This window comes from Xenorhabdus kozodoii, from assembly GCF_002632875.1.
In the GTDB taxonomy this organism is placed as follows: Bacteria; Pseudomonadota; Gammaproteobacteria; order Enterobacterales; family Enterobacteriaceae; genus Xenorhabdus; species Xenorhabdus kozodoii.
The window spans coordinates 1-57,671 of record NZ_NJCX01000024.1 but is presented as its reverse complement, the minus strand read 5'-3'; the positions used below and the strand labels follow the sequence as shown (position 1 = coordinate 57,671).

Below are 57,671 nucleotides of genomic sequence, written 5' to 3'. Positions count from 1 at the left end.
AAATTGTTTGTTAAAGGTAATGGTGTACATCTCTTTCCCGCTATCGGTAAAAATATTGCGATAGCGGCGATCAATATACTGCCCCATGTTCATGAAATTGCGCTCAGAGAAGCGATATCCGGCAAATGTCACCTGACTGTTATATTGATCAAAACGTTTCGAATAACTGAAACGGTAAGAACCCCCGGTCAGGGTTTTGTTTTCTCTCGGTAATTTCGCCCTTGATTCCGTCACGTCAAACGACAACGCGCCAAACATCATCAAGTCACGCCCGATCCCCATTGACAAAGAGTTATAATCCCCTGCCGCCAGAAGACCGCCATACAGTGACCAACCGTTGTTAATTCCCCACGAAAATTCCCCCAAACCGAATGCAGGCCCTTCACGACGGTGCTTATCATTCGTGGATTGGCCGCCAACAAACTGATACTGCACTCGTCCGGGGCGAGTCAGGTAAGGAATGGTCGCGGTATTGACCTGAAACTCTTGCACGCCACCGTCTTGTTCTTCGACTCTGACATCCAGTGTTCCTGCTACCGCATCACTGAGATCCTGAATACGGAATGGGCCAGAAGCAACCTGAGTTTCATACAGCACTCTTCCTTGCTGTTTAATCGTCACCTTGGCATTAGTCCGTGCTACACCGGTCACTTCCGGCGCATATCCACGTAAATTCGGTGGCAACATATTTTCATCAGTCACCACACTGATCCCCGTATAGCGGAAGCTATCGAAAATCTTGGAATCGAGGTAATCCTCGCCCATGGTCAATTTCGCTTCCAGACGCGGGATCGCACGATAGACATAGTAACGGCTCCAATCCCAATCACGTTTCCTGCCAGCGGAATGGTTCAATTCGTTACCCTGATTTTTGAAACGGTTATATCTGGCCTGCCAGTCAGCCCGAAAACGCCATGCCCCCACATTCATGCCCGCGGTTCCAACCGCGCTCATCTGTTGGTCACTGCTGCCATGACTGGGCTTAGACGTTTGTGCGTTCATGTTATAGTCAAACAGCAATCCCGCTATCCCATTATCCCAACGGGAAGGCGGGTCCCAGTCTGGCAAATCATATTCCAGATAAATTTTAGGGATGATTAAATAAAGCGTATAAGTGGCCAGCTCACCTCTGGCTGACATACCGGGTAAGCTATTGAGATCAAGACACGTCCCCTCATTCTGCCAAGCTAATTTTTCTACCCACTGCTGTTTCAATGCGATTTGTTTCACCAATTCAGGCGTGACACAGGCTTCACTGTCGGTTGGATCATCAGGCGGTGCGATAAAATCAATAGAATATGTCTCAGGAAGCTCATTCTGATTCACCCGGACGCCCATCATATAGTTACCCGGCATGATGTAACCTGCACGGGCAAATTTATCCAAATCAATATTGGCTCGTTCACTGACGTCCAGTGCACCAATATTAAATTCAATGGATGATTTGGCATGCGCAGCCTGAATGCCAGATAACGCAAACAGCACGAAGGCAAAAAGAGGGTTAATTCCAAAAAGTAAGTGCCCTGTTTTTATTTTATTAGCGACTTTCTTTTTATTAACCAATCTATTTGTATTGAAGGTTTTTTTCTTATTATTGTTTATTTTTTTATTACTGATCGTTTTTCTATTATCAGATAAAAAACCATGATTCATAGCATCTGAAAACAAAGCCATAACATCCTCTGAACAATGAATCGTTAAGGATCCCGTTTGAAATTAGCCGCTGTCTGACATGACCGAGTCTGTAAGCGCATAGGCTTTCTTACCTCATACATGGCGTCATTAAAGTTCATCGATCTACATTGAGGCCCCTGACCGATACTGGGGTTGCAAAGATAGCCACATGCCCTGCCTATCCGTAATATGTTACGTTCTCTGTTTGTGCTTCACTTGTTTTACCGTACTGCGGGAAGTAGAGGAAACGTCACCATCGGTATACCATTAGCAATTATTTCAGAATAGTGAAAATTTTTATTTTCCGAATACAGCCAATAGAGAACACCATAAATTAAATAAATAAATAAAAAAAGGGTATTTCAATTTACATCTACAAGGATCATTTTGTTAATGACGCAATCTGCTTGCGCGATCACTAATAATATTGACTTACATCAATAAAAAAGATCGTGTGACAGAATATTGTAGTCATACCTTACTTACACGATATATCCCAGAAATACCCTAAATATATTATCAGGAAAGTCATGGTGAACAATTAATGTGAACTTCCTGATATTCAAGCATCAAAAATTAACAGATTGCTTGCAATATTATTGGTAGTTTAAAGTAAAGTTTGCGATAGCAGTGAAGTTACCTGCTGTTACAGAACCTTTCTTATCTTCTCCTGTCAGACCTTTCAGGTGCGCTGCGAAATTCAGATCGTTGTTGCCGTCATGCAGAGACATTGCGTCTGACGCTTCGCCCAAAGGAATGACTTTATTGCCATGGTTGGTGATTGCGATTGCTGCACCCTGTGCTGTACCTTCAATAGCCAGTAAACCTTTCTCAGTAGCTTCTGGGCCATTAAAAGTCGTTTGCACGCTACCTTTAGTTTCAAAAGTACAACCTTCTAATTCAATTTTGAAAGACTTGGACGCTGAACGGCCACCATCTTTCAGGGCAACGCTGGAAATAGCACCCATATCCACTTCAACATTGGTGTTTTTGATTGAGCAAGGTGCATCAATGATAGAACCGGTGAATTTAACGGTGCCGCTACCTTGGTTAGCTACTTTTGCAGTACCAGTATTAGCACCAGTATCACCGGCATCGTCAGCACTTGCAGAACCCGCAGCTAAAGCCAAACCAAAACCCAAAACCATCGCCAATTTGTTAAGTTTCATAATTAACTTATTCCTTTAATCATAAAATCGATATTAATAACCAAAAGGGAGCCGAAGCACAGAAATTAATTTCTGACACTTGGGCTAATGATTATTTAGTTTTTTGACGAAAATCATAATCTGTCAAAATAAACTAAACCGGCAATATGATTCTACACAATAAACCTTAAGTCAAATTTCAGCCGATAAAACTGACCATGTGCCTTAACATCATATTAAATATGAGTTTTTAGCCAAAAGTACAGATAACGAGTAGTATATTTTACTAATAATTTTTTAATTTTGGATTATTCCACTAAGTTATATCGAGCAATGTTTAGTAGTTCAGGATCTTAATTGGTGTCACTTTATTTCTCCACTTTTTACTTTTGCAAACAAGGTGCATTTTATTATCCCGAAATAACCATAACATTCAGTTTTTATTGTCATGATTATCGACAAAGTCAATATAAAACCAGAATATTTATCCAAACCACATGATTATCAAGCTAATTATAAACAAAAAACACCCCTTAAAATAATCGTTCAAAATGTGTTAAGTTTATTGCGTTTACTCGCTTTCTAATCAAATAAAAAAATTAATCACAGTTAAATAAATAACTAAACCCGGCCCATAATAATCGATATAAATTGGTACACGATTGATAAATAAAAAGCCCTTTCCAATAATGGAAAGGGCTTATGATTTTTTAATCAAATGCCAAAATTATTTATACTTGTTTAATTGTCACCCAGCAAAATGGATTCAAGCGCAATTTCGATCATGTCATTAAAGGTATTTTGGCGCTCTTCAGCCGTGGTTTGTTCACCCGTACGGATATGGTCAGAAACCGTGCAAATCGCCAAGGCTTTTGCACCAAATTCAGCGGCAACACCGTAAATACCTGCCGCTTCCATTTCTACACCCAAAACACCGTATTTTTCCATGACGTCGAACATCTGCGGGTCTGGTGTATAAAACAGATCCGCAGAAAAGATATTACCGACGCGCACATTGACATTCTTCGCCTTCGCCGCATCAACCGCATGACGAACCAGGTCAAAGTCAGCAATAGCCGCAAAGTCGTGATCTTTAAAGCGCAGACGGTTTACTTTGGAATCCGTACATGCCCCCATGCCAATGACAACATCACGAATTTTAACGTCTTTGTTGACCGCACCACAGGAGCCGATACGGATGATTTTTTTAACACCAAATTCAGTAATCAGTTCTTTGGCATAGATAGAGCAAGACGGGATACCCATTCCATGGCCCATAACAGAGATACGGCGGCCTTTGTAAGTACCGGTAAAACCCAGCATGCCGCGAACATTGTTAACCTGACGAGCATCTTCCAAGAAAGTTTCCGCGATATATTTTGCACGCAGTGGGTCACCGGGCATCAAAACAACATCAGCAAAATCGCCCATCTCAGCATTAATATGTGGGGTGGCCATAATTTATTTCCTTGTTTTTATTACGTATCAAAATAGATGAAAACGGGAGACCCTCAGGTCTCCACAACAGATTAAAACATCGCTTTACCGTAATCCATTGGGGTCAGATCGAAGTATTTTGCGACGGTCTGCCCCATGTCGGCGAACGTTTCACGATGTCCTAATGAGCCGGGTTTGACTTTAGGTCCATAAACCAGCACCGGTACATGTTCACGGGTGTGATCTGTACCCGGCCAGGTTGGGTCACAACCGTGGTCAGCGGTCAAAATCAGAATGTCGTCTTCTTTAACCCGTTTCAGCATCTCTGGTAAACGGCGGTCAAATAACTCCAGTGCGGCCGCATAACCAGCAACATCACGGCGGTGACCGTAAGACGAGTCAAAATCAACAAAGTTGGTAAATACGATGGTGTTGTCTCCTGCCTGCTCCATTTCAATCAATGAAGCATCAAACAGGGCATCAATTCCTGTCGCCTTGATCTTTTTGGTGATCCCGACATTCGCATAGATATCGGCAATTTTGCCAATGGAAACCACTTCACCCTGTTTTTCATCAACGAGTTTTTTCAAAACAGTGGGTGCCGGTGGCTCAACGGCCAAATCATGGCGGTTGCCAGTACGCTGGAAACTTCCAGCTTTATCCCCTACAAATGGACGGGCAATAACGCGGCCAATGTTATATTCGCCAATATTCAACTCTTCACGGGCGATTTCACACAGTTCATACAGGCGATCTAAGCCAAATGTCTCTTCATGGCAAGCGATCTGGAACACAGAATCCGCAGAGGTATAGAAAATCGGCTTACCCGTTTTCATGTGCTCTTCACCCAATTTGTCCAGAATAACCGTACCGGAAGAGTGACAGTTCCCCAGATAACCCGGCAGATTTGCCCGTTCGACGAGTTTATCCAGCAATGCCTGCGGGAAGCTGTTTTCTTCGTCATGGAAATAACCCCAGTCAAACAGAACCGGAACACCGGCAATTTCCCAGTGACCTGATGGTGTGTCTTTACCAGAAGAAAGTTCACTCGCATAACCGTAAGCGCCAATAATTTCAGCCTCTTTATCCAAACCGATCGGGAAAGTTCCACAAGACTCTTCCGCTGCTTTACCCAATCCCAGCCGACTCAGGTTTGGCAAGTGTAGTGACCCTTTACGGCCGACATCAGCCTCACCACGGGCACATCGTTCTGCTATATGCCCCAAAGTGTTAGATCCCGTATCACCAAACTTTTCAGCATCGGCTGTTGCACCAATACCAAAGGAATCCAATACCATGATGAATGTACGTTTCATAATTTTCTCCTGCGTCAATTCACGCTATCAATGCGGAAACTGCCAGCTAATAAAATCAATTTCAATGCTTGTAGGGTTTACCCATTAATATAACGATAAATCATAGGCGTAGCGGCTTGTTTTTCGTTGTGCTTAGAAGCAGCGGTTTCTTTAAAAACAAAAGCCTTATGTATTGCCTCTGCGGCTTCATGCCAGGCTTGTTCACTACTGGCATGGATCGTTGCCAAAGGCGTATCTGTATGCACTTTGGTGCCCAGCGCAATGATATCACTTAGCCCCACACGGTAATTAATAGGATCAGTCGCCTTACGGCGCCCGCCGCCCAATGTGACAACCGCCAGTCCCAAGGCGCGGGTATCCATTTCTGCAACGATGCAATCCCTTTCAGCTAACCCCTGTCCGGCGAATACGGGTTTGATGAATTCCGCTGTTGGCAGGTAGCGAGAGTAATTTTCGACAAAATCAGTCGGCCCTTTTTGTGCTGCCACCATACGACCAAATGTTTCCGCCGCCCTGCCGCTGTCCAGGGCTGCCTGTAACTGACGATAGGCATCGTCACGATCGATAGCCAAATTCCCCGAAACCAGCATTTCAGCAGACAGCGCCATGGTGACTTCAAATAACCGAGGATTACGGTATTCCCCCGTCAAGAATTGGACGGCTTCACGCACTTCCAGCGCATTACCCGCACTGGATGCTAGTACTTGATTCATATCCGTCAAGAGTGCGGTGGTCTTGCACCCTGCACCATTGGCGACTTCAACAATCGCTTCGGCTAGCCGTTCCGATTGTTCGTAGGTCGGCATAAATGCCCCCGATCCCACTTTCACATCCATAACCAACGCATCCAATCCTTCGGCTAATTTTTTACCCAGGATAGAGGCGGTAATTAAAGGGATGGAATCCACGGTCGCCGTGATATCGCGTGTCGCATAAAAGCGTTTATCCGCAGGTGCCAGTGAATTTGTCTGTCCGATAATGGCAACGCCCACATTGCGAATAATGTCGCGGAAACGGTGCTCATCGGGAAAAATGTCAAAATCAGGAATGGATTCTAATTTATCCAGCGTTCCTCCGGTATGCCCCAGGCCACGTCCCGATATCATTGGCACATAGCCTCCGCAGGCCGCCACCATTGGACCAAGCATCAGGGAAGTGACATCGCCTACACCGCCTGTCGAGTGTTTATCGACAATCGGGCCGGGTAAATTCAATTTCTTCCAATCTAAAACCGTACCAGAATCACGCATCGCCAATGTGAGTGCGACACGCTCTTCCATTGTCATATCATGGAAGTAGATGGTCATTGCCAGTGCAGCAATCTGCCCTTCAGAAACCGTATTATCACGGACGCCATTAATAAAGAAGCGTATCTCTTCTTCACTCAATGAGTGACCATCACGTTTTTTGCGGATAATTTCCTGTGCCAGAAACAAAGCTACCTCCCAATCATGATTACCTGAAAAGAATGGCAGTCATGCACGCTATCTTAGCGTGCATATCATCAGTCATTATTGATCTCAATAACCACTACTCTGTTTTTGGCTCTGGTGTCCAAGCGTGGTCAGCAAATTCCCCAACAAACTGGAAGCACCAAAACGGAAATGACGGGGATCAACCCATTTGTCGCCCAGAATACGCTCTGCCAGCACCAAATATTGTGCCGCTTCTTCGGTAGTGCGCACGCCACCCGCCGGTTTAAAACCAACGCGATCACTGACGCCCATATCACGGATCACATTGAGCATAATTTCGGCACTTTCCAGTGTCGCATTGACAGGAACTTTACCGGTTGAGGTTTTGATGAAATCAGCCCCCGCTTTAATGGAAATTTCAGATGCCTTGCGGATCAGCGTCGCTGCTTTCAACTCACCCGTTTCAATGATGACTTTCAGCCAGACGCCGGATCCCGCGCAAGCTGTTTGACAGGCTTTGACCAGGTCAAAACCAATCTGTTCATTACCAGCCATCAAAGCGCGATAAGGGAAAACCACGTCCACTTCATCAGCACCATAGGCTATCGCTGCACGAGTTTCAGCCACCGCAATGTCGATATCATCATTGCCATGCGGGAAATTAGTCACGGTGGCAATGCGAATATCCGGGGTTCCCTGCTCACGTAATACCTTACGTGCCACAGGAATGAAGCGTGGATAGATACAAATAGCGGCCGTATGTCCGGCGGGGCTGTTTGCTTGACGACAAAGTGCGGTGACTTTCTCATCAGTATCATCATCATTAAGTGTCGTTAAATCCATCAAACTTAGCGCCTGCTTAGCGGCGGCGGTTAAATCGGTCATAAAACTCTCCAACAGTGTGATTATCATGACTGAATCAGACAACAGATTTAAAACAAATGCAGGTGAGAAATCTCTCACCTGCATTCAATGTGATAGCTATTTCCTGCGTTTTACAGCGAGAGGAAGAATCCAGCGATGGTTGCACTCATCAAGTTAGAGAGTGAACCTGCCAATACCGCTTTCAAACCGAAACGGGCAATATCACCGCGACGGCTTGGTGCCATACCCCCTAAGCCACCCAGAAGGATCGCAACCGAAGACAGGTTGGCGAATCCACACAGGGCAAACGAGATGATGGCTTTAGTATGGCCGGAAAGCACTTGCAGACCCGCAGCCTGGACGACATCATCCGCTTTCATATATTCACTAAAGTTCATGAATGCCACGAATTCATTGACAACTAATTTCTGCCCAATGAAAGAACCCGCGATGGTTGCTTCATTCCACGGAATACCGATCAGGTAGGCGATTGGGGCAAAAACCCAACCTAAAACCAGTTCCATAGATAATTGAGGATAATCAAACCAGCCACCGATACCGCCTAAGATACCGTTTAACAGCGCAATCAATGCGGTGAATGCCAACAACATGGCACCCACATTCAGGGCCAACTGCATACCGGATGCCGCACCCGATGCCGCGGCATCAATCACATTGGCAGGACGATCTTCTGCGGCAATCAACGACATCGCATCAGCCGTATCCTGCGTTTTTTCAGTTTCCGGTACGAGCAATTTCGCAAACAGCAAACCACCAGGGGCGGCCATAAATGAAGCCGCAATCAGGTATTCCAATGGAACACCCATAGAGGCATAGCCTGCCAGTACAGAGCCAGCCACTGAAGCCAAGCCACCACACATCACGGCGAACAACTCAGACTGGGTCATCGACGAGATATAAGGGCGCACAACCAGAGGGGCTTCGGTTTGACCGACGAAAATGTTCGCCGTCGCAGACAGAGATTCAGTCCGTGAGGTTCCCAATAGTTTCTGCAATCCGCCACCCAAGATTTTGATGACGAGCTGCATGATCCCCATGTAATACAACACGGCAATCAGCGATGAGAAGAAAACAATTACTGGCAGGACGCGCAAGGCAAAGATAAAACCGCTACCACCGAACAATTCAAACATTTTGTCGGAAACCAAGCCGCCAAAAATAAAATCAGTTCCTTTTTGTCCATACCCTATTACGTTGGAAACACCTCTTGACATTCCTCCCAGAATGTCTTTACCGGCGGGTACATAAAGTACAAATGCTCCAACAGCAACCTGAAGCAGAAAGGCGCCCAGGACAGTACGGATTTTAATGGCTCGATAATTACTGGAGAAAAGTACTGCGATCAAAACCAGCACTACCATCCCGATCAGGCTCATAAGGAGTTGCATTGGAAGAATCCCTGTTCACTAAATAAAATAATAAGAAAATATGTCAGTTATTCCATAAGTTCCTACTGACATTGTGTGTGGGGCGATTATACCTAGGACCAAAAAGGAACAAGCAACTAACATCACAAATTAGTGCTACAAAAAGTAATATAAAAATTAAAAATGAGACATACGTCACATAAAACCATCTAGTTTCAGTGGGATTAGATAATTTAACGGAGAATAAGGTAAAAAACAGAATAAATAGGCAAGGAATATCAGTTAAGCATTATTAATATTTACTCTACTCCTCTCTTTCAAATCGCTGCTTTTTTGTTAGTACGTGCCTGAGAATCCGTTTTTCTGTCATTAGCTTGCAACTCGGTACAGGTCAATCCAATGCAAATAATGCCACACTGTTTTGGTAAATTTGGTTCGCAATTTCATCTGACGGCTCTCGACGCAATTCACACAATACAGAAAAAACTTGGGCAACGTTTTCTGGTCTATTTGGTTGTCCCTGAAACCCCGATAACGGCATATCAGGCGCATCCGTTTCCAATACCAAAGAAGACAGGGGCAATTGTGAAATCGTGTTACGCGTCTTCTGCGCCCTGTCGTAAGTAATTGTCCCCCCGACGCCGATGTAAAAGCCAAGGCGAATAAAGGCTTGGGCCTGAGACAAGCTTCCCGCAAAACCATGAATAACGCCTGTTCGTGGTAACTTATGCTTTCTCAAGATGGCCGCCAATGGATCATGGCTTTTTCTGGAATGGAGGATCGCGGGGAGATCATGCTGTTTAGCGAGTTTTAGCTGCGCCTCCAACAGACTTTTCTGCTTTTCAAACTGCGGTTCTGGCATATAAAGGTCAAGGCCAATTTCGCCTACCGCGACACATTTGGTATTTTTTTCTTGTAGTTTTTGTCCCAATTCATGCAAATGAACCGCTTGATGTTCAGCAACATAGAGTGGATGTAAACCAAATGCGGCATAAATTGGAGAATAAGCCCCAGCCAATACAGAAACCCTCTGGAAGTTCATTTGACCTATTGTGGGGACAATCATTTTTTCCACCCCCATTTGCCTGGCCTGTTGCAGGCTTGCTATTTCGTCACCGGCAAAAGGGGGGAAATCAAAATGGCAATGGGTGTCAATAAACATCTAATTATCCAGCTTATCCAGCATCAACGTTTCGGTCATTTGCGTATGTTCCATCACATCAGGTATTGGGGATTCCACTATTGAACAATTGTTCAGGAAATGATTTCTCCGAAAACAGTCGCGACTGAAGCCATCGGGGCTTAATCCCGTACGGCATGCTCCATAACTCCTACGCTCTGCATAACCAAATTTTCCTTCCACGAAAGTGTGTCCAATCGTTGCCAGAAAATATCGCCCGCAGCGCCGCCCCAAATGATAATCCTGATTTAGTGCACTGAGCCGACTGCCTAATGCCATTGTCGCCAATGGGGCGGGCGGATAGATTTCGAAGACTTGCACATCATCCGGTGGATTTTCGATAAATTCTTGTGTCCGGCGATAACTCCGGGCATGGAGGTTGATCATCTTGACCATTTTTTGCAAGCTACTGGCTTCTAACCAGCGCTCCATACGCTTGAACCACTGAGGTGTATAGTAAAGCTGTGACGGCACGGTTCGAATCACAACGATCGTATTCGCCCCTCGGCGATAGGCTTCCTGCACGGGGATCGCATCACAAATGCCACCATCTTGATAAACCACATCATCAAGGGTAACGCCGTTACGATAAAATCCTGGAATGGCGCTTGAGGCTTTGATGATATCCATCCAGTTTTTGTCATCCGGGTGCAGGTAATTCGGTGCAAAATTATCCGCGCGGCAAGCGCACATGTAGAATTCTCGCCCGGCATCAAACTGACGCATGGCGGCGGAAATATTGAGTGGCAACTGCTTAGATATCGTCGCAATGTACCAATCTAAATCGATCAAATGCCCTCCACGCACAAAGCGTAATGGATTAAAAAAAGCAGGATCAGTTGTATAACGGTGGATGACCTTGCGTGCATATCCCCTTTGGCCACAAATATAGGCAGAAAGATTTTGCGCTCCCGCTGATGTCCCAAGGTACAGTTCAAACGGATTAAAGCCAAGGCGAAGAAATTCATCCAACACACCCGCAGTAAAAATACCTCGCTGACCCCCACCTTCACAAACAAGGGCAATTTTCCCAGGTTTGATTTGTGATTTATAAGCTAAGGGTTCGATATTACCCAATGTTATTGGAACATGTTTCCCCACTCTTCTCTCCCTCTGAAAATGAATGGCAGTACCAAGCCACACGGATCGTATATCTATCAGTATATCGTTGCCCAAACAACTTACTTGTCACATTTTTATAAGAAATGAAAAATAAAGCATTAATGGTTAAGTCGATATGAGAGTAGCAATTTATTGGCATACTGCCAGTGAATAACATTCCTGTAAGATGATCGCTTAATTTAACAAGATATTATTCGAGGAAAAGAAACAGAAAGAGTGGCTATTATCCACCACTCTATTCACGATGCCTGTTATTTTTCAATCTGTGATTGTTTTTTCACATCAAGATCATTTCTTAATCTCTATCGTGCTTTTTACTGATTTGACACCTTTTATTCCATGGACAATCTTAGCTAATTTCGCCGCTTGATGTTTGTTTTTAACAAAACCAGAAAGATAGACAACCCCTTTTTCCGTTTTCACTGAGATGTCACGGCTATTTATACTCTTATGTTCCAGCAATTTCGCTTTTACTTTTGTTGTAATGGCACTATCGTCTAAATAAGCATCTGCTTTTTGCAAGGTGTCATCAATTTTTTTCCCTGCAATATCGACCGATTTATCGATTTTTTGTTCTGTACTCTCCAATGCTTTTCCTGCAGAAAGATCGGCTGCCAGGGCACTACTACTCGCCAATACTGAACCCAGAACAACAGCCAGTAGTGAATGTGCAAACTTGATATTTTTCATCCTACCACCTTTTAATTAGCTTGAACTGTAACCAAGACAGTATGTCAATTAGGCAGTAGTGTTCAAATCAGATTTACAAAAAATAACGTACATTTTCACTAAACCAGAGAATTATTCTTTTATTGCAGGAAAAGTTAGAATATATATGCAGGATAAGTAATAAGGGCCAACAGGATAGCTGGCCCCAAAAGGATATTAATGCTCCCGTGTCTTACGGAAAGACACATCAGGATAGCGTTCACTGGTCAAATTTAAATTAACCATTGTTGGTGCGATGTAAGTTAAGTTATCGCCACCATCGAAAGCCAAGTTTTGTTCATTTTTGCGCTTGAACTCTTCCAATTTCTTCGCATCGCTGCACTCGACCCAGCGAGCCGTGGAAACGTTAACCGGTTCATACAGCGCTTCAACGTTGTATTCACTCTTCAAGCGAGCGACAACCACGTCAAACTGAAGCACACCGACCGCCCCAACGATCAGATCGTTATTGGACAACGGACGGAATACCTGTACGGCTCCCTCTTCTGACAATTGCACCAGACCTTTCAGCAATTGCTTCTGCTTCAACGGATCACGCAGACGAATACGACGGAATAATTCAGGTGCAAAATTAGGAATGCCGGTAAACTTCAACTCTTCACCCTGGGTGAACGTGTCGCCAATCTGGATAGTGCCATGATTGTGCAAACCGATAATGTCCCCTGGATAAGCGTGCTCAACATGAGAACGATCCCCTGCCATAAAGGTAAGTGCATCCGAAATGACAACATCTTTCTTAATGCGAACCTGGCGCAGTTTCATGCCCTTTTCATATTTACCGGAAACAACGCGCAAAAATGCCACGCGGTCACGATGTTTCGGATCCATATTAGCCTGAATTTTGAAAACAAAACCGGTGAATTTCTCTTCATTGGCAGGCACTGCACGCGCATCAGCCTGACGAGGCATTGGGGTTGGCGCCCATTTAACCAGGCCATCGAGCATATGATCAACACCAAAATTACCCAGTGCAGTACCGAAAAAGACGGGGGTTAATTCCCCCTCTAAAAAGGCTTCCTGATCAAATTCATGGGATGCACCTTTAACAAGTTCCAGCTCTTCACGCAGTTGGTTCGCCAGCTCTTCCCCCACTGCCGCATCAAGTTCAGGGTTGTCCAATCCCTTGATAGCACGAACTTCCTGAATGGTATGCCCTTGACCTGATTGATACAGGTAAGTTTCATCAAGATAGAGGTGATAGACGCCTTTAAAGGATTTACCGCAGCCGATTGGCCATGTAATTGGGCTACAGGCAATGTTCAGTTCATTTTCGACTTCATCCATCAGCTCCATCGGATCACGAATATCACGGTCGAGCTTGTTCATGAATGTCAGGATCGGTGTGTCACGCAGGCGAGTTACTTCCATCAGCTTACGAGTGCGATCCTCAACCCCTTTCGCGGCATCAATGACCATCAAGCAACAGTCAACGGCGGTTAAAGTGCGGTAAGTATCTTCCGAGAAATCTTCGTGCCCTGGGGTATCCAGTAAGTTGACTAGACAGTCAGCATAAGGAAACTGCATGACGGAAGTGGTAATGGAAATACCACGTTGCTTTTCCATCTCCATCCAGTCAGATTTGGCGTGTTGGTTGGAGCCTCGGCCTTTTACCGTCCCGGCTTTCTGGATCGCCTGTCCGAACAATAATACTTTTTCGGTAATCGTTGTTTTACCCGCATCCGGGTGAGAAATGATAGCAAAAGTGCGTCGTTTCGCGACTTCCTGCTGAAATGAGGAACTTGACATCAATTGGGATCTTCTGGTTGTACGGGTTGATATCATCTGGAAAGCGCCTTCTGATGGCGCTCCACTTTCAAATCCGTCGAGTTAATCGTGGTTGGCGCTTATTTTGGCTGAACTTGGCGTTATAAACAACCAATGATATTCAAGATAATGAATAAGCCAAGATATGGGCAATCCGCGCTAATTTGTGCATCGCAAGAGTTTCCATAAAAACTTTTCCCCCTACTTTTTATCCACCAAACAATTTTTATCCACCAAACAATTCTTATCCACCAAACAACGGTAACGCCATAATAATGGCATCTTCCTTACCGGTCGCCGTTGGATAATAATTCTTGCGGATAGAAACTTCATTGAACCCCATATCTTCGTATAAACGAATGGCGGATTGGTTAGAGCGCCGAACCTCAAGCCACAACGTATTGATCTTTTTTTCAGGTAATAGGTTGATAAGATGCGTCAGCAATGCCCTGCCATATCCCCGTGATTGGTGCTCAGGGTGAATAGCGATATTAAATAGCGTTGCTTCATCCATGACATATTGCGTTATCGCAAAACCGACAATCTGGTCATTTTGCGTTATCTTATAGTTGAGATAACGCTCTCCTTGATTGGAGTAAAAGGTTTTTTCACTCCATGGAAACGCATGACTGGCCTGTTCTATTTGCAATGCTGCTGCAAGATCAACGGGAGTTAATAGAGAAATATTCTTCATAATGGTAAATTTGTTGCCAAAGAGCACGTTTTGCATTCCCATCAAGAGATAAGTCATTTAATGCTGGGCTTCTCAAAGAAATCCCTTGTATTGATAAGGTAATATCAACCCCCAACAGCCAGCTTGGGCAGTGGATTGATTCCGAAAGTAGCTCAACCTCTTTTGTCGTGATGCAATATACCGATGAGGCATCGATCCCCATGGCTGTGAAAATATCAGCAAACAATGAATGACTTAAGTCAATATGATCATGGCTAATGATCAATAGACGGGTTGAATCAGGGATGAGGACAGATAATTCACCTTGCAAAGCCATTGGGCTACGCAAAACCCATTGGGTGATCCCCAGTCGGGAGAGTAATCTGTCACGTTTTGTCATCGTGTTTTATTCCATCTGCCATAAAAAAATAACAGGTAACATATTATCAGAGGGCTTATCCCTGCGCCAACCAGCCGTCAGTACCGCCCACTGATGTTCAGATAAAGATTTATAAGGAGCTATACATAGATGTCAGTATTAACCCCGGCCAGCGAAGTTATCCTGCGCCATCAAGAGCAATTCCACTCTCAACATCTGCTCTTTGCCGGTGATCTTCAGGATAACCTGGCAACGGAAATTGAAGCCGCAAGTGTGCGTGTACATACTAACCAATATCACCACTGGCAATCCCTGATCCGTCAACTGGGTGATAATGCCTACTTTGGCCTTGTAGCAGACAGCACATTTACCAAAGGCTGTAATACATTGATTTATTATTGGCCCAAAAGCAAACATGAAGCACGTTTTCAACTACGTAATCTGTTTTCCATCCTGCCACCGGGTACTGATATCTTTGTTGTAGGAGAAAACCGTAGTGGCGTACGCAGTATCGATAAGTTAATGGAAGGCATCGCCACTTTCCACAAAATTGATACAGCACGGCGTTGTAGCCTGTTTTACGGCCAATTGAAAAATCAGGTCCAGTTTGATCAGGACAATTGGTGGAACAGCTATCAAGTCGGGGATGCCGTCATCAATACGCTGCCGGGTGTCTTTAGTCAAGATGATTTGGATATCGGCAGCCGCCTGTTGCTTTCGACTTTCGATGCCCCCATCTCTGGCAGCCTGTTGGATATTGCTTGTGGTGCCGGCGTATTGGCAACGGTACTGGGTAAAAAGAACCCTGATTTGTCCCTGACACTAAGTGATGTCAATGCTGCCGCGATCATATCCAGTAAGGCAACACTGCTAGCCAATAAGCTGAAAGGCAATGTGGTCACAAGTAATGTCTATTCTGCCATTGAGGAGAAATTCGACTGGATCATTTCTAATCCTCCCTTCCATGATGGCTTGAAAAACAATTTGACGGCGGCCGAAGATATGATCCGTATGGCACCCAATTATCTGAAATCTGGCGGTAAGTTGCGGATCGTCGCAAACGCTTTTTTACCTTATCCTGAGCTGCTGGATAAAGCCTTTGGCCGCCATCAGGTCATTGCGCAAACAGGTAAATTCAAAGTCTATCAGGCGACCAAGAAATAAGTCGGCAATCGACACCCTGTTTTGCCTGCCCCCGTTTAACGGGGAGCAGGCAATGTCTATTTTTCCTCAGCCTTCCCCAGACACTTCGACATGCCGATTTTTACACCAATCACACGTTTCCTTCCTAAATAATGATTGACGCCAGCCATAAAATCTCTAGAATGCGCCCCCATGCTATCCGTTTAAGTGATAGTGTCTGAGTATGCGAGGGTGGCGGAATTGGTAGACGCGCTAGCTTCAGGTGTTAGTGTTCTTACGGACGTGGGGGTTCAAGTCCCCCCCTTCGCACCAAATCAGACAGCTATCGATTGAACAAACTGGATAAATGGCAGTACCTGCGAGGGTGGCGGAATTGGTAGACGCGCTAGCTTCAGGTGTTAGTGTCCTTACGGACGTGGGGGTTCAAGTCCCCCCCTTCGCACCACTGTTTCCATTTTTCTTTTCTTGTTATTTTAAATCCATCGCATCCCGTATGATGAAAAACAGATCCGTTTGGTCGGTTAAGCCAACGATATTGGCAGCATGCGGACCGTAAGCCGCAACACGTAACTGTGCACCGGTATGTTCCTGTTTATCCCCTTCCGAATTACCATAATTGACCGTCATCACTGCGCCATCTTTTGTAATCAACGAACGCGTCAAGCCAGGCGATTTGACATCAGGCTCAATGATCTGACTAGCATGTGCATGATCAGCCGTCACAATCACCAATGTATCGCCCTGTTCTTTGGCAAATTTAAGGCCAACTTGTACGGCCTTATCCAAGGCGACGGTTTCACCAATCTGCGCACAAGGATTGGCATTGTGATCCTGTTTATCAATCGAAGCACTTTCAACTTGCAGGAAAAAGCCATTTTTATTCTTTTTCAGTAAATTAATCGCTTTTTCTGTCATGTGTTCCAACGTCGGTGCGTTAGGATCTAATTTAGCATTCACGGTGCATTTCACCGGCTTTTCATCGATATTTCCGTGATAAACCGCTTTGGGTCCCTCCCAGGCGACATCCATATTTCCCTGATGAAACAAGCCTAATAGGGGTTTTTGTTGGTTGGCATTTTTGACGGCGGCCAATGATTTCGCATCCGTTACCCATTGGTATCCCTGCTCCAATGCCTGTTGTTGCAAGGTCTTTCCTTTATTAGCACCGGATACCGATTGCTGGGTGAACGATTTTGCCCCTCCTCCCAAGGTCACGTCAGCACGTACCGCCAGTAATTGTTCAGTGATAGAACCTTTACCGCCTTTTTCTAAGGCATTTGTCGCGCAATACTGCGAAGTCTCCTCAGGGCCGTAGCACCGACGATTTATAATATGGGCATATAAAGCGGCGGGGGTTGCATCCTGGATTTCAGCCGTGGTGACATTTCCCGTTGCTTTGCCGTTCTTTTTAGCCAGTTCCAAAAGAGATTGATGAGAGTTGCCAAAAACATCAATTCCCAACGCCCCATTATAGGTTTTGACTCCCGTTGCCCAGGCCGTAGCAGAGGCCGCGGAATCCGTAACATAGTTGGGTTTATGTGTCTTCTTATCTAACGAATAGTGTGTATATTGGCCAGTGAATGGCAAGGCATCGATTCCTTTAAAAAATCCACCAGCACCCTCGGCATAATTACGGGCAAGGGTAATTTCAGAGTCTCCCATGCCATCGCCGATAAACAGGATCACATTCTTGGCTTTGTGATTACTCAGCGCGGCCTTAAGCGCCTCTGTTTGATCTTGGGTCAGACGGCGGGCACCACCAAATTCGGTAATATTGCCTTGAGCCGTGCGCTGTTGCGCCAGAATGTGATTTGAATCACCGGCTGCCCATGCAGGCACTGTAACGCCTGATATCAATACAGCAACGGCCACAGCAAGTCGGCTTTTCTGATGGTTACAATACATAGGATTTTCCTTGCAATCAGATGAATAGGATGAAAAATAATCATGTTGAATTGCCCGGATCATAGATATGTCATATGACAACGAGTTGAACCTATGACGACATTCTTATGACAACGATTTTTCTGCATGGCAACACAGAAAAGATGAGCGCTTGAGTAAGCGCTCTGCCAATATGACTATTCCATGACGATTATCATTCCATTAATAACGCATCATGACCGATTTCAGCTCTGTATAATGCTCAATGAATGCACTGCCAAACTCACGGCCAATCCCGGAAGATTTCATACCACCAAATGGCACCGCAGGATCCAGAAACGTATGCATATTAACCCACAGCATTCCCGCCTTAATACAGGGGATCATACGCATGGCTTTGCTCATATCATTCGTCCATAGGCTGGCAGATAATCCAAATGGCGTCGCATTCATCAGGGTAATTAGCGCTTCCTCATCATCGTAACTGAGGAAAGCGCCGATCGGCCCGAATGTCTCCTCTTTCATTAATGTATCTTCGGCACTGTTGGCTTTAATCACGGTTGGTGCGACAAAAAATCCTGGCCTTTCCAGAGCATAGCCTCCGTAGACAATTTCATTGCCTTCCAGACGCGCTTTTTCAAACATAGACAGGATTTTTTCGTAATGTGCTTTATTTGCCAAAGGCCCTATTTCCGTTGATTCATCAAGGGGAGAGCCAATTTTCATCGCAGATAAGCGTTCAGTAAGTAACGCCAGAACCGCATCCATATGAACAGATGGAATATAAAAACGTTCCGCAGCGGCACAAATTTGCCCTTGATACACATATCCCGCTTCCAATATGCCATCAACGATCTTTTCAACTGGCACATCAGGCAGAAAAGCCGCTGCGTTTTTGCCACCAAGCTCCAGCGTTGTATGCTTCAATCCCTGTTCCAAGGCCAATTTTCCCACGCTCATTCCTGTTGGAACCGAGCCTGTAAAAGTGACTTTGTCACATTGGGGATGATTAATCAGGGAGGAGCCAACGCGAGCGCCTGAGCCATTGACAATATTGATCACACCATCTGGGATACCCACTTCTTTTGCCAGTTCAGCAACACGAAGCATGGTTAAGGGGGTATATTCACTGGGCTTAAGCACAATCGTACAACCACAAGCCAACGCGGCTCCCAATTTCCAGATCGCAATCATGATGGAAAAATTCCACGGAATGATGCCAACGACAACGCCAACAGGCTCACGGCGAGTAAACGCAGAATATTTTTCCCCTTTAAATGATGGCAATGAAACATTTATTGTTTCGCCCGTGATTTTGGTCGACCATCCGGCAAAATAGCGTAAATAATCAGCCGATGCCCCCACATCCAGCATACGGGATAATTGAATTGGCTTCCCGGTGCATAAACTTTCCAGTTGCGCTAACTCTTCACTATTCTTTTGTAATAGATCAGCCAACCGGTTCAGGCAATTTCCCCGTTCTATCGGCGAAGTCTGTGCCCACACGCCGTGAAAAGCATCGGATGCCGCCTGCATTGCCTGATTAACTTCGTGCTCCCCGCCTTGATTAATTTCAGTTATCACTTCACCGGATGCGGGATTTACGATAGAAAAAGTTTCATTTGCCTGACCAAGAACAGAAGCACCCTGAATATAATGACCGTGAGAGCGCTGCAAAAAAGCGGTAACGGACGCCAGCAAATTCATTTCACTCATCATTTTTCCCCTGTTTAGTCAGACACTTGCCCATTGATGCACGCCATATAATGTTTGACGAAACGTTCACTGGTGATTTCCCACAAGACTTCACTCCCTTTTGCCGCAAACCACGAATCGCCTTTATGATATTCAACCATAACCCCTGTTTTAACATCAGTTAGTTTCACTGAACCTTCATGCACTGTTGCCATCTCATCAAAGGGATAGATCATGTTAAATTTGCCCTTAGTGCAGGCAAAAATACCACATGTCAGATTATCCGATGGCTCGCCGTGGATCATGGCTACGCTCACCTGCGGATCACCTTCCACTACAATAGAACCAAGATGAGTGACGCTGCCAATTGGCATTAATTCAGGAAGTGCTTTATCTAACACTAATGGCTTTATCATGATTTTTACCTTTAACTGTTGCGTTCCAAAAATGTGAAAAGAATGGGTGACAAGAAAAAACCTAAATAGTGATAAAACTAGCGACGTCCTTGCCAATAGCCTGAGGTTTGGTGCCAAGTTTTACCGATGGAGAGCAGGACATTTCTCAGTTTGTCTTTTCCAATGATATTGAGATGTGGAACCGAACTGAGTAACGAATAACGTTCCGAGCCTTCGCTCATTCCCTCAGCCAAAATTTTGCAGATGATGTGGCTTGGCGTTACCCCAAAACCCGAATAGCCCTGGACATAAAACACATTGTTATGCGCAGGCAGAGAACCAATTTGCGGGAACAGGTTAGCGCTGCAACATAATGGTCCACCCCAAGCCAGCTCTATCTTCACATCGTTCAAATAAGGGAAAGTCTTAAGCATCAGGTGGCGGTTCCATGCTTTTAAATCGGAAGGGATATATTCAATAAAATGTGTCGCACTGCCATATAACAGGCGATTTTCCTTGGTAACACGGTAGTAATCGATAACTGGGCTAATATCGCTGTATGCCCCTCGAATTGGACTGATCCTTTCAATCACATCGTCCGGCAGCTCTTCTGTCATCAGTTGAAAAGCATAGGTATTGATCGTTTTTCTATAAATAGTCGGTTCGAGGCCATCCAAAAAGCCATTGCAGGCCCACAACATTTTATTGGCGCGAACTGATCCCGTTACTGTGCGTACGGTGACTCTGGAACCATACTCTACGTTTACAACCTGACTGTTTTCAAAAATTTTAACGCCATATTCAGTGGCAGCCTTGGCCTCTCCCAGTAACAAGTTGAGCGAGTGAACATGCCCGCCTCCCATATGTTTTAACGCACTAGTATAACGGTCTGAGCCAATGATTTTTTTAACATCTGAACCCGTATAAAGCGCAATATCTTCATCGGGGGAGGCCTGGCGAAATTCCTGTAGCCAACTGTGCAAGGTTTTATCATGTCGCGAATTCCAGCCAAGGTAGGCATAACCTTGGCAAAAGTCAGCCTGAATATCATATTTGGCAATGCGATCACGAATAATCCCTGCGCCCAATCCACTGATTTTAAATAGGGTTTCCAGACCTTTTTTACCCACATGGCGTTTGATTTTATTCAGGTCATGACCAATGCCCGTCATCACCTGACCACCATTACGGCCTGTACCGCCATATCCCAAAGTTCGGCCTTCCAAAATAGCAATATTCGTGATGCCTTTTTCTGCCAGCTCTAATGCCGTATTGATGCCTGAAAAACCGCCACCAATGATAACGACATCAACATCCAGATCTTCTGTCAGCATCGGGAAACGAAGATCGTATTTTTTTGTCGCCGTATAATATGTTAATGAATCAAGTTTATTATTCATGTTATACCCCATGAGCATTTGCTTACCCCTGATGGTGTACAACCAATCACCTTGCGATTCCTTTTCTCAGGGAGGTTTATCACATTTATTGAACGTAAGTTGTCCAGATGTATTAACAAAACAAACAAAAGCAAAATATTAATAAGTTAATAAATTGATAAAATAGCATTCATGCATTTCATGCTTGATATATATGAATCATATGTACTTAAAATGCTCAAATCATTTGTTGCCTTTGTGTTAATCAAATCGCAATTATTAAAATATTTATTGTTAAATTATTGCTTTTACATTTTGGTTTTGTGATAGGTTTTGGAGGAATTTTTTTGACCATGAATTATTCTGAAAGTAGATATTTACCTATGTACCTAATAAGTTTCGAGTTGTAACCGACAAAACAGTAACTTGAAAAATAAAAGGTATAATCTCTGGAAAGGAATAAATATGCTGCCCAAAAAAATTATCCTTGACTGCGATCCCGGCCATGATGATGCCATTGCTCTCTTGCTTGCCCACGGGACTCCCAGTATTGAACTGTTAGCTGTAACGACCGTTGTTGGTAACCAAACCCTGAATAAAGTTACCCGCAATGCCCTTTGTATTGCACGCATCGCTAATATTCGTCATGTCCCTTTCGCAGCCGGTTGCCACCGCCCACTTGTTCGAGAGATCAAGACAGCCCCCGACATTCATGGTGAAACAGGTCTGGATGGTCCTATTCTTCCCGAACCTGACATGAAACTGGATGCTCGCCATGCAGTTGATCTCATTATTGATGTGATTATGGAAAACCCACCCAAGAGTGTGACTTTGGTTCCAACCGCGGGTTTGACCAATATCGCAATGGCGGCACGTAAGGCACCGCAAATTGTTGAGCGTGTCAAGGAAGTTGTATTAATGGGAGGGGGTTATCATAAAGGAAACAAAAGTGCAGTGGCAGAGTTCAATATTCTGATCGATCCAGAAGCTGCACACATTGTTTTTAATGAAAAATGGCCGCTGACGATGGTTGGTTTAGATCTCACTCACCAAGCGCAAGCAACACCTGAAATTATTGAAGCCATCGCCCAGATTAAAACACGTTCCAGCCAATTCGTTTTGGATGCACTGAAATTTTATGGCGATAGGTATCGTGAGCATCAAGGATTCGGTTATCCGCCTGTGCATGATCCCTGTGCCGTAGCCTATGTGATCAACCCTGATGTTATAACGACCCAAAAAGTCCCCATTGATATTGAACTGACAGGCACTTTAACAACAGGAATGACAGTGGCAGATTTTCGTTTTCCGCCACCTGAGGATTGCCATACGCAAGTGGCTGTCAAATTGGATCATGCCAAATTCTGGCAATTAGTGATTGATGCCCTGAAAAATATAGGTGAAACAACTTACTGATGTTATTGATTTTATTTGATCTATCCCTTGACCATTGAGACTGCCCTTCCGCCTCAATGGTCAAGGACATTTTTGTCAAACTAATCGACTCCCCATTAACACAGCACTACCTAAGATCAAAAATAATGTGGCATGCTGTAGTACTTTATCAGACATATGCTTTATCAAATATCTGGCAAAAGGGATAGCCAGCAAAGAGCCAACAAACAGTACCAACGCCAGTTTCCAATCCGTATGCCCGCCGTAGGCATAAGCAAAAGCAGAGGAACCGGATAACATCATCGTAATAAAGAGGGAAACACCGACCGCTTGCTTAATGCTCATTTGCCCATAGCGCAACAATAACGGCAATACCACGACACCGCCACCCACACCGGTCGCCCCAAGCACCAATCCGGCTCCTGTCCCAGGCAGTAAGAGGGGCTTAATCAGCCCAGATTGTCGTTGTGATTGGTCTATGTGTAATTTAGGCTGGCGTATTCGGCGATAAAAAAGATAAAGGGAAAATAAGATAGCCAGTAAAACCAGTAGGTTGATCCCCCATTCAAGCTGTAGCCGATTATGGCTTAAATGACTCAGCATGGTGACGCCATAACTGGCGAACACCGTACCGGGTATCATGATCAGCAGAATAATCAAAGATTGTCGTAAGGGAATATTTCCCATGCGAAAGTGCATATAAGAAGATGATATTTTCATCAGCATTGAAAGAAGATTAGCCGTTGCTACAGAAGCTAATGCATCCAATCCAAAAAAATAGGTCAGGATTGGCAAAACTATCACGCCACCGCCCACACCAGTAGTACTGATAATCAAACCAACAATCGCCCCAATTGCAAGTTCAGGGATCAATAGCATCATCTCATTTCCAATTGATATCGAATCAAACGTCTTTTTTTACCAAATTTTCAGCCCGCACCGCCCATAATATGGCAAAAATAAATATCATATTCAAAAATAGAATATATTTTTCAGCCTAATGTTCAAGCCAGGCAGCCAGAGAATGCCATCGCAGCCTTATTGACTGCGACGTTGCAACTGAAAGAAAGTAAAGGTATAGAAGCTGAGTTGATAAAAGTTATGTCCCTGACAAAATGCTCGCGTTGTTCCCTTGCTAGCGTGTTTTAACGGGGAGGCGGTATTGTCCCAAAATCGAACAATTCATTGAGTTCAATCTGTAGTCCATTTGCTATCACATAGATAATTTCCAAGGTAGGATTCCTGACACCACGCTCAATGCCACTCACATAAGTGCGATCCAATCCACACTTGTCGGCAAAAGCCTCTTGTGACATCCCAGCTTCTCTCCTGAGATACCTAATTCTTTGACCAAACAGGGATCTTATATTGTTCGATTTTTTCATCCGATAAGTATCGATTCATGTTACTTATCCGACCACGGACTATAAGTCACGTTTCAGCAGGAGTTATGCTATGATGTGTGGCTTATAGTCTACTGAATACTGGCTGACTTTTTAATTGAAAAAGATGATTACTAACTGATAACAGGAGGGTTTAAGAATGGAAAAAAAAGACTGGCATTCTGCTGACATCATCGCTGAGCTGAAAAAACGCGGAACAACACTATCAGAAGTGTCGCGAACAGCAGGGCTGGCGTCATCAACCCTTGCCAACGCACTGCAACGACATTGGCCAAAAGGCGAGCGCCTCATTGCAGCCGCATTGGGACGCCCGCCAGAAGAAATATGGCCTTCGCGTTATGAAAAGAAATAATGATAAACCCAGCCCTGCGCTGGGTTTATTTATCGGCCATCAGCTCGCCAGTTTTAAGCCAATAATGCCAATCACAATCAAACTCAAGCTCAATATCCGCGCAAAATTCGCCGATTCTCCCAGCACCATGATGCCAAAAATTGCCGTACCTACCGCGCCAATCCCCGTCCACACGGCATAGGCAGTTCCTGCTGGCAGATTTTTCATGGCATAGGCGAGTAACCCCATACTGACAACCATCGCGCTGATCGTCATTAAACTCGGCACCAAACGTGAAAAACCGTGAGTATATTTCAGGCCCACTGCCCACACTATTTCCAACAAACCCGCAATAAGAAGGATGAACCAAGACATGTCTTCCCTTTATATGATGATAAGTGGGGTCGTCCCCAATAAGATGACGTTTATCCAGGTCGTCCAGGATAACGATAAGAGATGAAATGGGATTATAGCTAGCCGCAATGATAATAACCAATGAGTGACAACAAAAAAACCGCAACCTCTGGACGAAGAGGCTGCGGTTTTTTTAAAATAACAAGGGCAATTATTTTACGCGAGAAACGTATTCGCCAGAACGGGTATCAACTTTGATCACTTCGCCGATTTGCACAAACAGAGGTACTTTAACAACAGCGCCGGTGCTCAACGTTGCCGGTTTACCGCCGGTGCCAGCAGTATCACCTTTCAGACCTGGATCGGTATCAACGATTTCCAGTTCAACGAAATTGGGTGGCGTGACAGAGATAGGACGGCCATCCCACAGAGTCAGAATACATTCTGCCTGATCGATCAGCCATTTTTCACTGTCACCAATGGCTTTTGCATCAGCAGCCAACTGCTCAAAAGTTTCGTTATTCATGAAGTGCCAGAATTCGCCGTCGTTGTACAAATAAGTCAGGTTGATATCCATGACATCTGCACTTTCAACAGAATCTGTTGATTTGAAAGTTTTTTCCAGCAGTTTACCCGAGATCAGTTTACGAATACGGACGCGGGCGAATGCCTGACCTTTACCTGGTTTAACAAATTCACTGTCAAGAATAGCGCACGGCTCGCCATCTAACATGATTTTAAGACCTGAACGGAATTCATTGGTACTATAAGTAGCCATGGAGATCCTCTAATTTTTAACAAATGGCTTAGCCAAAAAAATGGCACATATTATAACCCATATACCCCCCGCCAGAGAAGCCTGGCTACAACATCTTGCGGATGTTATTACAAATCCCAGTGAATTATTGCAACTATTATCCTTAAACACGCATACGATGCTACAAGAAGGTAATGATGCGAAGCGTTTATTTCCGCTGCGTGTACCGAGAGCATTTGTGGCACGGATGAAAAAGGGTGATCCCCGTGATCCCTTGCTATTACAAGTTCTGACCTCACGGGAAGAGTTTGCAACGTCTCCTGGTTTTTCCACTGATCCATTGGATGAACAACGGAGTATTGTTCCTGGCCTATTGCATAAATACCGCAATCGCGCCTTGCTATTGGTCAAAGGGGGCTGTGCGGTTAATTGTCGTTATTGTTTTCGTCGTCATTTTCCTTATGAGGACAATAAAGGTAACAAAAACAACTGGCAGCTTGCCTTAAATTATATTGAACAGCACCCTGAACTGGATGAAATTATCTTTTCTGGCGGTGATCCGCTAATGGCTAAGGATCATGAACTGGACTGGTTAATCAGCCACATTGAATCCATTGCACATATTAAGCGGTTACGCATTCATACCCGCTTGCCGGTTGTGATCCCTGATCGCATTACACTTTCGCTGTGCAACCGTTTAGCACAAACCCGCTTACAGGTGATCATGGTAACGCACATCAACCATGCCAATGAAATTGATGATGCGTTCCGCACAAGCATGACACGGCTAAAACAAGCTGGCGTGACACTACTGAACCAAAGTGTGATGTTACGTGATATCAATAATAATGCAGATACTCTGGCTGACTTAAGTCATGCACTCTTCGACGCAGGTATATTGCCTTACTACATTCACGTTTTGGATAAAGTTCAAGGCGCGGCACATTTTCTTGTGGATGATGAAGAAGCAAAAGCTATCATGCGAGAATTATTGACTAAAGTATCGGGTTATCTGGTTCCTGGCCTGACAAGGGAAATTGGTGGAGAACCAAGCAAAACACCGCTGGATTTAGGGCTAGCCCAAAACGAGTGATAAGATTAGGCCGCGCCACCACCAATAAAGCGCTTTTTAACGGGCAATGTACAGAAGCTAAATGTATACGCGAAACATTCTTTCTGGGCATTGCCCAAACCACTTTATCACTAGCCCCATCGATTTTTTGCATTACATACCCATAAACGGCACCATCTGGTCTTCGGGGCAATATTTTTGTTTTTTATTTCATTGGACTGATGGCATTAATGCTTAGGGGCACTTATAGACCTGGCCAACCATTTTGCTATCCACGGGGACAAAACTCGCCAACAATCCCTCGGACGGACTATTTACGCCATAAATAACATTGCCGCCCATTTCAGCTGCTTTATTACGTAAGTCGTTGGCTGCACTGCGCATAGAACTGCTCTCATTACTAACGCCATTAAGCCAGTTGCTTTGAATGCCAGTAACTTCACCTAACCGCTGACATTCACTCGCGGGTTGCTCATCCACAAAACGGACATGAGTGCCTGCGGAGGTGAGTTGGTGAGTTGTTGTACACCCTGCCAACAAGAATGCTGCCGCACCAAACAAAATTTTAATTCGCATAACTTCCCTCATTGGTTATAGAAATTCCTACCGTGGTGACAAATATACCCTTTTGTCTCTCATCAGGACAAAAAAATAAAAAGGCGAGCAAGTTTTCCTTGCTCGCCTTCAAAGGCTTGTCCTAACAGATGGGTAATTCCATCATCAGGGTGAACAGCATTACATCATGCCGCCCATTCCACCCATGCCGCCCATACCGCCGGCTGCACCTAAGTCAGCTTTGTCATCTTTAGGCAGTTCAGTCACCATTGCTTCGGTCGTGATCATCAGGCCAGCGATAGAAGCCGCGAATTGCAGTGCAGAACGGGTTACCTTAGTTGGATCCAGGATACCCATGTCGATCATATCGCCGTACTGTTCAGTTGCAGCGTTATAACCGTAGTTGTCTTTGCCTGCTTTCACGTTATTGACAACAACAGATGGCTCTTCACCTGCGTTGTCGACGATCTGACGCATTGGCGCTTCCATTGCACGCAGTGCAACACGGATACCTACGTTCTGATCTTCGTTATCACCGGTCAGGTCAGTGATAGCCGCAGCGACGCGAACCAGGGCAACACCACCACCCGCAACAACACCTTCTTCGACAGCCGCACGCGTTGCGTGCAGTGCATCGTCAACGCGTGCGCGTTTTTCTTTCATTTCAACTTCAGTTGCTGCGCCCACTTTGATGACAGCAACACCGCCAGCCAGTTTCGCGACACGCTCTTGCAGTTTTTCACGGTCATAGTCAGAAGTCGATTCTTCGATTTGCTGACGGATCTGAGTAACACGCGCAGCAATTGTGCTTTCTTCACCTACACCATCAATGATAATTGTGGTGTCTTTGTTGATAACAATACGTTTTGCTTGACCCAGATCTTCCAGAGTCGCTTTTTCCAGCTCCAGACCAATCTCTTCAGAGATAACAGTACCGTTGGTCAGGGTAGCGATATCTTGCAGCATGGCTTTACGGCGATCACCGAAGCCAGGTGCTTTAACCGCAGCAACTTTCACGATACCACGCATATTGTTAACAACCAGCGTTGCCAATGCTTCACCTTCAACATCTTCAGCGATGATCACCAAAGGCTTGCTTGCCTTGGCTACGCCTTCCAGAACTGGCAACAGTTCACGGATGTTGGAGATTTTCTTGTCAACCAGCAGGATGTATGGGTTTTCCAGTTCAACAGAGCCAGCTTCTGGTTTGTTGATGAAATAAGGAGACAGGTAGCCACGGTCGAACTGCATACCTTCAACAACATCCAACTCGTCTTCCAGACCAGTACCTTCTTCAACGGTGATGACACCTTCTTTACCGACTTTATCCATCGCTTCTGCGATCAGTTTACCTACGGTTTCGTCGGCGTTTGCAGAGATAGTACCAACCTGTGCAATAGCAGTGGAATCAGAGCAAGGTACGGACAGTTTTTTCAGCGCTTCAACAGAGGCAGAAACGGCTTTATCGATACCACGCTTCAGATCCATTGGATTCATGCCGGCAGCAACAGCTTTCAGACCTTCGGTGACGATAGCTTGGGCCAGTACGGTTGCTGTAGTAGTACCATCACCTGCCGCATCATTAGCTTTAGAGGCGACTTCTTTAACCATCTGAGCACCCATGTTTTCGAATTTGTCTTCCAATTCGATTTCACGCGCTACAGATACACCGTCTTTAGTGATGACAGGCGAACCGAAAGATTTATCCAAAACTACATTACGGCCTTTAGGACCCAAAGTCACTTTAACTGCATCAGCCAGTACATTCACACCGCGTAGCATTTTGCTGCGAGCATCATTACCAAATTTTACGTCTTTAGCTGCCATTGTGTCTTTCCTTTAAATTCATTCAATTAAGAAGATCTAAGCGTAACTAGATTCTCAATTACGCTTCAACAATTGCCAGAATATCGCTTTCAGACATGATCAATACTTCTTCATTATCGATCTTTTCTGTTTTAACGCCGTAACCTTCATTAAAAATGACGGTATCACCCACTTTTACATCCAGCGCTTTCACTTCCCCGTTTTCGAGGATGCGGCCATGGCCGACTGCTAAAATTTTTCCACGGGTAGATTTGCCCGCAGCAGATCCCGTCAGAACAATGCCGCCAGCGGATTTTGATTCAACTTCTGTACGCTTAACGATAACGCGGTCATGTAATGGACGAATTTTCATTGAGAGATCTCCTATAAATAAAGTCCATATCAGGTAAAGAGGATTGATACCAGAACCCAACAGAACCAGTACCATGAAGCTACAAATTGGGGCTTGGGATCATGACTTCAAGGGTGGGTAGCAAAAAATATTTTACTTTTTTCTCATCCACTGAAATTTCAGCCAACGCAGCAAGCAATCATTTCTTATTGTGTTCACTGCCAGACTCACCCTTATTTGGGGAGTTATCGGATTTTTGGTCATCCAGGATATGGGGAGCCCCCTCTTGCCTGCGCTCATATTCTCCCTCAAAAGTCTGCCCACTCTGACCATAACCGCCACCACGATTACCGGAACCATTAAAAGTATTCGGACGGTAAAACTTAATATAAGGCAATAACTTCGCTGTCAGGAGTTTCTGTACAGGCGTCAATAACAGCAGTAATCCGAGAAAATCGGTGAAGAAACCCGGCAGGATCAATAAGAATCCCGCGATAACCAGAGAAACACTTTTCACCGCTTCTTCGGCAGGATTTTCACCAACCGCGATTTTTTGCTGCATAGAGATAAAATTCTTGATGCCTTGATTACGCACAAGGGATACACCAAGACAAGAGGTAAGAATAACCAGTAACAGAGTCAACAAAACCCCAACTTCAGAGGCAAGCCGAACAAACAGGACGGACTCGATGTAGACCAGAAGACATATAAGGATAAGCGGGAGCCAACGCACGTGGTTCTCCTTTCATTACTATTGAGAGTTCATACTATTTGATCATTCACACTATGTTAGACATCTAATAGAGGGGTAGATCACATAATTATGGTGTCAGGTAATACAAGTGGGGATAATCATGGCCGTTTTCAATACTTAAAACACTTAACTTTCGCCCTCCGTAATCGTGACCTTAGTCACACATATGTAATTTCATCAATAAAATAGCACTATAAAGTGATCCAGGTTCAAGGCATTTCTGACAAATCCACATATGATCGCGCCAGCAATTTCGTGATAAGTATCTAATATCAAGGAAATTGTTGTCGGCAACATTATTTCTCAACAAACACTTAATAGAACAGCCAAAAAACGTATCTAATTTTAAGAAGGTTCTCATGTCAAACAACATTCGTATCGAAGAAGACCTGTTAGGTAAACGAGAAGTTCCTGCTGAAGCCTACTACGGTATTCACACTCTACGTGCGATTGAAAACTTTTATATCAGTGACCGTACCATCAACAGTGTACCGGAATTTATCCGAGGGATGGTGATGGTGAAGAAAGCCGCAGCACTGGCAAACAAAGAACTTCATACTATTCCTGGAAAAGCGGCGGACATCATTGTCAAAGCATGTGATGAAATCCTGATTAAAGGCAAATGTATGGATCAATTCCCTGTTGATGTCTTTCAGGGTGGCGCAGGTACTTCACTGAACATGAACACCAATGAGGTGCTGGCAAATATCGGCCTGGAGCTGATGGGACATCAAAAAGGTGAATATGAGTACCTGAACCCAAATGATCACCTAAACAGAAGCCAGTCAACCAATGACGCTTATCCTACAGGCTTCCGTATTGCTGTTTACAACTCCCTGATGCACTTAATTGATTCCATTGGGTTGCTAAAAGAAGGCTTCGATAAAAAAGGCGTTGAATTCGATGACATCCTGAAAATGGGTCGTACCCAGTTGCAAGATGCTGTCCCTATGACTTTGGGCCAAGAATTCCGCGCTTTCTCTGTGCTGTTGAAAGAAGAAATCAAAAACATCACTCGCACGGCAGAGCTGCTGCTGGAAGTGAACCTTGGTGCCACCGCTATTGGTACTGGCTTAAATACCGCACCAGGTTACCAAAAGCTGGTCGTTGAAAAATTGGCCGAAGTCACAGGTTTGCCTTGCCAACCGGCAGAAGATTTGATAGAAGCCACCTCTGACTGTGGCGCTTACGTCATGGTTCACAGTGCGTTAAAGCGTCTGGCTGTTAAAATGTCCAAGATTTGTAACGACTTACGCCTGCTCTCTTCCGGCCCTCGTGCTGGCCTGAATGAAATCAACCTGCCAGAATTACAAGCAGGCTCTTCCATCATGCCAGCTAAAGTTAACCCTGTTGTGCCAGAAGTGGTTAACCAGGTTTGCTTCAAAGTTATCGGTAACGATACCTGTATCACGATGGCAGCAGAAGCGGGGCAGTTGCAGCTTAACGTCATGGAACCGGCGATTGGTCAGGCGATGTTTGAATCTATGTCTATCCTGAACAATGCATGCCGTAATTTGGTTGAAAAATGTATCAATGGGATTACTGCCAATAGGAAAGTCTGCGAAAGTTTCGTATTCAACTCTATCGGGATCGTGACTTATCTGAACCCATTCATTGGTCACCACAATGGCGATATCGTAGGTAAGATCTGCGCTGAAACAGGCAAGAGCGTCCGCGAAGTCGTGCTTGAACGCGGTCTGCTGACCGAAACTGAATTAGATGATATTTTCTCCGTTGAGAACCTAAAACATCCAACTTATAAAGCAAAACGTTTTGATAACTAATTAAATGATTATAATAACGAGTTCGTCTTAATCATTAAGGCACGCATTCCAATCGGAGCGTGCCTTTTTAATAATTATATAAATTATTCCACTTTTATTTAAAATAAACAGACACCTAAAAGCAATAATCTTAATCCGTCATTCCGCAGCTATATCTGTAATATACTGATTTTAAATAAATTGCAAATATTATTAGGTTACCATGAATGTTAGATGAATTAAAAGATCAAGACAACATCCATTTCACATAATGCAATAATTTTCATTACACAACAATATTTATTGTTTATTTACACAAGTAAAATACATTGTATCCTTGGAATACATATATATTAAATGTATTAGAAAAGGATAAGTCAGTGAAGATCGTTATACCTCATGAAACTCGTCAATTATGGCAAGATGAGCTTTATAAAATAAGTAAAAACACAACAAAAATTAACAATGACATAATTATTAAAAGTAAATAAGTTGCCGAAAATTTTTTACCTCATATTCAAAATCTCCGTAATGAAATTAACTTTGGAAAAGGTTACATTCAGTTCTCTAACATTCCCATAGATAAAATTATACCCTCATTCCCAACCGATGGAACTGCCTCAAAGGAAAAAGGAATCATCTCAGAACTTAGTATTATTGGAGTAAGTAGTGCATTAGGTTTTAGTCCATTTTCATATAAAGAAGAAAAAATGGTGCCCTTGTCCACGAAATTGTTCCTGTTAAATCTAAAGAAAACATACCATCTAGTAATGGGACAGTAGAATTTGATTATCACACTGATGCTGCCTATTTAAACAGAAATATCAGACCACATACATTATCGTTAATATGTTTGACTGATAGATATAAGACAGGTACAAAATTAGCTTCACTTAGCGAAGCGTTAGAAAGAATATCAGAAGACGAAATAAACACATTAATGAGCAAATTATATATCCACACTGCTCCTGCTACATTTAATGTTGACTGTAAAAAAGCCAACACATCTGTATTAGATAGCATTGATGGTATTTACGAAATGAAAGTAGCATTTCATAATACAGTAGGTATAAATGAAAAAGCACAAAATGCTTTATCTCGCTTACATGACGCCATTGATGATGTCGTTTTCACTCAAGAATGGAACCCAGGAAATCTTTTAATATTTAATAACTTAAGGTGCGTACATGGCAGAGGTGAAGTGAAAGGAGAGCGCTGGCTTCAGCGATGTTATGGCTCATCTATAATTCCAGCAGCTACTGTAATTGAATTAAGTAAAGCTATAGCCTACTAAATAACAAGTTAAAATTTCAGGACACTTCCTTACTTTTAGCATCGCGTGAAGTAAGGAATATTCATAATTATCAACGTTCCACCATTATGAAGAAATATTTATTTTTTAGGCTGAATTTCAATAAAATTAGGTGATTTATGTTTTTTGAAGTCATGATTAGAACATTATTATTAATGCTTATTACTTTAACAGGATTTTTTATTGGAAAGAAATTAAAATTAAAAACAAAGGATATATCATCATTACTAATATATATTATATCCCCTGTTGTTATTTTTATCTCAATAATACAATCTCCTTCCAATTTTACTTATTTTTCATATTCAATAGCAGGTTTTTTTACAGCATCCATTTCAGCATCCATAGCTTATTTCGTAGGAAAGAAATTATGGAATTGTAATAAATCCAATTTATTTGGGTTCGCAGGAGGAACGGGTAATACTGGTTATTTTGCGTTACCTATAGCCTTTTCTATTTTCGATCCTAATCAAATAGCTATTACTATTTTTATTATAATCGGGATTAATTTATATGAATTTACTGTAGGTTATTTCATTACAGCAAAAGGTAATCTAAGCACTAGAGAATGTCTAATGAAGATCATTAGACTGCCTATTATTTATTCCGCAGTATTGGGGATAATCTTTAAAAGCAATGATATTATATTAAACACAATATTAATTTCTACATTAGAAAATTTTAAAGGAGCCTATAGCGTTCTGGGTATGATGGTTATTGGAATTACTCTAGCTTCTTTTTATAAGATAAGTATTGATTGGAAGTTTTCTTTTTTTGCATTACTATGGAAACATCTAATATATCCTGCTATTGGAATATTATTCTTTTATTACATCATGAATGTTCCTGATGATTTACTAACTGTAATAATATTAATGTTAGCTACACCTATGGCTGGTAATGTAGTTGTTATTGCAAGTAATCTTAACTTACATCCAGAACAAGCAGCTCTTTCAGTAATGTTAAGTACAATCCTTGCTGTTATTACCGTGCCAACTTCTATAGCCCTACTTAACAATATTGTCAGTTGAAAAATTAATAAATTTCTTTCTAATTTCTGTCTGATATGTAGCCAAACTATAATATGAGCTATAATATGGCTCATATTATTCCACGAACATTAATTTCCCCTCTATACGCAACAAACCTGAAGATGCATAATGCCTGAATTTTAGCATATTGATTTTAAGTTATTATAGATCATAGCAAACCAGCATCTTGAGTTAAATGAGTATATTACGTATAGTAATTGCAACATAATATTTACATTAAAATCACTTATAAAATATTAAGACCAAATTCTGGTTCCTAACCCTAACCAACCTTTATATCAAACATTAAATGTAATTCATACCTATAAAAACACGAAAAGTTTGTGTTAAAACAATATACAATAGTGTAATCTCTATAAAATTACTCAGTAAATAAAAACATTCAGTATAAAATAAGATTCATTGATAATGAACAAACTCAATACAAATATTCTTATTGTAAATCAAATAGTTAATCAATTACAATACGACTATAAGTAGGAGAATTATTCATGAGCTACTTCGACGGAATAACTCTTACTCACTGCTAAATAAACACTTTGTATCTATACCAGTCGCCTTTCAAGATGCGTCTTATATCTCCCCGACCAGCGGGGAGATATAAACACTCACATTGACTTGCAATCTACAACTTGAAGTTGGACTGGTATAAATCAGTTAATAACACGCTACTTTTTGGAACAATGATTCAGATAATATCGCCTTTAACTTAAAAAACAACACTATAATTTAACAAAAAACTTTCATAACATTAAAAACTAAGGAGTAAGTAATATGTTAGCCGTAGAATTAGCTATCGTTCTGCTGGCCATTTTTTTGGGTGCACGACTAGGGGGAATTGGTATTGGTTTTGCCGGAGGATTTGGTGTTTTAATTTTGTCTATGATCGGCGTCAAACCAGGTAGTATTCCATTTGATGTTATTTCAATTATTATGGGAGTTATTGCAGCTATCTCTGTCATGCAAGTGGCTGGTGGACTAGATTATTTGGTTCATCAAACTGAAAAATTACTGCGAAAGAATCCAAAATATATCACCATCCTTGCACCAATCGTTACTTATTGTCTGACACTGCTAGCTGGAACAGGAAATATTTCCCTAGCAACACAACCGGTAATTGCCGAAGTAGCAAAAGAACAAGGCATTAAACCATGTCGACCATTATCAACAGCCGTCGTAGCTGCACAAATTGGACTCACATCTTCGCCAATCTCCGCGGCAGTAGTCTATATGTCTTCTGTTATGGAAGGGAAAGGTATTAGCTATATTCAGATGTTGTCGATAATAATTCCTTCATCGTTTGCTGCCGTTATTTTGATGTCATTTATAATTTCATGGTTCTTCGATGCCAAATTATCTAATGACCCTATCTATCAACAACGCCTTGCAGATGGTCTGGTGGAACTACGTGGTAGTCATAAAATTGAGATTAAACCAAAAGCTAAATTTTCTGTACTGCTGTTTCTGTTAGGGGTTATGGGGATCGTTATTTACGCGATTATTAACAGCCCAAGTGTTGGTTTAATAGAAAAACCTCTTATGAATACCACCAGTGCAATCCTTATCATTATGCTAAGTATTGCTACCATCACAACGATTACTTGCTCTATTAATACCGATGCAATTTTAAATTCAAGTACTTTTAAAGCTGGAATGAGTGCAGTTATCTGTATTATGGGGGTTGCATGGTTGGGCGATACGTTTGTACAAGCCAACCTTGACTGGATCAAAGAGACCGCAGGGAGTTTGATTCACGCCCAACCGTGGCTGTTGGCAGTTATTTTCTTCTTCTGTTCTGCCTTGCTCTATTCACAAGCTGTAACAGCAAAGGCATTGATGCCAATGGCTCTGGCACTGAGTGTCACGCCATTAACAGCGATTGCGTCTTTCCCGGCGGTATCTGGCCTGTTTATCCTGCCAACTTACCCGACACTGGTTGCAGCCGTACAGATGGATGATACCGGAACTACCCGTATCGGGCGTTTTGTCTTTAACCACCCATTCTTTATTCCGGGCACCATTGCCGTGGTATTAGCCGTGACATTTGGTTTCCTGTTTGGTGGTGTCATCTTGTAATTTCACCCTTTCGATTATCTGGCATTGTTATTTCAGGGGTGTACCCGCCCCTGAAATTTCCCTTCCCTGCACATCTTTTCCTGTTAAAAACCCAGTATTGTCTTAATATTAGGCAAGTGACTTTCTGCTGTGAGTCTCATCGGTTATAGTGCAGATCCCGATAAATTTCACGAATCAAACCCACGATACAGGCAGGGTAATGAAGAAAGATTATCTTATGATGAAACGTATTCTTATGTTGTTTCTACTGTTCAGCGGGATTGCGCTGTCTCCTGTCAAAGCCAGTGCACTGTTTGAGCCCCCAGGGAAAAGTTCCTACCTTCCTGCCGATCAGGCATTTATGTTTGATTTTCAGCAACAAGGCAATAAACTCACGCTGAGCTGGGAGATCCAACCGGGTTATTACCTCTATCGAAAACAGTTCAACATCATTCCTGCCCAGGGAGCATCATTGGGTAAAATGACGTACGCTAAAGCTGTGGCACATGAAGATGAGTTTTTTGGTGAGACCGAGGTCTATTTCCAGTCGGCGCGGATTGATGTTCCCATTCTCTCTGCCACCAACGACGGCGCTATTCAAGTCACATACCAAGGATGCGCAGAAGCGGGTTATTGTTATCCACCTGAAACCCTAAATGTGCCATTACAAGCTGTTGCTGCCTCCATTCCACCCAATCCTGAAACGACGGCATCAACCCACATAGCGATAAATAAAGCAGACACACCTTCGCAGCAGGGAGATATACCATCCAAATCCGATGATGTTCCCTTTTCGCCACTCTGGGCGTTGTTAATTGGCATCGGTATCGCTTTTACGCCCTGCATACTGCCCATGTATCCGCTGATTTCCAGCATTATTTTGGGTCAAAAACGCCCCGAAAGCCTGAAACGGATCTTTTGGCTTGCCGTGAGTTACGTTCAGGGAATGGCACTCACTTACACGGCACTTGGTTTGGTCGTCGCGGCGGCTGGCTTACAATTTCAAGCTGCCCTGCAAAATCCTTACATTCTTGTCGGGTTGTCAGTGCTATTTATTTTGCTCGCCTTATCAATGTTTGGGCTATATACATTACAGCTTCCCTCTTCGCTCCAAACTCGCCTCGTGGATTGGAGCAACCAACAGCAAAGCGGATCATACATTGGCGTATTCGTGATGGGCGCCTTGGCAGGGTTAATCGCCTCCCCCTGCACGACCGCCCCACTCAGTGCCATCTTGCTTTATATCGCCCAAACTGGTGATACATGGGTCGGAGGTTTGACTTTGTACCTCTACGCATTGGGAATGGGATTACCACTTATCGCCGTCACACTATTTGGCCACAAACTCCTGCCCCGTAGCGGCCCGTGGATGCAATACGTTAAAGAAGCCTTCGGATTTATTATACTGGCCCTGCCCGTCTTCCTGTTGGAACGCGTGCTTGGTGACGCATGGGGCATAAAACTGTGGAGCCTCTTAGCCGTTTCTTTCCTTGGTTGGGCATTCGCATTAACCTTAAACAGTAAAAACGGCTGGATACGAACTTTACAACTTATCTTGCTGGTTCTGGCGCTCATTGCTTCACGCCCTTTGCAAGATTGGGTGTGGGGAACTCCCGTGGCGGAACAACAAAAAACCCATTTGCAATTTCAACAGGTCACTGATTGGCAAGAATTAAGTCAAATTCTGGCTGAGGATCACCAACGACCGATTATGTTAGATCTCTATGCTGACTGGTGTGTAGCCTGCAAAGAGTTTGAAAAATATACTTTCAGTGATCCACAAGTACAGGCACAATTAAGTCAATTCCTCTTATTACAGGCAGATGTCACGAATAACGCCCCAAAACAAAAAGAATTGTTGCAAAAGCTGCAAGTGCTGGGTCTCCCCACTATCTTGTTTTTCGATAAAGGAAAAGAGCTAACCGATTTGCGAGTCAATGGCTTTATGGATGCCCAGCGTTTTAATCAGCATATACTGCAAATACAACAATATATACAACAAAAATAATCTGGAAGGAGAGCCACCGTGCAACGAGAATATGTGCTTAGCCATTCCCTGAACTTATTAGAACAACATGGCCTATCAGCAACACTGGAGACACTTTTAGCTCCCCTTGATATTGATATCAGCCACATAAAACATTTTTGGCCTGATCGTGAAGCCTTACTCTATGATTGCCTGCGCTATCACAGTCAACAAATTGAAATCTGGCAACGCCAAATCCTGTTGGATGAGATCTTAAGCCCTGAGCAGAAATTACTGGCACGCTACGACGCTCTCAAGGAAAAAGTACAGGAACAGCGCTATCCAGGCTGCCTGTTTATTGCGGCTTGCAGCGCTTTTCCTGACGTTAACCACCCAATCCACCAATTAGCAGAATTGCAAAAACAAAATTCTTTCCATTACACGGAAGAATTATTACAACAGCTTGATATTGATGACAGTCAACAAGTCGCCAAACAGATGGAACTTATCCTTGAGGGATGCCTCAGTAAACTATTAGTAAAAAGAGAGCTTGAAGATGTGATCACTGCGAAACTGCTGGCTCAAGATATTCTAACCATCGCAAAATGCCGAAAAAATGGCGCATTAAGTTAATAAAAAGCAGCACTCGCTGAATAACCACACCAAGTTGGTATAAAAATACAGCAAGCAGTCATTTTTCATGGTTTTTTCGCAGAAAGTGTTTGACGGATTAGGCTGAATACGGTTTAATGCGCCCCGTTAGCCCGGATAGCTCAGTCGGTAGAGCAGAGGATTGAAAATCCTCGTGTCGGTGGTTCGATTCCGCCTCCGGGCACCACTTCAACTTCCAGTGAAGTCCAGCCCAGTCAAACAATTTCTCACAAACCTTGCAAAATCAACACCCTTTTTTATTTTTAGGTCTAGTTTCGTCTGTTGCAATCAAGATACAGCGAAGGGCATAATCCGGGGCACTTACCGTTCGATTAAAGGAATGCCCTTAATAATGAAACTAAACGCACGACAAATCTAAACCGCAAACCCCAAAGAAAGAACCTACAAACTCGCCGATGGCGGTGGCCTCTATTTAGAAGTCTCGTCACGCGGCTCAAAATACTGGCGGATGAAGTATTACCGCCCCACCGATAAAAAGGAAGACCGGCTGGCGTTCGGTGTCTATCCGGCATTTCTTGACCACTACACTCGGCGGCGTTGTCGGTATCGCGGCTTAAGTCAGCCACATCCTGTGTCTGCTTATCGGTATCCCGCACGATAATCGTGCCGTCACTGACCGCCGCATGGGTATTGTCTATCGATACTGGTACAGTCCAACAACGGTTCAAAAGTGTCTAGATTACCCGTAGCAATTTAATTTAAAACATCACGAAAATTTGACATTTATCACATTTCAAAATAATTAATGACATAAACTCAATTATATAGAATTATTTCTTGATTTTACAATTATCGATGTTATTATTCAAAACACTCAAAGTTCTTCACGATAAATTTTCAGTTTTTTTACATAAATAGTGCTGGATGCATGGCCAAATTCAAGGATGGATTTAATTCCTCATAGTTGTTATCTCTATTTAACAACTCACTTCTTGAATTGGTTTATTCCTGATAAAGATAAATTGCAGTTATAGTGGGGTAAGGATGCTTTTCAGCTATGTTTCTTTAGCGATTGGTCTTTTATGGATAGTTTCAGAAACAATTATTGGCTCGTTAAAAAGAACTAATAACAACACTTCTAATATAGTTGATGGACGTTCTGAAATAATAATAAAGATTATTACTTACGGCGCATTAATTATTGCATTTTGGCTAAGTAAATCGAAAGAATTTCGCTTTGCCCGTCAAGATGAAGTGTTAACTTGGTTTGGGCTATTTATGATTATAGCTGGTTTATTGTTACGCTGGCACTTGATATACAAATTAAAAAAATTCTTCACGGTAAACGTGGCTATTCTCGATGATCATCAGTTGATAACGAATGGTGTATACCGTTACATCCGTCATCCAGCCTACCTTAGCGTTATTATAGCATTCTTTGGAATGGGGCTTTCCCTCGGAAATCTGCTGTCAATATTGGCATCAGTGATCCCCGTTACTCTGGCTTTCCTGTGGCGTATCAGAATTGAAGAAAAAGCACTGCTTTTAAGTTTTCCGGACCATTACCCTGACTATAAGAAAAAAAGCTGGAGATTAATACCGTTCATTATTTAATAAAGGGTGCCACAATTGCCTTTGCACAATGAATATGAGCGCGTGATATACCGTGCACGGAGGAAGATTGCATTCGGCTTACATTTAACAATTTATATTATTGTTAATGTGGCCTTAGCCATAATCAATTTATTTAATTTTGAAACCATCTGGTTTATATATCCGCTTCTGAGCTGGTTATTAGGCTTACTGATTCATGCCTTAATAACCTTTACTGGATGGCCCTCTTTGATCTGGAAAAAAATGCTTGCCAGAGAGTTGGTGTAATAAACCGAATCAATAATAAACCATAAGGAAGTCATATAATCATGTCACAGACAGCACTTGAACAACTTTGCAATAAAGTTGCTAATATCCTAAAAACCGATACTGTCGATGCCGATTTTCCCCTCGGTCAGTTAGGAATTGATTCATTAAATGTCGTTGAATTAATCCTTGCCTGCCAGATGATCTATCCTAACGTAGCCGATTTCGATGATCTTATATTTGATGAGCATTCTACCCTGCGTGAGATTGACGCACGCATGACCGAAAGCAGCCTCCCGGTGTGAGACACGTGCAATGCTGAATGTAAAAAAGAAAAAACCGCTCATGATAGCTTTGAGGGGTACTCTCATCACTTTTGTGATAGGAAACGTTATCGCCTGGCTTTCAGGAGCCTGGCCGATAAAGTTCACTGAGATTCCGCTGAGCGAAGAGGAACAGGCTTTTATCGCAACACAAACGGAGAATTCGATAGCCTCTGACGCAAAAACGATCGGTTTGATCTACTTCCTACACAATTACTTAGAGAAAGCTGCAGAAGTAGTCAAAACAGAACAAGCGCAAGGTAACACTACAACTGAACTTGAAGCGTTGTCCGCAGCCATTAACGCTAAGATTGCTGGGACGCGTCTTGATTTGCTGTTCGGTCAGCGCAAACTCTATCAGCTTAAGCAGGCTCTGGCTCAGTTAAAGCAAACATCTGATGCTCTCCCTGCTCAGCTTGATGTGCAACTTCTTGCATTATGGGCCTTTATTTCTGTACCGGATATCGGCGACAGCGAGGCTAATGCTCTGGTTATTGAGCAACGGATAAAACCTGTTCTTTTAGAAGAAGGTGTGCCAAAAGATCTGGCTGCTTCGGGCTGGTTAGCTTTGACGCATCTATATCTGAATATGGCTAATGAGGACGATGCCAATTCGGATAGTTGGAAAACCAAATCACTTGAGGCATGGAAACGATACCAGCAGTTAGACAGCCAACCACTCTGGCTTGTGAAAGAAAGTCAGGATTTAGGCCTTAAGGTAAATGGTTTGTTTTATGGTAAATGATACAACCGAAATCATTAATGCTCAGCATGTTGGTAAACGTTACCAGCGAGGTAAGGTGGAGATTGAAGCGCTGAAGTCAATTTCGTTCAGCCTTCACCGAGGCGAGTTTTTGGCTATTACAGGCGAAAGTGGCAGCGGCAAAAGTACTCTTCTTAATCTTTGTGGAGCCCTGGAACTTCCTGATACAGGAGTGCTGACGCTTTTTGGCACCGATGTAAGCTCGTTAAATGATCGCCAGCTTTCCCGGTTACGCAAAGAGAAGATCGGCTTCATCTTTCAGGATTTCCATCTTATCCCTGTGCTTTCTGCCCTGGAAAACGTGCGCTATGCGCTCGATATCCGTCAGGCAGATGATGCAAATGAAAAGGCTGAAGCTCTGCTATTTGCTGTAGGACTCAAAGACCATCTCCATGCGAAAGTAACTGAATTGTCCGGCGGCCAGATGCAAAGAGTTGCAATAGCTCGGGCCTTGGCAGGTAATCCGCAGCTGATCGTAGCAGATGAACCCACGGCGAATCTCGACAGTGATAACAAAGAGAGTGTCATAGCCCTACTTAAAAATTTGTGTCAGCGTCACCAGGTTGCCGTGTTGCTTGTCACACATGATCTATCGCAAACACGATGGGCAGATAAAGTAATCGTTATGCAGGACGGTAAAGAGAAGAGTACTAATGGTTAAGATTTTCTATTCATTTTGTCTTTTGTTCTGTAGCAGTTCGGTGCTGGCACAACCTGATGTTCAATATCCACCAGCAATACCCGCTATCGAAAGTTCGCAACAGGCCATGCGTGAGGAGCTTCTTGCAATACCGACAGTAGATCGAACCGAGCAGCAATGGCGCCAGTTATCGCTGGTAAGCATTACACTTTTGGGAACCACGGATTCTCCGACTATGGCTGAAATGGAGTCCACAATAAATCAGGCGAGACAGAAGCTGCCTGAAGATGCACTTCTAATAGCGATCCAAGGAAGTCTATTTTGTATACAAGCGGGTCAGGAAAACATAGATAGTATGAAAGCGATGTCGCTCGTTAATAAAGGTTTTCGTCAACTTGATCGCGCAGTAATGATGGAACCGTACGATATAGGGCCTCGCTTGCAGCGTGCGATCACTGCCAGCAAGACACCGACTTTTTTGGGAAAACGTTCACTGGCAGAACAAGATCTTAACTATCTACTGACTGTCATTCCTGTGAGCAAGAAAACGTCAGAGCTTCGGGCAATGTTGCTATTCGATCTTGCTGAGATAGTTGCTGAAAAGGACAAAGCTCAGGCAATTAAGCTCTGGCAACAAGCTGCTTCTTTGGATGCCGGCGTTTGGAGTGAACGTGCTCAAAAACAGCTGTAAGTGAAAAATCAGTGATAGCAACAGATGTACAGGAAACCGTAATAGTGATTAATTTTGAACAGATTAACGAGAAGGTAGCATTGCTTACTGAGACGCTGGCCGTCCCAGCAAAAGTGAAAACTGCTCATACAGAAGAATTACGCTATCGCCTTTACGAAATGGCCAATGCATTAACTCTGCGTCAACCGACTACACTGCCTTTACCAACACTTTTGCTTGCCTCTGAAGAAAATAAGCTCTTCGATCCAGTTGCCATGTCGAAGTTTACCAGTGAACATGGCAATAAATTGCTCAGCTTCAGAGTGCTCCGTAAAAATGCGCACCTTAATTGCCTGTTTCGCACCCAGGAAGTGTTATGTCAGCATCTTGAAACACTACGGCAGGTGGCGTAATGGTCAGATTTAAACTTGCCTTTCGAAATTTATTGCGCAACAAGCGTAGAACCATACTTTCCATCACGAACATTGCTCTGGCGCTGGCAGCGATTTTGCTTTTTTCTGGATTTTGCGAGTCAATGTATCAGGGATTACGGGAAAGCATGATCCGTTCCCAGCTGGGGCATATACAGTTTTTTAGTCGTGGATTTAACCAATACGGCGCGCTTAGTGATACCAGCATGCTGTTACCGGAAGCCTTGAAAAATCGCATCATGACACTGGCAGGAAAACAACCCGATGTTGAGATCGTAACTGAACGACTCGAAACAGATGTGCTCATTACCAATGGAGATGCACAGATGTCTACGCATCTTGTTGGAATTGATTCTGACAAAGAAGCCATCCTCAGTTCTGCTATTCAGGTGCAGTTAGGCAGTAGTCTCTTTCCCGAGCAGAAGCAGAGCATATTACTCGGTGGTGCGTTGGCGCGTGCGCTGAATGTCAAAGTGGGAGATACCCTGACGATCTTGGGTACTGCAGTAAATCAGACCATCAATGCCATGGATGTTACCGTGTCTGGTATTGTGACGACCGGTGTGATGGAGCGCGATCTTCGTACAGCATACGCCAATCTGGCAATGGTGCAGGATTTCATGTTGAGCAAAGGTGCAACGCGAATAGTTGTGTTGCTGAATGACACCAATAAAACTGATCGCACAGCAAAACTGTTATCTACTGGTCTTGGCATTGATACAGATAAAGTTGAAGTGCGCACCTGGTATCAGTTAGCAACGTATTACCGACAGGTTGTTGGTTTATTCAACGCAATTTTTACCTTCGTGAATATCATTCTGTTGGCCGTGGCTGCTTTTGCGGTATCACACGCCCTGTCGATGAACGTGGTGGAAAGAACCCGCGAAATTGGCGTTATTCGTGCTATTGGTGCAAGCCGTGGAGAAGTTATCAGGTTATTTGTGCTGGAAGGCGGAATCCTTGGCATTCTGGGTGGGTTGAGCGGCATTGTCTTGGCGTGGTTACTGGCAATAATCCTTAATAACTCTGGTGTGATGATGCCAACACCTCCGGGTAATACGGTGACTTACCCCATGCGAATACTTTTGACGCCTCAACTTTATTTTCATGCCTTTTGTGCAAGTGTAACTATGTCGCTGGTATGCAGCCTACTGCCTGCCATGCGCGCAGGAAAATTGGTCATTACAAAGGCGCTTAATCATGCTTGATAGATTCAAATGTGATCGGTTCAGATTTACAGCGGTATGGGGTTGCCTGCTCGGCGTCATTTTGAGTATCTGTACAACTCAGGCATCAGCAAAAGATCAAGAAAAATGGTTTCAGCAACTTAGCCAACTTCGGGGTCTGACTGGGGCTTTCAGCTTTTCACTGAAGGCTCAGTCGTACCGCAATGATACAGAAGAAGCACAAAGCGTTCTTGATGTGTTATTCCAGTCCCACCAGCAAATACTGATACTGTTTCGTCAGCCTCAGAGTTCTTTCGGGCGGCGCATCTTGGTTGAAGGTGACAATATGTGGCTATCTCTGCCGACTTCCAACCGTGTGTTACGCATTTCACCCAGCCAGCGACTCTTAGGGGAAGCAAGCAACGGGGATGTAATTAACACCAATTTTGATGATTATGACCTGAAGCAGCAACGCGACATTATACAGAATGACCAGAAACTAACAGAGCTGACGCTTGTTGCGCATAATAGCAGACAAAGCTATCAGCGCGTGGTTTACCTGATTGATCCACAGACACAATTACCTCGTATGAGTCTGCACTATACGGCATCGCAGAAGCTAATTAAGGAAATTCATTACGAGCATTACGTTACCGACAATGGGCAGACCCGGGTTGAACGAATGAAATTGATCAATCCCGTTCAACCTGATCGTTACACCGTCATGACGCTGGGGCAGTTTAAGCCCAAGGCATTTCCTGCTGGGATCTTTAAAAAAGATAACCTGCTAAATGCGATAATCCGGGACTGACATGATGACTCAAGAGAATGAAACAGGGGTATTCATCATGCGCGATGAATACCGTATTAGCTACCGTTGTTATAGCTATTCACAGCCACAGGCAATATTGTTGTTATTACCAGGATTTGGATTGTCAGGTGAGGACTATGTTTCCTGCTGTCAGCACTTGGTGAAGTCTAGTGCAGCTATCGTCTACAGCCCCGGCTTGCGCGGGCTGGGTGATTCACAATGCAAGCCTGGTGATGTCGATTACATTGGTCAGTTGCAGGATGACCTGAGCGACATGATAGAGACCATTCTTTCGAATCATCCAGGGATTCCCCTAGTATTAGCCGCTCATTCAGGAAGCAGTTCACTGGCGATCAGCTATCTGGCATCAAAACCAACATCGCCTGTTGCAGCATTGTATCTAGTGGCTCCTGTTTTCTTTGGCCATATGGAATACTACCGTCATATTAAGCCAGCTTATCATTTTATTCACTATGGTCGGTATCACCGTAAACCCTGTGAACACCCTACCTCGAAGTTTGAGGTACGTCAGCAGTTTCGTTACTCGCTGTTGCGGCATAGCATTGGCGCCACGCTGAAGCCATTGCAGAAAATCCGTGTTCTGCGGGTACGCCGTGATGCTGAGCAACCTTGGCGGAGCTACAGCTATCGTTTTCTTCAGAGTTATTGTTGTCATCACCTCGAGAAGACGCTTGAACATTTAACCCTACCGGTATACGTGATGGCTGGGTACGAGGATGAAGTCATGCTACCAGATGCAGTATTCAGCTTACTTAACTGGCATTTGGCCCCCGGAATTCTGCGTGAAGCACATTGTGTCAGTCGAATGGGTCATTTCAGCATCCTCGTAATCGCCTCCACCCTGATAGGATTGTGGTTGCGCAATACTATTGCAACATATGCAGGGGGAAAATAAGAACATGCCAATGGAAATTCTGTATGGCTGGTGTGGTAAGAAAGAATACACCTGGCCTGATGCTGATTGTCGCTGGTACTACGCAAATGGACGTATAGCCGGTTCAGTAGCTACAGCATTATCTAACGGACAAAATGACGTTCTGATTAACACGCAGTGGGACTGTGAAAATGAAACCCTGACCATTAAGCGTGATAGATGGAGCCAACCACCGCTTTACTATGTGGCTGATGAAGAACAGGTTGTGTTTTCCAGCAGATTGCCACATCTTCTGAAATTGACAGGGAAAACAAGTGTAGATATTGATTATCAGTGTCTTGCAGATTTGATTGCCACAGGTTTTATTTCGGCACCGCGTACCCCCTTTCTAGGAGTATATCAATTGGCACCGGGTGCACAGATTACTTGGGTGCGAGGACGCGAGCAGGTACTGTGTGAGCATCATACGATCCATCATTGTCAGACTTTTCCCGTTGGAATAGGTTTTGCTGGAGCAAAGAATGGTAGGGTGATAAATCCTTCATTGTCCCCAAATGTGATGATGCTCAATGCTATTCCGTACCTGACCGCGTTAACAGGTGAAGCGTATGGTGACCTAGGATTGCTGCGTCTTTTTAACCGATTGAGGAACCTGCATGCAGACTCTTACACTGTCCAGCTGAACAATGATCTCCTGCCGCAGGACTTTGACGCAGCTAAACGGTTTAAGCAGCATAACTTATCGCGATCAGGACATAAAATACTGCAGAAATACTGGAATGAAGTCAGGATGCCTGAAATCGCTGAATGGTTCCCGAAGGGCAATGCTGATTCTGAATGGTTGTGGTACAGAAACCTGGTCATTAGCGAGAGGCAACGTGCTGTTACTACCATCGCAAAAAAACTGGGTTTCGAAAGCACCTTATATTTCGACGCTACAAACATTGAAGAAACTCTGCGGGCGAAAGATGACAGTGAAATTTTTTCATTAGAAGCCCCTGAATCAGGCAACCTTTTTTTCCGATCGTTAAAGTTAAAAAACACGCAATCGGCAATCAATGACTACGTTAACCTCGTGCCCAGCAATAAGTATTACGCTAAGGCAAAAGAAGGTTCATCGTCATTGACAGGCATGCTGTGCGCAGCGTTGTCATTGAATTATTTAGAGCGATTTTGTCATCGTTTAAATTTGTCATTCTAAGGAAAGAGACGTAAGTCAATCACTTCACTACAGTAGGATTTATGCAAAGTTATATAATGCATTCACTTGCAGATATTTATGATGAATTAACTTTGGGTCGGCCTGTGCCTGAAATACGTTCTGAGGGCGAAAAAGTATTAACTTCAGATCGAATTGAGTACTGGCATAATCAGTTAATCGATAGGAAGCTGAAACATGGTGACCGGTTATTATTGCTTACGGCGGCTTCAACCGAAAGCGTTGCCATCATGGTGGCGGCATGGCATCTGGGGGTGGTTGTTAGTCCGCTTCCACCTCATACGCGGCCGGAATCCCTCGACGCTATAGCCTCAGACTGTGGTGCATGCCAAGTCGTCGATGTGGCAGCGAAAACATGGCAAGCGTATGAATCTGCAGTGCGAACAGAACAATTTATTTTTCGTACACCGCCGCGAGTGACGGGCAGTGATTTGGCTTTGATAATTTATAGTTCAGGTAGTACTGGGGTGCCTAAAGGTATCATGCTTTCCCATGCAAACGTCCTTTCAGCACTTCGCTCAATTACAAGCTATCTGAATTTGCATGTTGATGACACGCTGCTCTGTGCACCGCCACTTCATTTTGATTACGGCCTGTATCAGGTGCTTTTTGGGTTTTATGTAGGGTGTAGAGTCGTTCTTGCGCCTCAGTCATGCAACGCAATGCAGTTGTTAAAATTGATAAAACATGAGCAACCCAGTGTGATCCCTCTAGTGCCTGCCTTGGGTGGTGGACTGGCGAAACTCGGCAACGCACTTAAGCAACAGTTCGATTGCGTCCGGCTACTTACCAACACTGGCGGGCATTTACCTGAAATGGTGGTACAGAATCTTAAGCAGGTATTCCCTACAGCTGATGTCATGTTGATGTACGGACTGACCGAGTCTAAGCGTGCGCTGTTCCTTCCCGTCGATAAGGTCGAGCTCAAACCGAACTCTGTCGGCAAGCCGATGCCCGGCCTTGAAGCTAAAGTCTTTACAGAAGTGCAACACAACGGTAGAACCTGCCTGAAAGAATGTGAACCGGGTGAGATTGGCATGCTGTATGTCCGCGGAAGCTCTCTCATGCAGGGTTATACTCGAGCGGATAATGGTGCCGGTGCGCTGATTATTGCAGGGGATTATCGTGATGATAACTGGCTGTCTACGGGAGATTTGTTCAGTTATGACCAGGATGGTGACTTTTACTTTCGTGGCCGCGAAAAAGAGCTGATTAAGCAAGCTGGTTTTTGCCTTTATCCGCGAAATCTGGAAGCCATAACGGAAAAACACACTGACGTGTTGGATTGTGCTGTGGTTGGAATAAGAGGAGAAGACGGAGACGAACACGCCTGCTTGTTTGTCAGAACTGAAACATCTCTGGATAAGTCCACGCTCACTAACTGGTTACAACAACATTTCGATGCTCCTTATTTACCACGTCGAATTGAATTTATTGACAACTGGCCGATCAATCAGAATGGGAAAGTAGATAAAAAAGCTTTAACTCAACTACTTTAATAACCAACATAGTTAAAACCACGAGGCAAACGTGACAGGTATTATTAATAGACTCGAACAGGGCCTGTCGGGCGGCCAATTCTCATTTGAGTCCCCCTGCTATATTTACGATCCAACAGTACTGAAGGACAATATCAATGCGCTGGAAAAAGAACTGGGCACACCAGTTATTATTTCCATTAAAGCTAATCCTTCCGTTGAGTTGAATTTACGTCTCATAGACCGCGGGGTTGAGGTCGCTTCGCTCAAAGAACTGAATCTGGCTGTGAACTGTAACAAGATTTACATCAACAACCCATCGATGGATAAAAATCTGATGCGTGCCGGTATTGCCGCAAAAGCATTTTTTATTATCGATACTCAGGAGCAGCTCCAACAACTTATTGCACTGGCAGGGAACCGTCCTTTACAGCCGGTGATTTTACGCTGCAATGTGGATGTTGTTTCGTCCTTGCTTCCGGATGCACCAGCAATACGTAAAGACCATTTTGGTATGGATCTGACCAGTCTTCTGGCTGCAGCCCGCTATATTCGGGACAATGAAAAAGTACAGCTTCTGGGTTTTCATTTGTTTGGTGGTTCACACACCTTTCAGCGTTTCGCAACATACATTGCCAGAGCAGCATTAGCCCTCATTCCCCTGATTGAAGAAAGCTACGGTTCCGATATCGCACTGGTTAACTTAGGTGGTGGGTTTGGTGAACATTGGTGGGGACTACAGGAAAGCTTTGCAGCGTACCATCAGGCATTGTCACGTTTTCCTCAACATATTGAACTCGTCCATGAAGCTGGCCGTGCGACGTTTGCATCGTGTGGTGTGTTCATGACAACAGTTGTGGGCACGAAACGCATTGCGGGCCAACATTACGCCATTTGTGACGGGGGGATGAATCAGAACTTCCTGCTGTGTCAGACGGAAAACAGCTTTCGCAGGATGCGCCAGCCTTACTGTGTCAGGAAAGGAAGTCAGATTCCTCTGGAGAATAACGCTGACCAAAAAACAATACTGGTTGGATCAACCTGCAGTCGCGATGACGTTATTGGTCACTATCCAGGAGAGGATATTCAGGCTGGCGATATTCTGCTGTTTGATCAGTGTGGTGCATATCATAGCACTTACACAGTAAACCGTTTTCTAGGATTAAAGGAGGCGGCGTACTATGTTATCTCGTGATTTACTCAATGGTTTTAACGAGTTTGGTATGGTTATCACACGCCATCTCGAGTCCTATCAGTCCATGCCGGCTTCGGTACTCGGGTTGATCAATCACAGTGTGATGCGCCATCTCGATTCTCGGATGATCATAGAAGACCCGATGACGGCTTTTAGCCCTTTAGCTGTTTCAGCAACTTCCTTTCCTTTGCCTGACATTCAATGTTTACCACTGCTGGACAGTTATGTTGAAGCCGTATGCATCGAAGGACTCGGCAGCTATTTTACTCGTATTATCGGCCTGTTTGGCAACATCATGCTGACTTTGTCTGGAGATGAAACTCAGAATCAGCAAGTTGTAAACTGGGTCAAGGAGGGCAAACGAGGTGCTTTTCTGATGACGGATGCCGGTGGTCCATCATTACATCAGTGGCGGTCTCAGGTCGTCGAGACTGATCAGCAAAACTGGCAGATTACAATTGACAAAGAGTGGGGAATTGGGGCACTGGACTGTGAGTTTGCTATTGTCATCCTGGCACGACCAGGCCAAATGATCCCTCAAGCCTGGTTATTACCGCCAGAAGCCTGTTCACAATTGCAAAGGTCAGCTATTGGTGCTCCGTGGCTGGACGGAAATGTTCAGCTTGGCAACATTAACGGCAGCTTTCGGGTCAACCAGAGCGGAGCGTTACGCCGCGGCGGTTTGATGGCAGTAAAACAGTTCCTCACTTTTGTTCGTCCCCGATTTGTCTTTTCGCTTATGCAACATCTTCATTGGTTGGAGCAGCAGGGACGTCTGATCCTAAATGCTCAGCAACATGAAACCAGAGAATATTTGACATCGGTGGCAAAAATGCTTGCTTCACAGCGGTGTTTTAACCGCTACTCAGAAGATGAGGTGATGGCGCTAAAATTCAGCTCCAATGCGTTGTTATATGACTTGGTTGAGCAACGGAGCGTAACGCTTTTAAGTGATCAACGAGATCTGCTGGGATTCACCAAAATGGAGGGCAGTTCTTATCGCTGCCTGATGGAAATTTGCCAACGCCATCGGGCGAAAAACTATGTCTGACTTGCAACTCGTCCGGGCATCATTTGCCCGTACCTCAACGCCACTGATTTCAGTTGACGATTCGCTTGAAAATCTATCTCCTGCTCTGGCCTGTCGGGTAGGTAAGCATATCTCTGAATGTCTGCAAGGATGGGACGGGCCGCTTCCTGAGCGTCATTTTATGTGCTCCACCATTATGGATCTTGCCTTTGCCAACCGACTAATTGACTGGGATTGCCTGCAACAGCAAATGGAACAGTACACCCAGGCGGTTCCGGACGTTCTGGTAAACGCATATGAATGTGCCAGTTGGGGCTATTGCCTACGCCAAGCGCTGACACACCCGAGCTCATCACCGTATGTCATGATAACTATCGTCGATCTGAATCTACTAAATTTGTCTTTCTGGGAGGCAAATCCTGACTGGGGGAAGTCGGGATTTGGTATCGCTACTCTGCTGTTCCGTGTGGGAGCTGACGCGATTAATTGCTTACAGGTGGGCGTGGCTAAAACAAGTAATTTTATTGCTGAGTTTAGTATCGCGGTACGTCAGTACCTCGAAGTAAAACATCCCCATAAACTAGCACTTCCCTTTTTCCCAAAGCAGGTGACGCAACTGTTCCAGCGTCTGTTGCCACAGGCGGACTCATTACCAGACCTACATCCACTGTTGGGGCACTGTTTCGGTGCAGATCCATGGATCTCACTGATTGAATACGCCAGTCAGGCCGTACCAGATGAGCGTTTACTGGCAACATCGGTGGCGTTGAACGGGTACTGGGCAATGGCGGATGTCAGCCTGGCACATGACGGGAAATTCACTTTTAGGGAGGAGGAATAATGCAACCAAATCATATCTTTAATGGGCGGCTCAGCGGTTCCCCTTTTAGCCAGAAGGCCTGGCGGGCAGATGCCCGGATACTTCCACTGGAGAGCGTAGACGACTATTCCTCGCTTAGCCGTATTCCAAAACCGGTCTTTCAGGCGCCTGTGTTGTGTGGATTTCAGGAAAAATACCATCTTCTTGAGCACATAATTTTTGCTGCATTTAACAGGCTGCAGCCTCTAGAATATTGTGTAATGACGGCAATGATGCCAGGTGGAAGACGTTTGCCAGCTCGCATGCTGGAAGACGATATTTTCTTGGTGCATCAGGTAGATGCCGAAGTTAAACGCATCTATCAGGCTGGATACAGCTTGCTTTCTATTGAAGAATCGATTATCCGGCACCCTCTGGAGGCAGGCAATAATTCTCTGACTTTGTGCTGGTATGCCCAAATGACTGAAAAGGGAATGCAAGGGTGGTATGAATTTATCGCTGACTTGGGACGCCTTAACATTAAAGAGCTAGATGGAAAGACAGGATGTTAAACGTGGTCCTGCGCGATTTGCGTATTTTTCCTGTATCTGACACTGGCGAACTGCCTGAGTCGCTGCCTGCACCAGGCGAAGATGCAATAGATCCTGAATTATTTCTTTTTTGCAGCTCTGGCGAGCAAGGAATACTTCAGCAAAGAAAAGTTTCTGAATGGATGAGTAAAGGGTCTCGTCAGCAACTGCGACCCCAGTGCGCCTTTGTCTCAATGGCATGTGCCAGTTGGTATGCTGCCATTCTGGAGTTTGAACGCAGCCCTTTTCACACAGCTGAACTCTGGGTGCTTGAAACGTCCAGTTCTTTCGTTCAGGAACGTCTTGACAGCGCAGGATTGGGCAAAGGTGGTGAAGGCTTGCAGGCGAAACCGGGTATAGCCCGGATGGTAGTACATAAATGTCAGCCCCAGGAAGGTGACATTGTTCTCTCGGCTTGTTCACTGTTTGCCAAACCCCCTGGGTTGCGGGGAACTGAGCTGCTGGTCAGACGGTACGGAGAATGGCTTGATGTAAACAGTACGGCTCATCAGTCCGCTGATTGGGTTTCGTTTTCAATTGCAACTGGATGGTCAGCGCACCTTTGGGCGGGATTGTTCTGCTGGTTTCCAGAGGTGATGAGCCGTCTTAAGCAACGTCCCAGTATGGAAACAGATGTTTGCCATCTTCTAGCTATGAAACCCGTGCACGAACTTCACCGTGAGTTGAGGCGTCCACTTGCCCACCCTTTGATTATTACCACTTTAGCCGCGGGAGGACGCGTGGGTTGTATTGTCGTGCACTCGCACATTTCGCCTGCAGAAGCAGCCTCTGAGCCAAAAGTATACAGACCAGTTCTTGTACCGCCTCATCCTATTCGTAACGGTTACATGCCGGATTATTGTGATCCGCAGTATCGCTATGCTGATAATCAATATTTCCTTACCGAATTAAGTTCGAATGACCTCGATTTATCAGTGCCTTTACACATGGAGTGACTATGAAAAACACCTCGATCTATCGCGCACCTCTGGAAGATATACGTTTTGTTATCTGGCAACAGAATCAGACTGAAGAGTGGCTGGAGTCATATTGTCCGTGGTTAAACCGGGCATTAGTCGATCAGATATTACAAGAAGCGGCAGATTTCGCGGAGCTGACGTTGTCTGCCAGTTATCAGCAAGCGGATAAACAGGAATGCTGGCTGGATCCCGCTGGCAAAGTCCATGTTCCTGAAAGCTACGGCACACTGCTGGTAAGTTTTCGGGAAGAGTGGGGAGATCGACTGAAATCGCGTGAACAGGGGGGGCTCGGATTACCACCACTGATAATGTATGCCGTTCTGGAAATGTTCATGGGCGCCCATCCATCATTTATGACGTACGTGGGTTTTAACGAACCAGCATTGCAACTGCTTAACCGGTTTGGTAGTCCCCAACAGCGTGAAACCTATGGTCCTCCCCTTGCTGAATATCGTTGGACGTCATGCCTTTGCATCACTGAAGCCGATGCAGGCAGCGACCTGAGCCGAATTTCTGCACAGGCTGAACGCCAGCCAGATGGACGCTATTTAATAACTGGTGAAAAACGCTTCATCTCAGCAGGCATGCATTCTCTGACGGAGAACATGGTGTGGTTTGTACTGGCGCGTATCAAGAACGCACCAGCTGGTGTACTGGGACTGTCGTGCTTTATTATTCCCCGCTTCGATAATGGGCAGGATAATCAAGTACGTTGTAGCGAAGTCGTACAGAAAATGGGCCTGAAAGGTTGTGCCAATACACACCTTCGCTTCGGTGAGCATGGCAACTGCTATGGCTATCTGATGGGAGAGAAAGAAAATATCGGTCTCGTACAGCTGTTAAGCATGATGACACCTGCACGTATCAGTACTGGTATTTACGCGTTAGGGATGGCATCGAGTGCCTATCTCAACGCGTTGAACTATGCACACCATCGTGTCCAGGGCAAGCAATTTAACCGAGCAATGAGTGCCCAAGCGCCTTCATTACCGATTATCGATCATCCCGATGTACAACGTATGCTCTCTGAAATGAAAGCGCTGACAGAAGGCTGTCGGGCATTGCTTGGCAAATTAGGTGTGGCAGAAACTCACTATCTTCAGGCTAAAAAGCTAGATAATTCGCAGGTGGCAGAAAAGCAATTAGCTTTCTTTGAACTTCTGACACCGTTAGTAAAGGCTTATTGCTCAAATAAAGCGTGGGTTGTCGCTGAAAATGCCATTCAGGTACTGGGAGGTAACGGCTATCTAACGAAATACCCTGTAGAACAGTACGCAAGAGATTGCAAAATATTATCGATATGGGAAGGCACGAACCACATTCAAGCTCAGTTCCTTCTCAGGGATAAGCTCGGCATGGGATTGCGTGACACTCACGGGCTTCAAGAGCTGCACCAACGGCTGTTAACCTTTACAGAACAGGCGAAAATGCATACTGAGCTGAAAGAGATGGCTGAGCAACTTGAACAATCCACCATTTTATTGGATTCCAGTTTGAGGGAAATTGGTGAATATGTGCTCAGAGGGCAAATGCTTAGTGTGCCTGCCTGCGCCAATATCCTGATGGAGATGGTCGCTGAAGTGATCATTGCCTGGTGCCTTCTTGAAGCAGCGAGTTCCGCGAGCGGGTGTAATGACATTCGAGTCAGAGAAGGAAAACTTTCCACGGCAAACTACTTTATCGGCACATCACTTCCTATGACGATAGCTAAAGCACATCAGGTTCGCTATTTGTTGCAGTCAGGTAGTGTGTCAAACGCGGCATTCGCTAGGAATGAAGTGGATGTATAAATGTATTTTCGTGAATGCGGCAACTGCCGCATTTTTATTTTATGCATTTGGTACTGCACAGGCTGTTGAGTTGCAGTCCCATCTTTCAGCGCAGGGGCGTTACTCTGTACAAAAGTATCAGAAATCATCTCCTGTATCTCCTACCCGTTACAGTTCAACAGGCTCTCAGGTTTTTGATGTGGAATCACTGTTATCCTCTCAAGCCATTATTAACGATTATATACAGGGCGATGTGAGCATCGCTCTAGGCTGGCAACAGCATGATCATACAGAAAAGCATGAGATACGCCTGCTGACCGGCGGTATGACAGCAACAAATGAAGCACAAACTCAGCGCTTAACAGCAGGAAAATTAGCTGTTCATTGGAGCCAGGATAGTTTATTTCACCCTATCGATTTTTTTGGCCGTTATAATCAGCCCAAAAGTACTTTGGGTATAAACAGGATCGATTACTTTCACCGTGAAGGCGAACCTATGGTGCGCTGGCAGGGAAGCACTAACACGATTTCATATGATTTTATTTGGGCGGATGCCAGCAAAAAAGGATCAATGAGTACGAGTCAGCAATTTGCGGGTCGAGGCTTGTTCCAGTTGGATGAAATGGAAGTAAGTCTTATTGCTGAAAAATCAGCAAGCTATAAGCCTCGCTGGGGGGCAACCTGGAGTCAGGGTATTGGAGAACAATGGACACTTTATAGCGAATATCTTCTCAGTAAAAATCGTGACATCCCACGGTTGGTAGAGGTAAGCCCGGAAATATCATTGGGTTCCAACGGGGCTTTACCTGCGCGATATGCTTATAAACAAAATACTCATGGGCGTAACTGGCAGAAGTTGCTAGTGACGCTCCGTTATGCATTACAGCAAGGAGGGAGTGTAGAAGGAACCTTTTTTTATAACGGAGATGGGATGAACGACCGGGAGTGGGATCACTGGGTTAGCAGGCAAAAGTCAGTGGCCAGAACCCTCTCTGATGATGGGATAATTCCTTGGTTACAAAATGGTAATTCCTATATTTCCATGCTTGGTGATTCTGCTAGATTGATGCAAAATAACTACTTACGTCGCTATTACGCTTCAGTTCGTTACGACAGCATTGACCGCTTCACGCAGGGATCGGTTGAGGTTAATCTGATTTACGGTCTTGAAGATAACAGCTTAACGTTATGGACCGAAGGTCAGTACCCTTTAACTTCCCATCTGTACCTTAAGCCTTTCATCATGCTGCAAACAACTGCTCAAGGCGAAGGGGCAATGACTCCTGTCAATTCTCTTGTTGGTGTTAATTTCAACTATACATTTTTCTAAAGGAAAGCGTGGATCAACTTGGTATCACCATTTGTAATGTAGCCGGTACCAATTTTGTTCCTTATATAAAACTTGCTGGCAGCTTCGGTCTGCCATTTTCTGTTATAACCGACTGGGATCCCCTTGCCGACACGAAACAACCGCTCGGTAAGGCTCGCTGATTTCAGCACATTCAGTAGTTGGTCTGTCGCAAAGTCGTGCCTGCAGACTGGCTGGATTGTCACTCTCTACCTGCCGTTATGAGGCCCAAACTATGGCGATGGGCTGGATTTAGTGGCAAAAACTAAGGGGATCACTATTCTTGAAGCAGCAAAAATTGTTGCAGATGCGCTGGCATTGCCTTTACCAAAAACCAATCCAACCAAAGAAACCCATTATCCCACACAACCGATTGCCGAAAAAGTTGCGACACTGATGGCGCAAACTGTCGCCGGGCAATCGCCCTATCTAACCACAAAAGGACTGCAATATCCTAATTAACCCGAATTCTGGGTAAGGGATTGACGAAGTGCCTGTTCCAAGAGCAAAGTTTTGGTGCACGCCAAAAACCGCTCTGGGGAGGAACAGGCAATGAACAAATTAGTGGAAATTTTCTGTG

56 protein-coding genes, 3 tRNA genes and 1 pseudogene (1 of these 60 running past the window's edge) are annotated in these 57,671 nt (G+C 44.3%); 35 read left to right on the top strand and 25 right to left on the bottom strand.

Annotated features, from left to right (window positions below):
* The 13 genes from Xkoz_RS15470 to Xkoz_RS15410 form a co-directional block, all read right to left on the bottom strand.
* Positions 1 to 1,674: the 5' portion of an outer membrane usher protein gene (locus Xkoz_RS15470; RefSeq protein WP_244183487.1), read on the bottom strand. 1,005 nt of this gene lie to the left of the window's left edge; the window shows 1,674 of its 2,679 coding nt (coding positions 1-1,674); it begins with the start codon at positions 1,672 to 1,674; its stop codon lies beyond the left edge, outside the window.
* Between the two features lie 596 nt (positions 1,675 to 2,270).
* On the bottom strand, positions 2,271 to 2,843 hold the full coding sequence (locus Xkoz_RS15465) for a fimbrial protein (RefSeq protein ID WP_099142957.1): 573 nt from the start codon (positions 2,841 to 2,843) through the stop codon (positions 2,271 to 2,273).
* Positions 2,844 to 3,563: 720 nt separating this feature from the next.
* A complete protein-coding gene (gene deoD, locus Xkoz_RS15460) occupies positions 3,564 to 4,280 on the bottom strand; it encodes a purine-nucleoside phosphorylase (RefSeq protein ID WP_099142956.1) in 717 nt (238 codons plus the stop codon).
* 71 nt (positions 4,281 to 4,351) lie between these two features.
* A complete protein-coding gene (gene deoB, locus Xkoz_RS15455) occupies positions 4,352 to 5,575 on the bottom strand; it encodes a phosphopentomutase (RefSeq protein WP_099142955.1) in 1,224 nt (407 codons plus the stop codon).
* Positions 5,576 to 5,652: 77 nt separating this feature from the next.
* Positions 5,653 to 7,011 (bottom strand): thymidine phosphorylase, encoded by a 1,359-nt coding sequence (gene deoA / locus Xkoz_RS15450; protein ID WP_099142954.1) that lies wholly within the window; start codon positions 7,009 to 7,011, stop codon positions 5,653 to 5,655.
* Positions 7,012 to 7,095: 84 nt separating this feature from the next.
* Positions 7,096 to 7,875, bottom strand: a complete 780-nt coding sequence (gene deoC, locus Xkoz_RS15445) for a deoxyribose-phosphate aldolase (RefSeq protein WP_099142973.1) — start codon at positions 7,873 to 7,875, stop codon at positions 7,096 to 7,098.
* A 110-nt stretch (positions 7,876 to 7,985) separates the two neighbouring features.
* Positions 7,986 to 9,251 carry a NupC/NupG family nucleoside CNT transporter gene (locus tag Xkoz_RS15440; RefSeq protein ID WP_208615277.1) on the bottom strand — a complete coding sequence of 422 codons (1,266 nt, stop codon included), beginning with the start codon at positions 9,249 to 9,251 and terminating at the stop codon, positions 7,986 to 7,988.
* Between the two features lie 382 nt (positions 9,252 to 9,633).
* Positions 9,634 to 10,404 carry a TatD family hydrolase gene (locus Xkoz_RS15435; protein ID WP_099142952.1) on the bottom strand — a complete coding sequence of 257 codons (771 nt, stop codon included), beginning with the start codon at positions 10,402 to 10,404 and terminating at the stop codon, positions 9,634 to 9,636.
* Complete coding sequence (locus tag Xkoz_RS15430) at positions 10,405 to 11,523, bottom strand: patatin-like phospholipase family protein (protein ID WP_099142951.1); 1,119 nt, start codon at positions 11,521 to 11,523, stop codon at positions 10,405 to 10,407.
* Between the two features lie 309 nt (positions 11,524 to 11,832).
* Entirely contained in the window at positions 11,833 to 12,234 is a 402-nt protein-coding gene (locus tag Xkoz_RS15425) for a BON domain-containing protein (RefSeq protein ID WP_099142950.1), read from the bottom strand.
* Positions 12,235 to 12,429: 195 nt separating this feature from the next.
* Positions 12,430 to 14,019, bottom strand: a complete 1,590-nt coding sequence (gene prfC / locus Xkoz_RS15420) for a peptide chain release factor 3 (protein ID WP_099142972.1) — start codon at positions 14,017 to 14,019, stop codon at positions 12,430 to 12,432.
* Positions 14,020 to 14,281: 262 nt separating this feature from the next.
* On the bottom strand, positions 14,282 to 14,731 hold the full coding sequence (gene rimI, locus Xkoz_RS15415; RefSeq protein ID WP_099142949.1) for a ribosomal protein S18-alanine N-acetyltransferase: 450 nt from the start codon (positions 14,729 to 14,731) through the stop codon (positions 14,282 to 14,284).
* On the bottom strand, positions 14,700 to 15,110 hold the full coding sequence (locus Xkoz_RS15410) for a DNA polymerase III subunit psi (RefSeq protein ID WP_099142948.1): 411 nt from the start codon (positions 15,108 to 15,110) through the stop codon (positions 14,700 to 14,702). The genes rimI and Xkoz_RS15410 overlap by 32 nt, the downstream gene beginning before the upstream one ends.
* Before the next feature lie 129 nt (positions 15,111 to 15,239).
* On the opposite strand from Xkoz_RS15410, the gene rsmC reads away from it, so the two are divergent.
* From rsmC to Xkoz_RS15395, 3 genes are all read left to right on the top strand, one after another.
* Positions 15,240 to 16,253 (top strand): 16S rRNA (guanine(1207)-N(2))-methyltransferase RsmC, encoded by a 1,014-nt coding sequence (gene rsmC / locus Xkoz_RS15405; RefSeq protein ID WP_099142947.1) that lies wholly within the window; start codon positions 15,240 to 15,242, stop codon positions 16,251 to 16,253.
* Positions 16,254 to 16,457: 204 nt separating this feature from the next.
* Positions 16,458 to 16,544 (top strand) — tRNA-Leu (locus Xkoz_RS15400).
* A 46-nt stretch (positions 16,545 to 16,590) separates the two neighbouring features.
* A tRNA-Leu gene (locus Xkoz_RS15395) sits at positions 16,591 to 16,677 on the top strand.
* A gap of 23 nt (positions 16,678 to 16,700) precedes the next feature.
* Here the strand turns inward: Xkoz_RS15395 and phoA are convergent.
* From phoA to Xkoz_RS15375, 4 genes are all read right to left on the bottom strand, one after another.
* On the bottom strand, positions 16,701 to 18,137 hold the full coding sequence (gene phoA, locus Xkoz_RS15390; RefSeq protein ID WP_099142946.1) for an alkaline phosphatase: 1,437 nt from the start codon (positions 18,135 to 18,137) through the stop codon (positions 16,701 to 16,703).
* A 201-nt stretch (positions 18,138 to 18,338) separates the two neighbouring features.
* A complete protein-coding gene (locus Xkoz_RS15385; RefSeq protein WP_099142945.1) occupies positions 18,339 to 19,832 on the bottom strand; it encodes an aldehyde dehydrogenase family protein in 1,494 nt (497 codons plus the stop codon).
* A gap of 14 nt (positions 19,833 to 19,846) precedes the next feature.
* Complete coding sequence (locus Xkoz_RS15380) at positions 19,847 to 20,227, bottom strand: cupin domain-containing protein (RefSeq protein WP_099142944.1); 381 nt, start codon at positions 20,225 to 20,227, stop codon at positions 19,847 to 19,849.
* A gap of 77 nt (positions 20,228 to 20,304) precedes the next feature.
* The gene (locus tag Xkoz_RS15375; RefSeq protein ID WP_099142971.1) at positions 20,305 to 21,606 is read right to left on the bottom strand and encodes an NAD(P)/FAD-dependent oxidoreductase; all 1,302 of its coding nucleotides are present in this window, start codon (positions 21,604 to 21,606) and stop codon (positions 20,305 to 20,307) included.
* Between the two features lie 444 nt (positions 21,607 to 22,050).
* Between Xkoz_RS15375 and uriH the strand changes: the two genes are divergently transcribed.
* A complete protein-coding gene (uriH, locus tag Xkoz_RS15370; RefSeq protein WP_099142943.1) occupies positions 22,051 to 23,001 on the top strand; it encodes a uridine-preferring nucleoside hydrolase UriH in 951 nt (316 codons plus the stop codon).
* Between the two features lie 75 nt (positions 23,002 to 23,076).
* On the opposite strand, the gene Xkoz_RS15365 is transcribed toward uriH, so the two are convergent.
* Entirely contained in the window at positions 23,077 to 23,859 is a 783-nt protein-coding gene (locus Xkoz_RS15365) for a sulfite exporter TauE/SafE family protein (RefSeq protein WP_099142970.1), read from the bottom strand.
* A 266-nt stretch (positions 23,860 to 24,125) separates the two neighbouring features.
* Positions 24,126 to 24,296, bottom strand: a complete 171-nt coding sequence (locus Xkoz_RS15360; protein WP_099142942.1) for a helix-turn-helix domain-containing protein — start codon at positions 24,294 to 24,296, stop codon at positions 24,126 to 24,128.
* A 226-nt stretch (positions 24,297 to 24,522) separates the two neighbouring features.
* On the opposite strand from Xkoz_RS15360, the gene Xkoz_RS15355 reads away from it, so the two are divergent.
* Positions 24,523 to 24,735 carry a helix-turn-helix domain-containing protein gene (locus Xkoz_RS15355; protein ID WP_099142941.1) on the top strand — a complete coding sequence of 71 codons (213 nt, stop codon included), beginning with the start codon at positions 24,523 to 24,525 and terminating at the stop codon, positions 24,733 to 24,735.
* A gap of 39 nt (positions 24,736 to 24,774) precedes the next feature.
* Here Xkoz_RS15355 and sugE read toward each other — a convergent pair whose 3' ends face one another.
* Positions 24,775 to 25,089, bottom strand: coding sequence for a quaternary ammonium compound efflux SMR transporter SugE (sugE, locus tag Xkoz_RS15350; RefSeq protein ID WP_099142940.1), 315 nt, complete (start codon positions 25,087 to 25,089; stop codon positions 24,775 to 24,777).
* 190 nt (positions 25,090 to 25,279) lie between these two features.
* Complete coding sequence (efp, locus tag Xkoz_RS15345) at positions 25,280 to 25,846, bottom strand: elongation factor P (protein WP_099142939.1); 567 nt, start codon at positions 25,844 to 25,846, stop codon at positions 25,280 to 25,282.
* A 40-nt stretch (positions 25,847 to 25,886) separates the two neighbouring features.
* Between efp and epmB the strand changes: the two genes are divergently transcribed.
* Positions 25,887 to 26,918, top strand: coding sequence for an EF-P beta-lysylation protein EpmB (epmB, locus tag Xkoz_RS15340; protein ID WP_099142938.1), 1,032 nt, complete (start codon positions 25,887 to 25,889; stop codon positions 26,916 to 26,918).
* A gap of 213 nt (positions 26,919 to 27,131) precedes the next feature.
* Here the strand turns inward: epmB and Xkoz_RS15335 are convergent, their stop codons facing one another.
* From Xkoz_RS15335 to Xkoz_RS15320, 4 genes are all read right to left on the bottom strand, one after another.
* Entirely contained in the window at positions 27,132 to 27,473 is a 342-nt protein-coding gene (locus Xkoz_RS15335) for a DUF4156 domain-containing protein (protein ID WP_099142937.1), read from the bottom strand.
* A gap of 159 nt (positions 27,474 to 27,632) precedes the next feature.
* Complete coding sequence (groL, locus tag Xkoz_RS15330) at positions 27,633 to 29,279, bottom strand: chaperonin GroEL (RefSeq protein ID WP_099142936.1); 1,647 nt, start codon at positions 29,277 to 29,279, stop codon at positions 27,633 to 27,635.
* Positions 29,280 to 29,337: 58 nt separating this feature from the next.
* Positions 29,338 to 29,631, bottom strand: coding sequence for a co-chaperone GroES (locus Xkoz_RS15325; RefSeq protein WP_099142935.1), 294 nt, complete (start codon positions 29,629 to 29,631; stop codon positions 29,338 to 29,340).
* A gap of 178 nt (positions 29,632 to 29,809) precedes the next feature.
* The gene (locus tag Xkoz_RS15320; RefSeq protein ID WP_099142934.1) at positions 29,810 to 30,343 is read right to left on the bottom strand and encodes an FxsA family protein; all 534 of its coding nucleotides are present in this window, start codon (positions 30,341 to 30,343) and stop codon (positions 29,810 to 29,812) included.
* A 380-nt stretch (positions 30,344 to 30,723) separates the two neighbouring features.
* Here Xkoz_RS15320 and aspA point away from each other — a divergent pair, with 380 nt between their 5' ends.
* The 29 genes and pseudogenes from aspA to Xkoz_RS15180 all read left to right on the top strand — a co-directional run bounded on the left by aspA (position 30,724) and on the right by Xkoz_RS15180 (position 57,553).
* Entirely contained in the window at positions 30,724 to 32,148 is a 1,425-nt protein-coding gene (gene aspA / locus Xkoz_RS15315; protein WP_099142933.1) for an aspartate ammonia-lyase, read from the top strand.
* A gap of 709 nt (positions 32,149 to 32,857) precedes the next feature.
* A complete protein-coding gene (locus tag Xkoz_RS15310) occupies positions 32,858 to 33,421 on the top strand; it encodes a TauD/TfdA family dioxygenase (RefSeq protein ID WP_099142932.1) in 564 nt (187 codons plus the stop codon).
* 137 nt (positions 33,422 to 33,558) lie between these two features.
* Complete coding sequence (locus Xkoz_RS15305) at positions 33,559 to 34,470, top strand: AEC family transporter (RefSeq protein WP_099142931.1); 912 nt, start codon at positions 33,559 to 33,561, stop codon at positions 34,468 to 34,470.
* A gap of 795 nt (positions 34,471 to 35,265) precedes the next feature.
* Positions 35,266 to 36,567 carry an anaerobic C4-dicarboxylate transporter gene (locus tag Xkoz_RS15300; RefSeq protein WP_099142930.1) on the top strand — a complete coding sequence of 434 codons (1,302 nt, stop codon included), beginning with the start codon at positions 35,266 to 35,268 and terminating at the stop codon, positions 36,565 to 36,567.
* Between the two features lie 217 nt (positions 36,568 to 36,784).
* Entirely contained in the window at positions 36,785 to 38,554 is a 1,770-nt protein-coding gene (locus tag Xkoz_RS15295) for a protein-disulfide reductase DsbD (protein WP_099142969.1), read from the top strand.
* Between the two features lie 18 nt (positions 38,555 to 38,572).
* A complete protein-coding gene (gene dicD / locus Xkoz_RS15290) occupies positions 38,573 to 39,145 on the top strand; it encodes a division control transcriptional repressor DicD (protein WP_099142929.1) in 573 nt (190 codons plus the stop codon).
* A gap of 129 nt (positions 39,146 to 39,274) precedes the next feature.
* Positions 39,275 to 39,350: transfer RNA gene (locus Xkoz_RS15285), tRNA-Phe, on the top strand.
* A 165-nt stretch (positions 39,351 to 39,515) separates the two neighbouring features.
* A pseudogene (locus Xkoz_RS23085) lies at positions 39,516 to 39,692 on the top strand (integrase arm-type DNA-binding domain-containing protein); the annotation flags it as partial.
* 476 nt (positions 39,693 to 40,168) lie between these two features.
* Complete coding sequence (locus Xkoz_RS15275; RefSeq protein WP_099142928.1) at positions 40,169 to 40,738, top strand: methyltransferase family protein; 570 nt, start codon at positions 40,169 to 40,171, stop codon at positions 40,736 to 40,738.
* A 6-nt stretch (positions 40,739 to 40,744) separates the two neighbouring features.
* The gene (locus Xkoz_RS25950) at positions 40,745 to 41,005 is read left to right on the top strand and encodes a 2TM domain-containing protein (protein WP_099142927.1); all 261 of its coding nucleotides are present in this window, start codon (positions 40,745 to 40,747) and stop codon (positions 41,003 to 41,005) included.
* A gap of 41 nt (positions 41,006 to 41,046) precedes the next feature.
* Entirely contained in the window at positions 41,047 to 41,289 is a 243-nt protein-coding gene (locus tag Xkoz_RS15265) for an acyl carrier protein (RefSeq protein ID WP_099142926.1), read from the top strand.
* A gap of 10 nt (positions 41,290 to 41,299) precedes the next feature.
* Entirely contained in the window at positions 41,300 to 42,052 is a 753-nt protein-coding gene (locus Xkoz_RS15260; RefSeq protein WP_099142925.1) for a hypothetical protein, read from the top strand.
* Positions 42,042 to 42,731, top strand: coding sequence for an ABC transporter ATP-binding protein (locus Xkoz_RS15255; RefSeq protein ID WP_167386603.1), 690 nt, complete (start codon positions 42,042 to 42,044; stop codon positions 42,729 to 42,731). The genes Xkoz_RS15260 and Xkoz_RS15255 overlap by 11 nt, the downstream gene beginning before the upstream one ends.
* Entirely contained in the window at positions 42,724 to 43,401 is a 678-nt protein-coding gene (locus Xkoz_RS15250) for a hypothetical protein (protein WP_099142923.1), read from the top strand. Before Xkoz_RS15255 ends, Xkoz_RS15250 begins: the two co-directional genes overlap by 8 nt.
* Before the next feature lie 11 nt (positions 43,402 to 43,412).
* A complete protein-coding gene (locus tag Xkoz_RS15245; protein ID WP_141554430.1) occupies positions 43,413 to 43,793 on the top strand; it encodes a hypothetical protein in 381 nt (126 codons plus the stop codon).
* Entirely contained in the window at positions 43,793 to 45,019 is a 1,227-nt protein-coding gene (locus tag Xkoz_RS15240; RefSeq protein WP_099142921.1) for an ABC transporter permease, read from the top strand. Before Xkoz_RS15245 ends, Xkoz_RS15240 begins: the two co-directional genes overlap by 1 nt.
* Positions 45,012 to 45,788 carry an outer membrane lipoprotein-sorting protein gene (locus Xkoz_RS15235; RefSeq protein ID WP_099142920.1) on the top strand — a complete coding sequence of 259 codons (777 nt, stop codon included), beginning with the start codon at positions 45,012 to 45,014 and terminating at the stop codon, positions 45,786 to 45,788. The genes Xkoz_RS15240 and Xkoz_RS15235 overlap by 8 nt, the downstream gene beginning before the upstream one ends.
* A gap of 1 nt (position 45,789) precedes the next feature.
* Entirely contained in the window at positions 45,790 to 46,704 is a 915-nt protein-coding gene (locus Xkoz_RS15230; RefSeq protein WP_099142919.1) for an alpha/beta hydrolase, read from the top strand.
* A gap of 4 nt (positions 46,705 to 46,708) precedes the next feature.
* Positions 46,709 to 47,884, top strand: coding sequence for a hypothetical protein (locus Xkoz_RS15225; RefSeq protein WP_141554429.1), 1,176 nt, complete (start codon positions 46,709 to 46,711; stop codon positions 47,882 to 47,884).
* Between the two features lie 41 nt (positions 47,885 to 47,925).
* A complete protein-coding gene (locus tag Xkoz_RS15220; protein ID WP_099142917.1) occupies positions 47,926 to 49,401 on the top strand; it encodes a class I adenylate-forming enzyme family protein in 1,476 nt (491 codons plus the stop codon).
* Positions 49,402 to 49,432: 31 nt separating this feature from the next.
* Entirely contained in the window at positions 49,433 to 50,575 is a 1,143-nt protein-coding gene (locus Xkoz_RS15215) for a type III PLP-dependent enzyme domain-containing protein (RefSeq protein WP_099142916.1), read from the top strand.
* Between the two features lie 142 nt (positions 50,576 to 50,717).
* The gene (locus Xkoz_RS15210) at positions 50,718 to 51,626 is read left to right on the top strand and encodes a hypothetical protein (RefSeq protein ID WP_141554428.1); all 909 of its coding nucleotides are present in this window, start codon (positions 50,718 to 50,720) and stop codon (positions 51,624 to 51,626) included.
* Positions 51,619 to 52,446, top strand: a complete 828-nt coding sequence (locus Xkoz_RS15205; protein WP_099142914.1) for a hypothetical protein — start codon at positions 51,619 to 51,621, stop codon at positions 52,444 to 52,446. Before Xkoz_RS15210 ends, Xkoz_RS15205 begins: the two co-directional genes overlap by 8 nt.
* Positions 52,446 to 52,976 carry a hypothetical protein gene (locus Xkoz_RS15200; protein WP_099142913.1) on the top strand — a complete coding sequence of 177 codons (531 nt, stop codon included), beginning with the start codon at positions 52,446 to 52,448 and terminating at the stop codon, positions 52,974 to 52,976. Before Xkoz_RS15205 ends, Xkoz_RS15200 begins: the two co-directional genes overlap by 1 nt.
* Entirely contained in the window at positions 52,970 to 53,950 is a 981-nt protein-coding gene (locus Xkoz_RS15195) for a hypothetical protein (RefSeq protein ID WP_099142912.1), read from the top strand. Before Xkoz_RS15200 ends, Xkoz_RS15195 begins: the two co-directional genes overlap by 7 nt.
* A 2-nt stretch (positions 53,951 to 53,952) precedes the next feature.
* Positions 53,953 to 55,764: an acyl-CoA dehydrogenase family protein gene (locus Xkoz_RS15190; protein ID WP_099142911.1), complete on the top strand. Its 1,812-nt coding sequence runs from the start codon at positions 53,953 to 53,955 to the stop codon at positions 55,762 to 55,764.
* A complete protein-coding gene (locus tag Xkoz_RS15185) occupies positions 55,757 to 57,073 on the top strand; it encodes a hypothetical protein (protein WP_099142910.1) in 1,317 nt (438 codons plus the stop codon). The genes Xkoz_RS15190 and Xkoz_RS15185 overlap by 8 nt, the downstream gene beginning before the upstream one ends.
* An 8-nt stretch (positions 57,074 to 57,081) precedes the next feature.
* On the top strand, positions 57,082 to 57,234 hold the full coding sequence (locus Xkoz_RS25015) for a TOPRIM nucleotidyl transferase/hydrolase domain-containing protein (RefSeq protein WP_339373902.1): 153 nt from the start codon (positions 57,082 to 57,084) through the stop codon (positions 57,232 to 57,234).
* A gap of 112 nt (positions 57,235 to 57,346) precedes the next feature.
* Positions 57,347 to 57,553, top strand: a complete 207-nt coding sequence (locus Xkoz_RS15180; protein ID WP_208615274.1) for a hypothetical protein — start codon at positions 57,347 to 57,349, stop codon at positions 57,551 to 57,553.
* The last annotated feature ends 118 nt before the right edge of the window (positions 57,554 to 57,671 follow it).

Excerpts from the sequence above, each read along its gene's own strand:
- Xkoz_RS15425 (WP_099142950.1), bottom strand. The coding sequence starts at position 12,234 with ATGAAAAATATCAAGTTTGCACATTCACTACTGGCTGTTGTTCTGGGT.
- deoB (WP_099142955.1), bottom strand. The coding sequence starts at position 5,575 with ATGAAACGTACATTCATCATGGTATTGGATTCCTTTGGTATTGGTGCA.
- groL (WP_099142936.1), bottom strand. The coding sequence starts at position 29,279 with ATGGCAGCTAAAGACGTAAAATTTGGTAATGATGCTCGCAGCAAAATG.
- uriH (WP_099142943.1), top strand. The coding sequence starts at position 22,051 with ATGCTGCCCAAAAAAATTATCCTTGACTGCGATCCCGGCCATGATGAT.
- deoC (WP_099142973.1), bottom strand. The coding sequence starts at position 7,875 with ATGACCGATTTAACCGCCGCCGCTAAGCAGGCGCTAAGTTTGATGGAT.
- prfC (WP_099142972.1), bottom strand. The coding sequence starts at position 14,019 with ATGTCAAGTTCCTCATTTCAGCAGGAAGTCGCGAAACGACGCACTTTT.
- Xkoz_RS15465 (WP_099142957.1), bottom strand. The coding sequence starts at position 2,843 with ATGAAACTTAACAAATTGGCGATGGTTTTGGGTTTTGGTTTGGCTTTA.
- Xkoz_RS15410 (WP_099142948.1), bottom strand. The coding sequence starts at position 15,110 with ATGACAAAACGTGACAGATTACTCTCCCGACTGGGGATCACCCAATGG.
- Xkoz_RS15300 (WP_099142930.1), top strand. The coding sequence starts at position 35,266 with ATGTTAGCCGTAGAATTAGCTATCGTTCTGCTGGCCATTTTTTTGGGT.
- Xkoz_RS15190 (WP_099142911.1), top strand. The coding sequence starts at position 53,953 with ATGAAAAACACCTCGATCTATCGCGCACCTCTGGAAGATATACGTTTT.
- Xkoz_RS15185 (WP_099142910.1), top strand. The coding sequence starts at position 55,757 with ATGTATAAATGTATTTTCGTGAATGCGGCAACTGCCGCATTTTTATTT.
- Xkoz_RS15230 (WP_099142919.1), top strand. The coding sequence starts at position 45,790 with ATGATGACTCAAGAGAATGAAACAGGGGTATTCATCATGCGCGATGAA.
- Xkoz_RS15265 (WP_099142926.1), top strand. The coding sequence starts at position 41,047 with ATGTCACAGACAGCACTTGAACAACTTTGCAATAAAGTTGCTAATATC.
- Xkoz_RS15225 (WP_141554429.1), top strand. The coding sequence starts at position 46,709 with ATGCCAATGGAAATTCTGTATGGCTGGTGTGGTAAGAAAGAATACACC.
- rsmC (WP_099142947.1), top strand. The coding sequence starts at position 15,240 with ATGTCAGTATTAACCCCGGCCAGCGAAGTTATCCTGCGCCATCAAGAG.
- Xkoz_RS15355 (WP_099142941.1), top strand. The coding sequence starts at position 24,523 with ATGGAAAAAAAAGACTGGCATTCTGCTGACATCATCGCTGAGCTGAAA.
- rimI (WP_099142949.1), bottom strand. The coding sequence starts at position 14,731 with ATGAAGAATATTTCTCTATTAACTCCCGTTGATCTTGCAGCAGCATTG.
- Xkoz_RS15305 (WP_099142931.1), top strand. The coding sequence starts at position 33,559 with ATGTTTTTTGAAGTCATGATTAGAACATTATTATTAATGCTTATTACT.
- Xkoz_RS15250 (WP_099142923.1), top strand. The coding sequence starts at position 42,724 with ATGGTTAAGATTTTCTATTCATTTTGTCTTTTGTTCTGTAGCAGTTCG.
- aspA (WP_099142933.1), top strand. The coding sequence starts at position 30,724 with ATGTCAAACAACATTCGTATCGAAGAAGACCTGTTAGGTAAACGAGAA.
- Xkoz_RS15335 (WP_099142937.1), bottom strand. The coding sequence starts at position 27,473 with ATGCGAATTAAAATTTTGTTTGGTGCGGCAGCATTCTTGTTGGCAGGG.
- phoA (WP_099142946.1), bottom strand. The coding sequence starts at position 18,137 with ATGTATTGTAACCATCAGAAAAGCCGACTTGCTGTGGCCGTTGCTGTA.
- Xkoz_RS15440 (WP_208615277.1), bottom strand. The coding sequence starts at position 9,251 with ATGAGCCTGATCGGGATGGTAGTGCTGGTTTTGATCGCAGTACTTTTC.
- Xkoz_RS15360 (WP_099142942.1), bottom strand. The coding sequence starts at position 24,296 with ATGTCACAAGAGGCTTTTGCCGACAAGTGTGGATTGGATCGCACTTAT.
- Xkoz_RS15275 (WP_099142928.1), top strand. The coding sequence starts at position 40,169 with ATGCTTTTCAGCTATGTTTCTTTAGCGATTGGTCTTTTATGGATAGTT.
- epmB (WP_099142938.1), top strand. The coding sequence starts at position 25,887 with ATGGCACATATTATAACCCATATACCCCCCGCCAGAGAAGCCTGGCTA.
- efp (WP_099142939.1), bottom strand. The coding sequence starts at position 25,846 with ATGGCTACTTATAGTACCAATGAATTCCGTTCAGGTCTTAAAATCATG.
- Xkoz_RS15255 (WP_167386603.1), top strand. The coding sequence starts at position 42,042 with ATGGTAAATGATACAACCGAAATCATTAATGCTCAGCATGTTGGTAAA.
- sugE (WP_099142940.1), bottom strand. The coding sequence starts at position 25,089 with ATGTCTTGGTTCATCCTTCTTATTGCGGGTTTGTTGGAAATAGTGTGG.
- Xkoz_RS15240 (WP_099142921.1), top strand. The coding sequence starts at position 43,793 with ATGGTCAGATTTAAACTTGCCTTTCGAAATTTATTGCGCAACAAGCGT.
- Xkoz_RS15365 (WP_099142970.1), bottom strand. The coding sequence starts at position 23,859 with ATGCTATTGATCCCTGAACTTGCAATTGGGGCGATTGTTGGTTTGATT.
- Xkoz_RS15295 (WP_099142969.1), top strand. The coding sequence starts at position 36,785 with ATGATGAAACGTATTCTTATGTTGTTTCTACTGTTCAGCGGGATTGCG.
- Xkoz_RS15205 (WP_099142914.1), top strand. The coding sequence starts at position 51,619 with ATGTCTGACTTGCAACTCGTCCGGGCATCATTTGCCCGTACCTCAACG.
- deoD (WP_099142956.1), bottom strand. The coding sequence starts at position 4,280 with ATGGCCACCCCACATATTAATGCTGAGATGGGCGATTTTGCTGATGTT.
- Xkoz_RS15200 (WP_099142913.1), top strand. The coding sequence starts at position 52,446 with ATGCAACCAAATCATATCTTTAATGGGCGGCTCAGCGGTTCCCCTTTT.
- Xkoz_RS15220 (WP_099142917.1), top strand. The coding sequence starts at position 47,926 with ATGCAAAGTTATATAATGCATTCACTTGCAGATATTTATGATGAATTA.
- Xkoz_RS15195 (WP_099142912.1), top strand. The coding sequence starts at position 52,970 with ATGTTAAACGTGGTCCTGCGCGATTTGCGTATTTTTCCTGTATCTGAC.
- Xkoz_RS15260 (WP_099142925.1), top strand. The coding sequence starts at position 41,300 with ATGCTGAATGTAAAAAAGAAAAAACCGCTCATGATAGCTTTGAGGGGT.
- Xkoz_RS15375 (WP_099142971.1), bottom strand. The coding sequence starts at position 21,606 with ATGAATAATAAACTTGATTCATTAACATATTATACGGCGACAAAAAAA.
- Xkoz_RS15235 (WP_099142920.1), top strand. The coding sequence starts at position 45,012 with ATGCTTGATAGATTCAAATGTGATCGGTTCAGATTTACAGCGGTATGG.
- Xkoz_RS15210 (WP_141554428.1), top strand. The coding sequence starts at position 50,718 with ATGACGGCTTTTAGCCCTTTAGCTGTTTCAGCAACTTCCTTTCCTTTG.
- Xkoz_RS15380 (WP_099142944.1), bottom strand. The coding sequence starts at position 20,227 with ATGATAAAGCCATTAGTGTTAGATAAAGCACTTCCTGAATTAATGCCA.
- Xkoz_RS15325 (WP_099142935.1), bottom strand. The coding sequence starts at position 29,631 with ATGAAAATTCGTCCATTACATGACCGCGTTATCGTTAAGCGTACAGAA.
- Xkoz_RS15435 (WP_099142952.1), bottom strand. The coding sequence starts at position 10,404 with ATGTTTATTGACACCCATTGCCATTTTGATTTCCCCCCTTTTGCCGGT.
- Xkoz_RS15385 (WP_099142945.1), bottom strand. The coding sequence starts at position 19,832 with ATGAGTGAAATGAATTTGCTGGCGTCCGTTACCGCTTTTTTGCAGCGC.